Annotated in this window: 43 protein-coding genes and 1 pseudogene (1 of these 44 running past the window's edge); 27 read left to right on the forward strand and 17 right to left on the reverse strand. The window is 41.1% G+C overall.

The window, feature by feature from the left end; translation table 11 throughout:
- Window positions 1-407: 407 nt before the first annotated feature.
- The gene (locus H6G96_RS24720) at window positions 408-2,237 is read right to left on the reverse strand and encodes a ShlB/FhaC/HecB family hemolysin secretion/activation protein (RefSeq protein ID WP_190914436.1); all 1,830 of its coding nucleotides are present in this window, start codon (window positions 2,235-2,237) and stop codon (window positions 408-410) included.
- 127 nt (window positions 2,238-2,364) lie between these two features.
- Here H6G96_RS24720 and H6G96_RS24725 point away from each other — a divergent pair, with 127 nt between their 5' ends.
- Complete coding sequence (locus H6G96_RS24725; RefSeq protein ID WP_190914438.1) at window positions 2,365-2,556, forward strand: hypothetical protein; 192 nt, start codon at window positions 2,365-2,367, stop codon at window positions 2,554-2,556.
- 21 nt (window positions 2,557-2,577) lie between these two features.
- Here H6G96_RS24725 and H6G96_RS24730 read toward each other — a convergent pair whose 3' ends face one another.
- A complete protein-coding gene (locus tag H6G96_RS24730; protein WP_190914596.1) occupies window positions 2,578-4,353 on the reverse strand; it encodes an SWIM zinc finger domain-containing protein in 1,776 nt (591 codons plus the stop codon).
- Between the two features lie 433 nt (window positions 4,354-4,786).
- Between H6G96_RS24730 and lpdA the strand changes: the two genes are divergently transcribed.
- From lpdA to H6G96_RS24750, 4 genes are all read left to right on the forward strand, one after another.
- Complete coding sequence (lpdA, locus tag H6G96_RS24735; RefSeq protein WP_190914440.1) at window positions 4,787-6,211, forward strand: dihydrolipoyl dehydrogenase; 1,425 nt, start codon at window positions 4,787-4,789, stop codon at window positions 6,209-6,211.
- A gap of 99 nt (window positions 6,212-6,310) precedes the next feature.
- A complete protein-coding gene (gene trpC / locus H6G96_RS24740; RefSeq protein WP_190914442.1) occupies window positions 6,311-7,201 on the forward strand; it encodes an indole-3-glycerol phosphate synthase TrpC in 891 nt (296 codons plus the stop codon).
- A gap of 254 nt (window positions 7,202-7,455) precedes the next feature.
- Window positions 7,456-7,707: a DUF5340 domain-containing protein gene (locus H6G96_RS24745; protein ID WP_190914598.1), complete on the forward strand. Its 252-nt coding sequence runs from the start codon at window positions 7,456-7,458 to the stop codon at window positions 7,705-7,707.
- Window positions 7,708-8,189: 482 nt separating this feature from the next.
- Complete coding sequence (locus H6G96_RS24750; RefSeq protein ID WP_190914444.1) at window positions 8,190-8,858, forward strand: carbonic anhydrase; 669 nt, start codon at window positions 8,190-8,192, stop codon at window positions 8,856-8,858.
- A gap of 170 nt (window positions 8,859-9,028) precedes the next feature.
- Here H6G96_RS24750 and H6G96_RS24755 read toward each other — a convergent pair whose 3' ends face one another.
- Both H6G96_RS24755 and H6G96_RS24760 read right to left on the reverse strand, forming a co-directional pair.
- Complete coding sequence (locus tag H6G96_RS24755) at window positions 9,029-9,187, reverse strand: YqaE/Pmp3 family membrane protein (RefSeq protein WP_012410519.1); 159 nt, start codon at window positions 9,185-9,187, stop codon at window positions 9,029-9,031.
- Between the two features lie 141 nt (window positions 9,188-9,328).
- On the reverse strand, window positions 9,329-9,676 hold the full coding sequence (locus H6G96_RS24760; protein WP_190914446.1) for a translation initiation factor: 348 nt from the start codon (window positions 9,674-9,676) through the stop codon (window positions 9,329-9,331).
- Between the two features lie 212 nt (window positions 9,677-9,888).
- Between H6G96_RS24760 and trpB the strand changes: the two genes are divergently transcribed.
- From trpB to H6G96_RS24790, 6 genes are all read left to right on the forward strand, one after another.
- The gene (trpB, locus tag H6G96_RS24765; protein WP_190732460.1) at window positions 9,889-11,124 is read left to right on the forward strand and encodes a tryptophan synthase subunit beta; all 1,236 of its coding nucleotides are present in this window, start codon (window positions 9,889-9,891) and stop codon (window positions 11,122-11,124) included.
- 135 nt (window positions 11,125-11,259) lie between these two features.
- Window positions 11,260-11,475 (forward strand): hypothetical protein, encoded by a 216-nt coding sequence (locus tag H6G96_RS24770; RefSeq protein ID WP_190914449.1) that lies wholly within the window; start codon window positions 11,260-11,262, stop codon window positions 11,473-11,475.
- A 435-nt stretch (window positions 11,476-11,910) separates the two neighbouring features.
- Complete coding sequence (locus H6G96_RS24775) at window positions 11,911-12,435, forward strand: CAP domain-containing protein (protein WP_190914451.1); 525 nt, start codon at window positions 11,911-11,913, stop codon at window positions 12,433-12,435.
- Window positions 12,436-12,887: 452 nt separating this feature from the next.
- Window positions 12,888-13,415, forward strand: coding sequence for a CAP domain-containing protein (locus tag H6G96_RS24780; RefSeq protein WP_190914452.1), 528 nt, complete (start codon window positions 12,888-12,890; stop codon window positions 13,413-13,415).
- Between the two features lie 450 nt (window positions 13,416-13,865).
- Window positions 13,866-14,414: a CAP domain-containing protein gene (locus tag H6G96_RS24785; RefSeq protein ID WP_190914454.1), complete on the forward strand. Its 549-nt coding sequence runs from the start codon at window positions 13,866-13,868 to the stop codon at window positions 14,412-14,414.
- Window positions 14,415-14,497: 83 nt separating this feature from the next.
- The gene (locus tag H6G96_RS24790; protein WP_190914456.1) at window positions 14,498-15,127 is read left to right on the forward strand and encodes a ribonuclease D; all 630 of its coding nucleotides are present in this window, start codon (window positions 14,498-14,500) and stop codon (window positions 15,125-15,127) included.
- Between the two features lie 441 nt (window positions 15,128-15,568).
- Here H6G96_RS24790 and H6G96_RS24795 read toward each other — a convergent pair.
- Window positions 15,569-16,006: pseudogene (locus tag H6G96_RS24795) on the reverse strand (rhodanese-like domain-containing protein); the annotation flags it as partial.
- 1,075 nt (window positions 16,007-17,081) lie between these two features.
- On the opposite strand from H6G96_RS24795, the gene H6G96_RS24800 reads away from it, so the two are divergent.
- Window positions 17,082-17,801: a response regulator transcription factor gene (locus H6G96_RS24800; protein WP_190914600.1), complete on the forward strand. Its 720-nt coding sequence runs from the start codon at window positions 17,082-17,084 to the stop codon at window positions 17,799-17,801.
- Between the two features lie 390 nt (window positions 17,802-18,191).
- On the opposite strand, the gene H6G96_RS24805 is transcribed toward H6G96_RS24800, so the two are convergent.
- Complete coding sequence (locus H6G96_RS24805; RefSeq protein ID WP_190914458.1) at window positions 18,192-18,788, reverse strand: hypothetical protein; 597 nt, start codon at window positions 18,786-18,788, stop codon at window positions 18,192-18,194.
- Between the two features lie 202 nt (window positions 18,789-18,990).
- Window positions 18,991-20,343, reverse strand: a complete 1,353-nt coding sequence (locus H6G96_RS24810; RefSeq protein WP_190914460.1) for an OB-fold nucleic acid binding domain-containing protein — start codon at window positions 20,341-20,343, stop codon at window positions 18,991-18,993.
- A gap of 550 nt (window positions 20,344-20,893) precedes the next feature.
- On the opposite strand from H6G96_RS24810, the gene H6G96_RS24815 reads away from it, so the two are divergent.
- Window positions 20,894-21,865: a GDSL-type esterase/lipase family protein gene (locus tag H6G96_RS24815; RefSeq protein WP_190914462.1), complete on the forward strand. Its 972-nt coding sequence runs from the start codon at window positions 20,894-20,896 to the stop codon at window positions 21,863-21,865.
- A 548-nt stretch (window positions 21,866-22,413) separates the two neighbouring features.
- Here the strand turns inward: H6G96_RS24815 and H6G96_RS24820 are convergent.
- Window positions 22,414-23,556 carry a response regulator gene (locus H6G96_RS24820; protein ID WP_190914464.1) on the reverse strand — a complete coding sequence of 381 codons (1,143 nt, stop codon included), beginning with the start codon at window positions 23,554-23,556 and terminating at the stop codon, window positions 22,414-22,416.
- Window positions 23,557-25,196: 1,640 nt separating this feature from the next.
- Window positions 25,197-25,688 (reverse strand): hypothetical protein, encoded by a 492-nt coding sequence (locus tag H6G96_RS24830; protein WP_190914468.1) that lies wholly within the window; start codon window positions 25,686-25,688, stop codon window positions 25,197-25,199.
- Between the two features lie 1,906 nt (window positions 25,689-27,594).
- Here H6G96_RS24830 and H6G96_RS24835 point away from each other — a divergent pair.
- From H6G96_RS24835 to H6G96_RS24855, 5 genes are all read left to right on the forward strand, one after another.
- Window positions 27,595-28,824 (forward strand): sedoheptulose 7-phosphate cyclase, encoded by a 1,230-nt coding sequence (locus H6G96_RS24835; protein ID WP_190914470.1) that lies wholly within the window; start codon window positions 27,595-27,597, stop codon window positions 28,822-28,824.
- Window positions 28,825-28,828: 4 nt separating this feature from the next.
- Window positions 28,829-29,662: a class I SAM-dependent methyltransferase gene (locus H6G96_RS24840; RefSeq protein ID WP_190914472.1), complete on the forward strand. Its 834-nt coding sequence runs from the start codon at window positions 28,829-28,831 to the stop codon at window positions 29,660-29,662.
- A 142-nt stretch (window positions 29,663-29,804) separates the two neighbouring features.
- Window positions 29,805-30,833, forward strand: coding sequence for a D-alanine--D-alanine ligase (locus H6G96_RS24845; RefSeq protein WP_190914476.1), 1,029 nt, complete (start codon window positions 29,805-29,807; stop codon window positions 30,831-30,833).
- 340 nt (window positions 30,834-31,173) lie between these two features.
- A complete protein-coding gene (locus H6G96_RS24850) occupies window positions 31,174-32,553 on the forward strand; it encodes an ATP-grasp enzyme (RefSeq protein WP_190914478.1) in 1,380 nt (459 codons plus the stop codon).
- A gap of 124 nt (window positions 32,554-32,677) precedes the next feature.
- Window positions 32,678-34,006 carry an ATP-grasp domain-containing protein gene (locus H6G96_RS24855; protein ID WP_190914480.1) on the forward strand — a complete coding sequence of 443 codons (1,329 nt, stop codon included), beginning with the start codon at window positions 32,678-32,680 and terminating at the stop codon, window positions 34,004-34,006.
- Window positions 34,007-34,228: 222 nt separating this feature from the next.
- Here the strand turns inward: H6G96_RS24855 and H6G96_RS24860 are convergent, their stop codons facing one another.
- Entirely contained in the window at window positions 34,229-36,814 is a 2,586-nt protein-coding gene (locus H6G96_RS24860; RefSeq protein ID WP_190914482.1) for an adenylate/guanylate cyclase domain-containing protein, read from the reverse strand.
- Between the two features lie 821 nt (window positions 36,815-37,635).
- On the opposite strand from H6G96_RS24860, the gene H6G96_RS24865 reads away from it, so the two are divergent.
- Window positions 37,636-38,148 (forward strand): DUF3122 domain-containing protein, encoded by a 513-nt coding sequence (locus tag H6G96_RS24865; protein ID WP_190914484.1) that lies wholly within the window; start codon window positions 37,636-37,638, stop codon window positions 38,146-38,148.
- 118 nt (window positions 38,149-38,266) lie between these two features.
- Here H6G96_RS24865 and H6G96_RS24870 read toward each other — a convergent pair whose 3' ends face one another.
- Both H6G96_RS24870 and H6G96_RS24875 read right to left on the reverse strand, forming a co-directional pair.
- Window positions 38,267-38,554, reverse strand: a complete 288-nt coding sequence (locus tag H6G96_RS24870; protein ID WP_190914486.1) for a hypothetical protein — start codon at window positions 38,552-38,554, stop codon at window positions 38,267-38,269.
- Window positions 38,555-38,790: 236 nt separating this feature from the next.
- Window positions 38,791-39,630, reverse strand: a complete 840-nt coding sequence (locus tag H6G96_RS24875; RefSeq protein WP_190914602.1) for a prephenate/arogenate dehydrogenase — start codon at window positions 39,628-39,630, stop codon at window positions 38,791-38,793.
- Between the two features lie 69 nt (window positions 39,631-39,699).
- Between H6G96_RS24875 and H6G96_RS24880 the strand changes: the two genes are divergently transcribed.
- From H6G96_RS24880 to H6G96_RS24890, 3 genes are all read left to right on the forward strand, one after another.
- Window positions 39,700-41,274 carry a pentapeptide repeat-containing protein gene (locus H6G96_RS24880; protein ID WP_190914604.1) on the forward strand — a complete coding sequence of 525 codons (1,575 nt, stop codon included), beginning with the start codon at window positions 39,700-39,702 and terminating at the stop codon, window positions 41,272-41,274.
- A 67-nt stretch (window positions 41,275-41,341) separates the two neighbouring features.
- Complete coding sequence (locus H6G96_RS24885; RefSeq protein WP_190914488.1) at window positions 41,342-41,935, forward strand: DUF1517 domain-containing protein; 594 nt, start codon at window positions 41,342-41,344, stop codon at window positions 41,933-41,935.
- Window positions 41,936-42,005: 70 nt separating this feature from the next.
- Entirely contained in the window at window positions 42,006-42,896 is an 891-nt protein-coding gene (locus tag H6G96_RS24890; protein ID WP_190914490.1) for a hypothetical protein, read from the forward strand.
- 128 nt (window positions 42,897-43,024) lie between these two features.
- Here the strand turns inward: H6G96_RS24890 and H6G96_RS24895 are convergent, their stop codons facing one another.
- Together H6G96_RS24895 and H6G96_RS24900 are read right to left on the reverse strand one after the other, a co-directional pair.
- The gene (locus H6G96_RS24895; RefSeq protein WP_190731150.1) at window positions 43,025-43,303 is read right to left on the reverse strand and encodes a hypothetical protein; all 279 of its coding nucleotides are present in this window, start codon (window positions 43,301-43,303) and stop codon (window positions 43,025-43,027) included.
- A 199-nt stretch (window positions 43,304-43,502) separates the two neighbouring features.
- On the reverse strand, window positions 43,503-45,449 hold the full coding sequence (locus tag H6G96_RS24900; protein ID WP_190914492.1) for an amino acid transporter: 1,947 nt from the start codon (window positions 45,447-45,449) through the stop codon (window positions 43,503-43,505).
- A 611-nt stretch (window positions 45,450-46,060) separates the two neighbouring features.
- On the opposite strand from H6G96_RS24900, the gene H6G96_RS24905 reads away from it, so the two are divergent.
- Both H6G96_RS24905 and recR read left to right on the forward strand, forming a co-directional pair.
- The gene (locus H6G96_RS24905) at window positions 46,061-46,411 is read left to right on the forward strand and encodes a histidine triad nucleotide-binding protein (protein ID WP_190731152.1); all 351 of its coding nucleotides are present in this window, start codon (window positions 46,061-46,063) and stop codon (window positions 46,409-46,411) included.
- A gap of 165 nt (window positions 46,412-46,576) precedes the next feature.
- Window positions 46,577-47,134 (forward strand): recombination mediator RecR, encoded by a 558-nt coding sequence (gene recR, locus H6G96_RS24910; RefSeq protein WP_199339735.1) that lies wholly within the window; start codon window positions 46,577-46,579, stop codon window positions 47,132-47,134.
- A gap of 139 nt (window positions 47,135-47,273) precedes the next feature.
- Here the strand turns inward: recR and H6G96_RS24915 are convergent, their stop codons facing one another.
- Complete coding sequence (locus tag H6G96_RS24915; protein WP_190914494.1) at window positions 47,274-51,134, reverse strand: tetratricopeptide repeat protein; 3,861 nt, start codon at window positions 51,132-51,134, stop codon at window positions 47,274-47,276.
- 197 nt (window positions 51,135-51,331) lie between these two features.
- Window positions 51,332-52,018 (reverse strand): hypothetical protein, encoded by a 687-nt coding sequence (locus H6G96_RS24920; protein WP_190914608.1) that lies wholly within the window; start codon window positions 52,016-52,018, stop codon window positions 51,332-51,334.
- A 374-nt stretch (window positions 52,019-52,392) separates the two neighbouring features.
- Between H6G96_RS24920 and H6G96_RS24925 the strand changes: the two genes are divergently transcribed.
- Window positions 52,393-54,483 carry a DNA polymerase III subunit gamma/tau gene (locus H6G96_RS24925; RefSeq protein WP_190914496.1) on the forward strand — a complete coding sequence of 697 codons (2,091 nt, stop codon included), beginning with the start codon at window positions 52,393-52,395 and terminating at the stop codon, window positions 54,481-54,483.
- Window positions 54,484-54,556: 73 nt separating this feature from the next.
- Here the strand turns inward: H6G96_RS24925 and H6G96_RS24930 are convergent, their stop codons facing one another.
- Window positions 54,557-55,963 carry a glycosyltransferase family 2 protein gene (locus H6G96_RS24930; RefSeq protein WP_190914498.1) on the reverse strand — a complete coding sequence of 469 codons (1,407 nt, stop codon included), beginning with the start codon at window positions 55,961-55,963 and terminating at the stop codon, window positions 54,557-54,559.
- 639 nt (window positions 55,964-56,602) lie between these two features.
- Between H6G96_RS24930 and ebsA the strand changes: the two genes are divergently transcribed.
- Both ebsA and H6G96_RS24940 read left to right on the forward strand, forming a co-directional pair.
- A complete protein-coding gene (gene ebsA / locus H6G96_RS24935; protein ID WP_190731159.1) occupies window positions 56,603-56,977 on the forward strand; it encodes a type IV pilus biogenesis protein EbsA in 375 nt (124 codons plus the stop codon).
- Between the two features lie 294 nt (window positions 56,978-57,271).
- Window positions 57,272-57,671: the beginning of a GTPase family protein gene (locus H6G96_RS24940; RefSeq protein ID WP_190914500.1), read on the forward strand. It continues 1,520 nt past the right edge of the window; 400 of the gene's 1,920 nt are visible here — the first part of the coding sequence; its start codon is at window positions 57,272-57,274; the stop codon falls past the right edge of the window.

The raw sequence follows: 57,671 nt of genomic DNA on the forward strand, positions 1-57,671 counted from the left end.
AGTTTTATCTTGCTCTCTAGTCAGAAATACCCTTAAACGGCTGCCCATATCGCTGTTACCTTTGTAGACACATTGTACGTATTTACTTATCTTTACATAGTTTGGTTTTTTCACCTTGTTCTACTTATTTGCGGATTTTTATTCTGAGCGGTGAGCAAACTCCGAATGAAATAAATAATGGTCTGATTTTTATTTTTTAATCAGTCAACTAGTTCTGTTTCACGGAATGAAATGCGAAATAGATTAGAGAAACGGCAGGAATTAAATTAATTGGGCGCATCCCACTGGGGAAAAAATATCTAAGTATTTGAAATCGCACGCTAGTTGCTTTAATGCAGTAGAAACCTTAGTTGGCGCAGTTTATCGTAAAGAACGGGAGGGAAGGAAGGAGAATGAACCCCTAAATTCTAAAAAGGATTATAGAATAAACTAAAATATAGTCCGTTTTCTTGTAATGTTCGATCATTCGAGTCAACAGATACTAAAGGAATGCCCCAGTCAAGACGAACGGTGAAGCGATCGCCTTGTGACCAACGCAACCCCAGACCAACAGCAGCTAGAGTATTAGGGTCGGGATTCTCTGTAGCCGAACTATTCCAGCCAACACCAAAATCCACAAAGGGGATAACCTGTAAGGTGCTATCTATCTGGGGTAAGCGCAGAATCGGTACTTGAACTTCCGCAGAAACAAAAGTGCCATTATCTGTCAGCAAATAATCTTGACGGTAACCTCGAATGCTATCTTGCCCACCTAAGCCAATTTGCTCTATAGGTAAGAGTGTTGTGGATGCTAGTTGCGTATTTAAACGAAGTAAAAGTAAAGTTTCAGGAGCTAAAAGGCGTGCCCATTGCGCTTGTCCTTGCCAAGAAAAAAAACGGCTATCAGGAAAATCTTGATTAACTGTGGCATTCAACACATCTAGACCCAAATTGAATTGAGAGCGGAGGGCAATGACTTCACGGCTGTTACGACTCGTCCATTCTTGAAAAAATCGCAACGCAGATACCCTGGTGCGTCCCTGTTCATCAGCTCCGGGTGAAATTTGAGAGGGGGGCCCAAAGTCTGATCTCCACGAGATATCACTTTCGCGTCGGGAAGTTGTTAACCCCAGAGCGAATTCTTGTGTAGGAGTTTCGATTATTGGCTGGCGGAATGTCAGTTCGTAGTAGCGAGAAGCCGATTCGATATCTAGGAAGTCGAAAGGAGGCTCAATGACATTGCTTGACGTAGTGCCATAGTTGAAAGTAAGGGTTCCGTTGCGGGGATTGAGTGGTAATGTGTAGCTGGCGTCAAAGGAGTTACTACCATCGGTATTGGTGTATCCTAAACTCAGACCATCTCCCAATCCGAGTAAGTTGGCTTCATTCAATTGTAATCGGCGGCGGAAACTGCCAACACTGGGCGATCGCCCATTATCAAGAACTATTTGGCTATTAAAGGTTTTTGCCTCGCTGATCTTGACTTCTAAGAGACTCACACCACTCCGCGATCCTGCTGAGAGTTCAGCAGAGACGTTTTGAATCAAAGGATTAAGTTGCAAAAGTTGCAGTGCCTCTAGTAGACGCTGTCGGTTCAGAGGTGCTGATGTAGCTATTGCTAGTCGGCTGCGGACATAATTTGCATTCAACCGCCGATTCCCAGTTATCTGGATATCTTCTAATTTACCTTCGACTACCTGAATTTTTACAACACCGGATTGGATTGTTTGGGGCGGAATATAAGCACCAGAAGTAATGTAACCATTTTGGACGTATAAATCAGTAATTTTAGAACGTGCCTGATAGACTTCAGTCAGCGAGATCGGTCGTTTGGTAAATTCAGCAGTGGCACGGGCTAACTCTTCGGGACTGAAGACTGTGCTACCAACAACTTCAAACCGTTCAACAACAATATTTTGAGGAAAGTTGCCAGGGAGTGGTTCCTCAGGTGTGAGAGTTGGGGCAGAGGGTGGAAATAGTTCTCCTGGTGGGGGGAGTGGTTGTGGTACTTCAGGTGGTGGAGGTGGCGGAGGTACGGGTGGTTGGACATCCTGTGGTGGTGGGAGTGGCGGAGTTACGGGTGTTTGGACATCCTGTGGTGATGGGAGTTGTTGTGACAGGATGAAATTACTAGTTGGTAATTGGGTAGTATCAACAGCCTGAGCTTTCAGTGGACTAGAAAATATGTTGCTGAGTAATAGAAGCATACTCAGAGGTAAGCAGGACACTATAATATTCTGAGGATATTTATTAATCATCGCACTGGATTATTTTTTGTCAGAAACTATAGGATTATACGGCGACTCCTTCAGATGTGAATCTTACTTCATCTTGTGTCGCTAAAGTTGATATCTTGAGTAAATCTCAATTTAAAAGCTAAATTATTTGGTTATTGCAGACTTAAAAGCTTTGATGGTGTTTGAACTGCATAAGTTAGCAGATATGTTGGAATTATCTGTTGCTGCGAGAGAAATAGACCTAGTACAGTACGGCTTAAATCCACTTACTATCTCAATTAACAAGACTTGGGGCAAAATCCTCTTGTTAAAGGTAGGCAAACTTCGGTTTTATTTTTGAATTGTTATATGTGGTTTAGGGTTACTCCATATCCCTTTGTTGAAACATTCCCATCAATTTACGTTTACGAGCGTGGGTTTGCATCAAGTTTTCCCGATAGCTTAACCACTCAGCTTTCTTTCCAGATTGCAAGTAGGCATTACGTGCCTTTTTTAACCATTCAACTGCATAGTAGTAATATTCGGCTTTACCTGCATCCATTATCTTTTCGGCGCGGCGACGAGCATTAGCAATTACCCAACTAGGATTATGAGGGATAGCAGCATCCATGACTCGGTAAATTAACTCTGAATAATAAGAAGTGAGTTCATTAGTGATCGCAATTGCATCATCAATTAGCCCCTCATGCAAGAATATATCTACCTTGGCTGATTCTGTTCCCCAAGCACTACAAGTACGAACAATTCTCAGCAGGTCTGTTTTAATACTTTCCCAGTTTTCCCCAGCCAATTCTGCCATTCTTTCGTAGTCAACAAAGGAGGGTTTGACTTGAAAAGCCGCCTTGATTGCTAATAAAGCAGCTTCATTATTACCCAACTCAACAGCTAAATCACTTGTCCAAATACCTAATTCGTGCTGACAATTACCTGGTAAATGTAATCCACTCTGGGCTATATCTAGTGCTTGCTGTAATGCCCCCTGTCCGCTAAGTGTTTTCGCTAGGGCAAAAGCCTCTTCGGTTGAGTTCATCTGGGTTTGAGCAGCATCAATTGCTTCTTTTACCCTGCCTAAACGCCCCAACATTGTTAGATACTGTTGCGTTTGCCCTTCAGCTTCTGCTAAATACAAGTATTCTTGGTAACGTTTCTGACGTTCGAGGATTTTTAGCCGAATTAGTGCCAAATCATCTGCATAGTCTGGTACGTCTTCTTCCCAAGCTCCCCTTTCGGTAATATTACCTTTGAGAACTTGCACCAATGGTGGATAATCCCAACCTTGGCGTAAAGCTTCCATAACTATGCCAAAATCAGCATTCCACTCATCTTGCCAGGCTTCCAAATTTATTTGAATATCAACTTTTTCTTCTGGGGTGAGTTCGGCTGTAAGAATTGCTTCACACCAAGCATTATTCAATTCCTCGACCACTTCATCGTTTTCAGCACCATATTCTGCAACATCATCCCAATTTTCCACACACGTAGAGGTAATCGCTTCTAAAATAGCGATCGCATTTTCACCCTCTCCCCGTTCGCTAAAATCTACCGCAGTTCGCACCATATTCAGCAATTTATCGGCAATTGGGTCTTCTTCGCACCCCTCCTCAAAGTAACGCACGGTATCCTGAAGAATCTGCCGGACTTGCCGCCGAAAAAGAGCCTGATTGATCGTAATGCGGCGCACAGGTTTTTTGGTTGTTTGCTCGACAATAGGATTCGTCATCCAACCTATATGACGATCAATCGCCTCAATTAGTGGTGGGTTTTCATTTACCAGATCTTGCAGCAATCTTTGGGTTTGGATATGATCCAAGCGATCGAGTAGTTGTTCTAAGGTAGGGCGTTGCTCAATATATTCTGAGTTGCGCGCACAGACGAGCATCGTCGCTACAATGTGTTTGCACCACCCATCAAAGTTGTAGGCACAGGTACAGTTTGCTGAGATTAACCCACTGCTATCGAAACTGAGATTGACATGATAAGGTCTTGCTTCAGTCCCTGCAACATCAGCCTGAAGGATGTGACCGCGTTGGATAATAGTATTGACAGCACCAGCCTCATAGTATGCTTCGCCGCGTTGGAAAGATTTAGCGTTAGCATGACGGCGGATAGTAAATTCACTAATTTGGGGAATAGACATCGAGCGATCGCCTGTGTAAATCCTCTGGATCAATCCTAAATCCAGCTTAGGTGTTAGCGATGATACTGTAAAGTCATTAAAAATTGGGAATTGGGAAGAATATTGCATAGTCCCCAGTCCCCAGTCCCTTTAGAGTATAAAAAAAATAAGTATCTAGATTTGACTATAATTACTGAAAACATCCATCTTTTCGCCAGAAGTTAGTGAATCATAATTGAAGTTAGCAACACCTAAACGTTAAATCAGAAAACAGTTATCAGGCGGATGGCAGGGGATTTAAATTAGTTAGCAGTTTCCAGTGTTCACTAACTGTATGCTGGGGGCTTAAACCCAGCAACGAAACTGACAACTGATCATTGATAACTGTTCAAGGGGTTGCGTTGATTGTCGGTCAAGTTGAGAATAAATAGGCGAAGCAGACGGGGAACCTAACGTGAGTCAAGGATTTGATTACGATTTAGTCATTATCGGCGCTGGTGTAGGCGGACATGGCGCAGCCTTACACGCCGTAAGTTGTGGTTTAAAAACAGCGATTATTGAAGCTGCTGATATGGGAGGAACCTGTGTTAATCGGGGTTGTATTCCTTCTAAAGCGCTGCTGGCGGCATCTGGGCGTGTGCGGGAGTTACGCGATGCCCATCACCTCAAATCGCTGGGAATTCAAATTGGTAACGTGGAATTCGATCGCCAAGCGATCGCTAATCATGCTAATAATCTCGTCTCAAAAATTCAAGGGGATTTAACCAACAGCCTCAAACGTCTAAAAGTCGATATTATCAATGGTTGGGGAAAAATCGCTGGGGCGCAAAAAGTCTCTGTTACCGGAGACGGTAGCGAAAAAACCATCACAGCCAAAGACATCATCCTTTCCCCTGGTTCAATTCCTTTTGTGCCTCCAGGGATTGAAGTAGACGGCAAAACTGTCTTTACCAGCGATCAAGGCGTTAAGTTGGAGTCGCTACCAGACTGGGTGGCGATTATTGGCAGTGGTTACATCGGCTTAGAATTTTCTGATGTTTACTCAGCTTTGGGTTGTGAAATCACCTTGATTGAAGCTCTAGATCAGTTAATGCCAGGATTTGACCGAGACATTGCTAAACTTGCCGAACGGGTACTGATTACTCCCCGCGATATTGAAACGAAAGTAGGGATATACGCTAAAAAAGTCATCCCCGGTTCACCAGTGGTGATTGAATTAGCAGATTTCAAAACCAAAGAAGATGTAGATGTCATCGAAGTAGATGCTTGTTTGGTGGCTACAGGACGCATCCCGGCGACCAAAAATCTTGGTTTGGAGTCTGTGGGTATAGAACTGGATCGGCGGAATTTTATCCCAGTTGACGATCGCATGGCAGTACTATCGTCTGGTGAAGTAGTACCAAATGTGTGGGCAATTGGCGACGCTAATGGAAAGATGATGTTGGCACATGCGGCTTCTGCTCAAGGCATCATCGCGGTAGAAAATATAGTTGGGAGGGAAAGAATAGTAGACTATCGCAGCATCCCGGCGGCGGCGTTTACCCACCCAGAAGTCAGCTATGTGGGTTTAACAGAAACCGCAGCTAAGGAGTTGGGCCAAACCGAAGGCTTTGAAATCGGCACAAGTCGGAGTTACTTCAAAGGAAATTCCAAAGCGTTGGCAGAAAATGAAGCCGATGGTATTGCCAAGGTAATATATCGCAAAGACACCGGAGAAGTCTTAGGTGTTCACATTTTCGGACTGCACGCCTCAGACTTAATTCACGAAGCGTCAGCTGCGATCGCAAACCGTCAATCTGTCCAAAGTCTCGCACATCTAGTTCACGCGCACCCGACACTATCGGAAGTGCTAGACGAAGCTTATAAACGAGCCATCTAAAAGTTAGAAGTGAAAAGTTAGGAGTGAGGAATTAATAACTCCTAACTCCTAACTCCTAACTCCTAACTCCTAACTCCCAACTCCTAACTCAGTACTATCATGCAAATCCGCCGTCGTTCACCTAACCCAGCTATTGATGTATCGATATTGCGTTATCAAGCTATCGTGCCTGATGCAGCGCCAAACCACATCTTGGAGGAAATTGTCTGGCAAAAAGAAGTAGAATATGACCAAATGCGGGAAAAACTTCCTTTGCAAGAATTACGGAAGCGGGTACTGACTGCACCGCCAACCCGTGATTTTGTCGCCGCCTTGCGCCAAGGTAAGACTAAACCGGCATTGATTGCAGAAGTTAAAAAAGCTTCACCTAGCAAAGGTGTTTTACGAGAAGATTTTGATCCAGTAGCGATCGCCCTTTCTTATCAGCAAGGTGGTGCTAGTTGTCTATCTGTGCTGACAGATGTCAAGTTCTTTCAAGGTAGTTTTGAGAACTTGGCCAAGGTTCGGGCTGCTGTAGATTTGCCTCTACTGTGCAAAGAGTTTATCATTTATGCTTATCAGATATACTTGGCACGGGTTCAGGGTGCAGATGCTATTTTGTTGATTGCGGCTATCCTGAGCGATCAAGATTTGAAATACTTCCTTAAAATTGCTAACAACCTGAAAATGGCAACCTTGGTTGAAGTCCATAGTTTGGCAGAACTTGACCGTGTATTAGCTTTAGATGGGGTTTCCTTAGTAGGAATCAATAATCGCAATTTGGAAGATTTCTCTGTTGACCTGCAAACTACTTGCCAACTTTTAGCTGCAAGGGGTAGCCAATTGCAGGAGAAAAACATCCTTGTTGTCAGCGAGTCAGGACTACATAACCCAGATGATTTGAGTATGGTACTGACAGCAGGTGCATCGGCTGTACTGATTGGGGAATCTTTGGTAAAACAACCAGATCCCGGCGCTGCGATCGCCCATATATTACCAAAGAATTTTTGAAATAAACGCCTCCCCTATGCCCCTTAGCACAGGGCAACTAACTGCATATATGCATATAATAGTTGGGCAATTGGGCACATTATGCGTAGACACGCAGCATATTGCCATCAAATATCATCATATCTTTGCCAAATCTTTATTGCTAATCAAATCAAAGCCATAAGCAACTAGTTATTTCTTATGTAACAATTTATTGATAAGAGACAAACTTTGATTAGTACAAAATCTCAAATATGAAATCAAAAATTAACTTCATGGAGCAAATTCCTTTACCTTCTCCTATTCACTACGAACTTATACTTCAACTTTTAGAAAGACAAACCATGTTAGCCGTAAATGATAATCCAGATTTACGGCATCAGGTAAACCAACTAATTATTACTTTACGTAAAGCTGCCGTGCAGCAAAAACGGCTAGAAGAAATTTGCGAGTTTTCATCTATGACTGTTGATCACCGTTGGTCAATCAACCATCATCAGGATAATAAAGTTGTTGCCCCCGATTGAAGCTGATAAATTCATATCTCAACCTCAAATTTGGCATATTTGTTAACTTAGGTTACCACCGTCAGAAAGTGTCTCTGTGTATTGAAGAGTTTAGTATTCATAACTTCCGCCGCACTTGCTTGACTCAAATGCACAGTTTGGGTTGTGATTTAAAATGATTCTAGTTACAGTGATTTCTCTGCTTTGCAAAATATCTATAAATGCTAGATGAGGAGTTGAAATCGTTAGTCAGTCTGAATCGCTTAGATTTTAGTTGATAAAAATCTTACGTTATTTAGATATTTTTATAAAGTTATACATAGTTATTTTTTTTCTAAATCCTAACTTCCTTGTTTCCAATTTATACAATAATTTTATTAATGCTGTAGAGAAAATTGTCATCATTATAAAAATTTTAGCTCAAAAAAAAGTTCATATTGATTTATAGAGAACTGTAGATCAGCTAAAATATTGATGAGATTATCTCTCGAATTTGACGAAAGATGAAATATAACAGCATTGACGAACTCCTCAGAAATAATCAAGCTTGGGTTCTCGATAAACTAGCAATAGATCCAACTTACTTTCAAGAATTATCTACCGGACAAACACCACCTTTTCTATACATTGGGTGTTCTGATAGTCGTCTGGCATTAACAATATTTACCCGTACAGAACCAGGAGAGTTATTTGTACATCGTAATATTGCCAATCAGATTTCTCTAACGGATATAAACTTTTTAGCGGTTTTAGAATACGCAATTTTACATCTTAAAGTGGAACACATTATTGTTTGTGGTCACTACGATTGCGGAGGAATTAAGGCGGCTTTAGAAGGAAGAACCATCGGAATTCTTGATAACTGGGTAAATCCGATTCGGGAACTGTATTTACAGAAACAAGAAGAAATCGATGCCTTGCCAACAAGAGAAGAACGTCTGAATCGTTTGGCAGAAATAAACGTTGTAGCGCAAGTAAAAAATCTTTACCAAACTTCCATCATGCGTCAGGTACTCTATGAGCGAAAAGCGCCTATGGTTCATGGCTGGGTGCTAGATATTAGCACTGGGTTAATCAAAGATTTGAACGTCTCAACTGTGCAATGGCAATTGCACATTTGCCCCTTGCTTCTAGAGTTTAGACTCTATGCTATGTTAAAAAATGAGAGCTGATTCGGTATTTATTGACACACGAAAGCCCATATTTTTAGATTTCAAAGCTTTACCTAAAGTAGTCACCTTGCAGGTAATTTATTTTTCTCGTTTTCATACTCTGCATAGAATTGAGGCTCTGACTCACTTTATCACTGTATGCAGAGCCTCAAACCTTCCCTTACAAAGGATTATTTCTTAGCAATTATCCATACTGCATGAATAATCCCAGGAATGTAACCAAAAAGTGTCAAAACTATATTAATCCAAAAATCTATACCAAAACCTACTTGTAAAAAAACTCCCAGAGGTGGTACGAAAATGGCACACAAAATTCGAACTAAATCCATTTAAACCTCCTATTCATCTCACAAAAAATAGCTTGTTGGCAAAGTGATTTACCAATCCTCAAGCATATTTGTACCTCTCAAAGATAACATTCCCTCTCTTAATCTAGATCACCCTTAAGATGCGGTAAACCGCACTCAAGATTAACCACCGCTAATTTTAGCTTTGTAACCTAGTTTGGTTAAAATCTCGACAATTTTCTGCTTGTGTTCGCCCTGAATTTCAATTTCGTTATCTTTAACTGTTCCACCTGTGCCGCACTGGGTTTTTAACTGCTTCACCAAATCTGCCAAGGTTTCTGGTTTGGCTTGAAAACCACTAATCACTGTGACGGTTTTCCCTTTGCGTCCTTTGCGGGAAGCTTGTACTTTAAGATTTTGTTGTTGTGCGGGCAGTTCTGGAATTGGTCTTTCTGTGGCGGCAGAGTTGTCGTTGCCAAATTCGCGGTAGACAAAGCTTTTGTCAGAAGATTTAGAATTGGAAGAAGACATAAAATCAATGTTTAAGAAAAATCTCAAAGGCAGTGGAAACTTCTACGCAACCATTCTGCTGCGATATCAAATTCTAGGCTAACATCACAAATCCATTGCGAGAGATTGAGGATTGAGAAAACTCTTTCCTAGTCTCCAGTCCCCAGATATACCCCAGATATGCCCCATACTTTCTATAATAATTAAGTCATTCCCCTCATCAAAATCAGCTTGTGACTACTACTCCCCTATCTCCAAATTCAACTGCTCAAGTTCCCGATACGCTAGGTCGCTTTGGACGCTTCGGCGGTAAGTATGTACCTGAAACGCTGATGCCTGCTCTTACTGAGCTAGAAACAGCTTATCAGCAATACCGCAATGACCCTGGTTTTCAAGCAGAACTACAGCAGTTGTTACGGGACTATGTAGGACGTGCCACACCTTTGTATTTCGCTGAACGCCTGACTGCTCATTATGCCCGACCCGATCGCACGGGACCACAAATTTACTTAAAGCGCGAGGATTTAAATCATACTGGCGCTCATAAAATTAACAATGCCCTTGGTCAGGTATTGTTGGCAAAGCGCATGGGTAAGCAACGGATTATTGCCGAAACGGGTGCTGGACAACACGGAGTTGCCACAGCTACAGTTTGCGCTCGTTTTGGCCTGGAATGCGTAATTTACATGGGCGTTCATGACATGGAACGTCAAGCTTTGAATGTGTTCAGAATGCGGTTGATGGGGGCAGAAGTGCGTCCGGTAGAAGCGGGAACTGGAACCCTGAAAGATGCTACTTCTGAAGCAATCCGCGATTGGGTGACAAATGTGGAAACAACTCACTATATTCTCGGTTCAGTAGCAGGGCCCCATCCTTACCCGATGATGGTACGTGATTTCCATGCAGTAATCGGCCAAGAAACTCGCGCCCAAGCTATGGAAAAGTGGGGTGTATTGCCTGATATTCTCTTGGCTTGTGTCGGTGGTGGTTCCAATGCTATGGGACTCTTCTATGAGTTTATTAATGAGTCTTCTATCCGGTTCATTGGGATTGAGGCAGCAGGAGAAGGTGTTAATACTGAAAAACACGCAGCAACCTTGACAAAAGGGCGAGTTGGTGTATTGCACGGAGCCATGAGCTATCTTCTGCAAGATGAGGATGGGCAAATCATTGAGGCACACTCAATTAGTGCAGGTTTGGATTATCCCGGTGTGGGACCAGAACATAGCTATTTGAAGGATATTGGTCGCGCCGAATACTATAGTGTGACCGATGCAGAGGCTTTGGAGGCATTCCAGCGATTGTCGAAATTGGAAGGGATTATCCCAGCATTGGAAACAGCCCATGCGATCGCCTACCTCGAAACCCTATGTCCCCAACTAACCGACAGTCCCCGGATTGTAATTAACTGCTCTGGACGCGGCGATAAGGATGTACAAACAGTAGCCAAGTTCTTAAATGACGCGTAAATATACATAAATTTTTGGGGAAAAGCAATAATCAATTAGCAACTCCAGCACCCTATGCTACCGCAACCCACTCACGACGAGTTGGCACGCCAAAATTTTGTGCAAAGTTTGAGAATGCACATTAGCTAAGGGTAAATGGCCTGTTTACCTAAATTCCGAGAGAATGCTCCCGCCACACCGGAACGGTGTGGCGGTGAGATGAATCGAGGGTTAAAAGCTAAACACCCCTTAACTGAATTGAATCAAGCCGCAGGTTTAACAAGGCAAATTAAAGAGCGGGAACAGTGGCGTGCGGAATATTTTGGACGGGTGTTGCGCGTGGTGCAAGAAGAGTTAGAAACCTTTAACTAAGGCTAGTTGAAATCACGCAGATATTTAGCTGAAGAAATCCGTGCAATTTATATCCTACATTCTGCGCTCTCAACTTTTATAAACGGTTTTTACTGCTTTTATAAACACAATTAAAGCTAAAAAATATACTTAATATCAGTAATATGGCTGAATTTTAAAATTCAAAAAGCATAATTTAGAACTAAAAATATAAAATAATATAGTAATTACACTATATAAAGACCTAAGTAGGGAATCTAGGTTATATAACAAACCATACTAATGGTAAAAAACGATTTTTTACTAAACAGCACGATTTTCTTGTAAAATCGTGCATTTAAACGTTGGCTCTTAGTTTTTGAACTAAAAACGTCATAAATAGAGATATATAGACTTATAAACAGTTTGCCACACTGAGTCTAGTTGGTTACATTGTCTAAAAGTTTACTTAAACGAATGATGAAGCCAACAATATACATGATTACTTTAGGCACTATACTTATCAGTAGTGCAGCGATCGCTACTCCTGTAACAAATTCAACTTGTACGCCTAATCCTGAACCCGTATCGAATAATACTATTCAAGTAGCAGCATCTAGCAACAATGCTGCTGTAGAACAGTCGGTTTTCAACCAAATTAATAACTACAGAGTTTCCCAAGGGCTACCAGCGCTGACTCGGAATTCTGCCATCGATAATCAAGCCAGGATTCACAGTCAGAACATGGCTAATGGTAAAGTTTCCTTTGGACACACGGGATTTTCACAACGTGTTAAAGCAATCGGTATTTCTTACAGTTCAGCTGCCGAAAACGTCGCTTACAATCAGGGATATAGTGATCCTGCTACGCAAGCTGTTCAAGGTTGGCTCAAAAGTCCAGGGCATCTAGCCAATATCAAAGGTAATTTTGAAAAGACGGGGATTGGTGTCGCTAGCAACAGTAAAGGCGAAATCTACTTCACACAAATTTTCCTTCGCTGATAGATGTGGTATTTAGGTTTTTTCTCAAATTTCCCAGACTTCAGTCTGTTGGCAAAGCTTTTGCTATATGTTAAACAATGTATAGGACTCATATTTGATTTTTGAAATATACGTAGGGGAGCCAGTGCGTTACAGAGGTTCTCGACGCTCGATAGCGTTGCGTAAAGCCTGCGGCATGGCTTCGCTTAGAGCGACGTAGGAGCGTCTAAGTCGTTAACGCACCATCCAAAAACTATGAAAAGTGGGTTATATACAAAAAACCCTACTTATGGTAGATGGCAACTTACGATAAATACAAAAATTTTTCGTAAAACTGTGAGTTTAAACGTTAACTAATAGTTTTTGAAGATAAAACCCCATAAGCAGAGGTATATAGACCTATAATCAAGTTGTAAGATTGATATTAGCTTGCTTAAATTGTCTGGAGCTAGAGTTTCAGTTAGTTTCAGCAAATGATTAAAACAACAATCTACAGCCTTGCTTTAGGCACTGTTATTCTCAGTAGTGGAGCGATCGCTACTCCTGTAACAAATCCCACTTTTACACCGCAGTCTTCACATATATTAAGTGATACTGTTTATATTGCAGCATCTAACATTGACGCTGCTGCTTTAGAAAAGTCGATTTTCAACCAAATTAATAACTACAGAGCTTCTCAAAAGCTACCAAAGTTAACTCGTAATTCTGCCAGCGATAATCGGGCTAGGATTCACAGTCAGAACATGGCTAAAGCTAAAGTTTCCTTTGGGCATACGGGATTTTCACAACGTGTTAAGGCAATCGGTATTGCCTACAGAGCAGCAGGTGAAAATGTTGCTTACAATCAGGGATATAATAACCCTGCCACAATAGCTTTTCAAGGCTGGCTCAAAAGTCCAGGGCATCTAGCTAATATCAAAGGTAATTTTGAAAAGACAGGGATTGGTGTCGCTAGCAACAGTAAAGGCGAAATCTACTTCACACAAATTTTCCTTCGCTGATAGATGTGGTATTTAGGTTTTTTGTCTCAAATGTCCCAGACTCCAGTCTGTTGGCAAAACTTTTGCTATATGTTGAATAATGTATAGACTTATATTTGATTTTTGAAATAGACGTAGGGTATGTTATCGCGTAGCGTAATGCACCTACGTCTATTTAGATTTTTTCAAAAATCAAATCGGATTTATGTAGTTTCAATGACATTTATTTGCTGAATAGTACATTATTTTTTACTAATTCATGAAAATCTTAAATTATCAACAAAAATAACTGTGATTTCATGAAGCTGACCTATTGAAGTATTGACAATTGGAAATGATTTTTGTAATTCCTATCCAAGAATGTAGCCAGATTACAAAAATTCATCAATCCTTAATCGTATCGTGGTATATATCGTCGGAACAATAGGGTAGAGTATAAGTCTTATATCTCTACACATTACGCAATTCTCCATGTTCCGACAAACTGCTTTTGGCATCGCTTTAAGTGCGCTTGTCCTTGCTAGTGGATTAACGACTGTTCCGGTACCAAATCATTCTTCTGCGAATACATCCATCCGTAATAAGCTATTGTCGCTTTTTTCCAGTCAGGTCGCAATATCGACTCCTACTTTTAAAACTACGGAACTAGAAAAATCCGTTTTTGAAGAAATTAATCGATATCGGGCTTCTAAAGGACTGCCAAAGTTGACCCTAAATGCAAATATTACTAGACAGGCAAGAATTCATAGTCAAAATATGGCTAAAGGTAAAACCCCATTTAGCCATCAAGGATTTGAACGGCGAGTTAAAGCTATCCCTCTTCGCTACAACAGTGCGGCGGAAAATGTTGCTTTCAATCGGGGATATAGTAATCCTGTGGACGAAGCTGTTACTGGTTGGATCAAAAGTCCCGGACATTTAAAGAACCTTAAAGGAAATTACAACCTCACTGGAATTGGCGTTGCTACTAATAATCAAGGTGAAGTTTACCTTACACAGCTTTTCTTTCGCGCTAGGTAGATTTAATTTCTGATTGTTTTGCACAATAATGTAGTGTCTAAGACTTTTATCTGTTGGACACTACAATTATTTTTGAACAATTTATGACATTACAAGATTTTCAGGTGAGCGATCGCGACCTCAGTGACGCAGCTCTTAAACAGTATTTAGAATCTACAGCGATCGCAGTTGATACAGAAACGATGGGATTGTTGCCACAACGCGATCGCTTGTGTCTTGTCCAGCTGTGCAACGAGTTCGGGAAAGTGGCTGCAATCCGTATAGCCAAAGGACAAGCTGATGCCCCAAACTTGAAAAAGCTCTTAGAAGCGGCGAATGTCGTAAAAGTGTTTCACTTTGCTCGTTTTGACCTTGCCACTTTGCGAGCCAATCTGGGGATTCAGGTTAAACCTATTTTTTGTACTAAAATTGCTAGTAAGTTAGCCCGTACTTACACAAATCGCCACGGACTTAAAGATGTAGTGCAAGAGTTAGAACAAGTAGAACTGGATAAAAGCTCTCAAAGTTCTGATTGGGGTAACGCCGCCAGTTTATCTGAAGCTCAACTGAGTTATGCTGCTAATGATGTGCGCTACTTACTTAGTGTGCAGCAAAAGCTAACAGAAATGCTCAAACGAGAACAACGTTGGGAAATTGCTCAAGAATGTTTTGAATTTCTGCCAACGATAGTTTCCCTGGATTTGTTGCAATTTAAAGATTTGTTTGAACACTGATCAAACAATAAACCTTTTGCTCTGAAATATAAGAAGCATTACAAGAGAGAATATTCTGTCTTTTACTTCTAACTTGTGACATCTCTGCTGATGAAAAATTAAGATTAGACCTCTTGATAAATTTTTTAACACCCTACCCCTAACCTTCTCCCGCAAGCAAAGAGGCGAGACTTTAATGTAAGTCAAAGGTAGAGTGGGGTTTTTATTCTTGATTATGCAAGAGGTCTATTGCTAATTTTCTAAGTTATTTTTTGTCTAAGAACCAATATTGGAATCGTCAGTGCCTTTAGGAGCGTTAGATTCACTAATGCCTTCTTTGACATTATTGACTCCCTCTTGAATGCCTTCCTTCAGATTACTGGCTCCCTCTTGAATATTATCCTTGAGGTCACTAGCTCCTTTTTTAATGGCTTCTGTCGCGCTAGGGCCTCCCTTTGGCAGATTTTCTTGGTGATTTTTTAGCCGATCTACAACATTGTACTCATCTGCACCTGGGGGAGTTTTTGATTCAATAATGCCTTCTGTTGGACCACCGATAGCCTTCCATGCCGCAAGACCACCTTTGAGTTGGGAGACATGCTCAAATCCATTAGAGCGCAGTTGCTGTGCGGCTTGGGCAGATTCTTCTTCGTTAGCACCGTAAACGTAAATATCACGGCTTTTATCCAAAGAAGGTACTGCACGCTCTACCAATTCATTTACTGGCATGGGCATCGCTCCGAGAATGTGACCTTCGTTGAAGGTGTTGCGATCGCGTACATCTAGGATTGTAAAAGCTGGTTCGCCCCATTCTAGGCGAGATTTCAATGTATGAACATCAGACTGTGCCTCTACTGGTGGCTGTGGGGGAATAATGCCGCCTACTAAATTGTTAACCATAATTATTCCTTACTGACGATATTGATAGCAATTTAACGGACTAAATGTATTTAATTGCTCTTTCTCTGGGCTGAATTTGCTCGAAATCTCTCCTGAGATAGATAGCTAATTAAATTTTTTTCTACCGTTTAATGCATTGCAAATTCTGCCAGATTAGACTATTAAAATTCATTTTTTATTATTAAATTAAATATATTTTAAGCTGATGTTTGTAATATTTTATTACTCAAACATATTGTGAACAAAATTAAAATAATTAGCCATTAGTACAAGAATTACATACCTTTTCAATCTCTGCGATCGCTAACAATAACACTTTAATAGTTAGCTTAAACTTCAGTAACTCAGCAACCTTTTCGCCAATATAACTCTAGCTATTAGCAAATTTGCACAAAACAAGAGCGAGAAATCGGTTTACCTACAAAAAATTTGGAAAGTAGTTGATAAGCTGTTGCTAATTTATACTGAACTCCGAGTTTTATCTGTTAAAGCTGTTTTTGCTACTCTTAATACCTTCTGGCGATTCTCTCAGTGCTTGGCTTGTTATAGTCTTAGGCTGAGACTTGTAGTATAGTATATGCTTAATAGTGTAGCTACGTGTAAATGCACCCCAGGTAAATTTTCATAACCCTTTTCAGGAACAGATACCTGTTATTTAAAACTACAGTTGGGCAGGTAGGGTTGAGAATCTAAATTAGCTTATGGCTTAGTTTGTAAGCTTTTGTGGATATCTAGTTAATCAGAAACTGTCTTGTTTTTGCAAACTTGTAGCAAATGCCGTAGCGTCTGATGTTTCTCTAGACTATTTGTGGTTATAAGAATGCTCTTTAATTATACTTATTTTCAGTATAAAAGTTAGCATATTCTACCAGATAAATTCAAAATTCTACAAGACTTATAAAATTTATTAGCATTACAATGGCTGAAGTTTTGATAAACTTCATGGAAGATAAATTGTACACAAGTACTACAATAGCGATCGTACTCAGTACAGACGCGCGTGAATACACTTTCAACAGAAATAGGTAAAGTAAAACTGGCACAACGAATCGCCCAATCTACAATAGGCAGTATTATGGTTATGGTTTCCGCTACTACTCCCAAAATTCTGATCGTCGATGACGACTTCAGCGTCCGAAATCTCGTCTATCGTTTTTTAAGTCGGAAATATCAAATAGAATCCGCAGCAGATGGTAAGACTGCCTTATCGTTGTTTGAGCAATTCAACCCAGCTTTAGTGATTCTGGATTGGAATTTACCGGATCTTAATGGTTATAGCCTCTGCCAAGAAATGCAGAGCCGTACTAATGTTTTAGTGCTGATACTGACTAGTAGGACTGACGAGGCTGATAAAATAAAAATCTTAAGCGCAGGTGCTGATGATTTCATGACTAAACCGTTTAGTCTTGCAGAAGTTGAAGTTAGAGTAGAAGCTCTTTTGAGACGGATACGCTACATCAACCCCTCCCCAACACAACGGATCATTTTTAAGCAGCTAGTAATTAACCCAGAGGGTCGGGAGGTAACACTTAACGATAAACCTCTTGCTTTAACAGCGTTAGAATTTAATATCTTACATTTTTTGGCAAGTCATCCTAATCAGGCTTGGAGTCGCCCGCAGCTAATCCAAAAAATCTGGGGTTGCGACTACGTGGGAGATGGCCGGGTGGTTGATGTGCATATAGGTCAGCTTCGCAAGAAGATGGAAGTAGATGCTAGCATACCAGAGTTTATTAAAACTGTGCGGGGCTATGGTTACAAGTTTGAAGCACCTGACGAAAATACTAATTCCTGAGCTTTCTGATTTCAGGAGTACTTTATAAAAAGAATGACTCAGATGAGTTAGCAAAGGATGTTTGTCCATCACCGATAGGCGACAATTTAGGTTAAAGGAAAGGCAAAGGCATTGGCATTTTCACCACTGATTTGCCAGATATTTTTGATAATTTTTATCCTGTAGATACTGTTCGATTTCATCAAATAGGCAGCTTTGAACTCGGACTTGTGACGCTGATAGCCTACCCCTACGGGGAAGCACGCGTAGTGTCTGTATGTAACACTCTACCTACCGCGAACGTAGAGAAGAGAGCGTCATAGCCCACCGCAAGCATCACTCCACAAATTGTACAAAATTGCACAGGTTACGGGTAACAAATTACCGTAAAAAGCACACTTTGGTGTTGGCTCAACCTTTCAAATTAACCTTCCTCTCAAGCTTTGACCCATCTTGATGAGATAAAAATTTTTCACTACTGTGATAGCTTCTTCGCCATTTTTCCAAATGATCTATAGATATTGATTTAGATGTGACGTTCACACCATTTCCTCGCCAAGCCACTTCTGCATCTGTTGTGAAAACCCCGCATTCTAATTGGTCTAACCTCATATTCCAATATTCACTAAACCGACCTTTTAAAGTAATAACTTGCTCAAATACCTTGTTTCGGTGTTTATTTCTTCTTTTTCTTTCTGTAGCTCCTGTTGCTTCTGTATCAATAAACTTAGTTTCAATTAAAAACAGGCTACCTTTAAAAGTCCGGTAGACAAAATCACACTTTCCTAAATCTGTATAATCTGAAATTGGAGATTTTTCAAATAACAGTAATTCAGCGCACGAGGGAAACAAGTCTCTAATATTCAGAAATAAATAAGCTTGCAATAGAAGTTCCTTATCATAAGGAAATAAGATAACTCCTTCAAAAAACTTTTGAATGTCCTCCTGAGTTTGGGGTTGAATGATTTTACAGTATGAAACAAATTTATGTAGCTCGTTCACGATCATCAAGTTCTAACTCCTTCCCCCGGTCGCAGCCTTAAGGGTCTTAGCATAAAAAGATACCACTCCCTCAAGGAAATCATCATCCGCACAAGTAACTAAAAAAACTATTGTAGCCCTAAGTATGTAAGCCAATTTACTGTTGACAATTCAGCACAACTGATATGTAAGCTGCTTTTCAGTATTAGTAAACTTTTCATTTCTGACTTTAGCTGCTAGTCAGCGATTTGATATGAGCAGCAAAACTAGCATTTTGCAAAGCTTGAACGGTTATTCTAGAATCTTGTACGCAAAATTGCCAACCCAAGCGAACAAGTTTCCGAGAATTTTCAGTTTGTATAATTCCGATCACTGGCATTTTTGCCTTCTCTTTGTCTCCTGACTGTTCTTGCAAAATTGTTTTCAAGCGATGTAATTCTTCGATGTTACCTGCTTGCTGGGGATTTAATTCCACCATTACCATTTGTACTGTTTCCACTGGTTCTGCATCTTCAAGAATAAATTGAGTTTGCTCGTCGCGTCGATCTACTTTTCCCCAAATAATTAATCTAGTGTCAACTTGGAGTAGAGAACTAATGCGTTCATAGGTTTTGGGAAAGACTACAGCTTCCGATTGTGTAGTGAGGTCTTCTATTTGCAAAATTGCCATTTGATCGCCTTTTTTAGTAACCACTTTTTTGACGTTATTTAACATGACAACTGCACAAAGCCTTGTTTCTTCTCTTTGCTCTCCCAGTTGCGAAAGGTTAATAGGAGTCAAAAGTGGTGCTATTTGCCGTAACGATTTCAGAGGATGATCTGATACATAAAAGCCTAATAATTCCTTCTCCATCTGCAACTTTTTTTGTGGCGGCAAATCCATTACAGGTTTAGATTTGGGAGCAGTTTCAAAGGCATTATTTGCTCTTTTATTGGGATTAGAAGAAAATCCGTCGCCTAATAAATCTAAGAGATTTCCTTGACCGCTAGCTCTGTCTTTAGCGCGAGATTGTGCCCAATCATACACTAATTCTAAGTCGTTAATTAACTGTTGACGGTTGGGTTCAATTTTGTCAAATGCTCCACAGTAGATTAGCGATTCCAGAGTCCGGCGATTAACAGCACGTAAATCTACGCGATCGCAAAAATCAGCAAGGGATTTAAACTCTCCTGTCTCATTCCTGGCCTCCAAAATACAAGCGATCGCATTCTGTCCCACGTTACGCACCGCCGAAAATCCAAACAGAATCTTTCCTGCTGTTGGCGTAAAATCAATACCAGAACGGTTAATATCTGGCGGATCTATGGAAATACCCATATTTGTACAGTTAGTAATATATCTCTGTACTTTATCGGTATCGCCACTGTTAGCCGTTAACAGTGCCGCCATATATTCCAATGGGTAATTAGCTTTTAAATATGCTGTTTGATAAGTTACATAACCATAGGCAGTCGAATGGGATTTATTGAAACAATTAGAAGCTATTAAGCCATTTTTGATCGCAAAATTATGGTCATGCTCAACCCCAATATCATAGACATTTTGTTTGCCTAAATATTTGCGCGTGACTATTTTGATCATCCTACCCTACTCCCTAAAAAATTTTTGCGAATTTTTTTTGCCAAATTATTTAATTGATAAAATGATGACAATTGTAACTTTAGTAATATTATAATAAAGAATTATATCACTAGAAAAGGCTGCTATAGTCTTAGACCGAATTAGCAAAGTATATCAAAATTTTGTTAAACCATTAAATAAACAGTTAACAGCATTATAATTGCTGTTTTAAAGCTTATTAAACACGTTCCAATACATATTAATCCGCTTAGTCAGATGCCCGGGTAGTGGGGAAGAAGCAGAGGATCTGTTAGGGACTTCCAAATCAAAAAATTTTAATAGCAGGGGGCAGGAGGGAGGGTTTCCAGCTTTTATTGACAATAAAAATGGTGCAACTTGTAGGCGCAACGGTTTAGTGAAGTTTAGAAATTGAATAATTTATTTTTTGGAGTTCTCTTAGCTGGGGACGAGAAGTTTGACCTTATGTGCCCCGCCTCTGTGCCTCTTTCCAATGCCCAATGTGTCAGTTACTATCGTTGAAAAGTAACTCAGTATTAGAGGGTGTGGGTAGGTGAAAGTGACGCTAATCGTAATTTTGGCGGTGGTTGTGGGATTGTTTGTGGTAATCGAGATCGGGCTGCGATCGCTTTTTGGCTTTGGTAATCCTTTGATTTACATTGGTGATGAGCAGATTGGTTATTTATTAGCTCCTAGTCAGCGTACCCGTCGTTTTGGTAATCGCATTGAAATTAATGAGTATTCTATGCGAGGTAGTCCGATTAAAAAGACACCTACACCTTCTGGACTGCGAATTTTACTATTAGGGGATTCTATTGCTAATGGTGGCTGGTGGACAGATCAGACTAATACAATATCCAGCATGATGATGCGTTCTCTGGCATCATCCACTAATAGTAATTATCAGGAAGTAGAAGTGCTAAATGCTTCAGCTAACTCTTGGGGGCCAAGGAACGAGTTAGCTTATTTAGAGAAGTTTAGCAATTTCAACTCGCAAGCAGTAGTGTTATTAATTAATACCGATGATTTGTTTGCTACTCCTCCCACTTCTTTACCGGTAGGACGCGATCGCAACTATCCCGATAGTAAACCTCCCCTAGCATTGGTGGAAGTGTGGCAACGTTATATCGCCAAGCAACAGCCAATTCCCGAAATGAAAGCAGTGCAAAATGAAGCAGGCGATCGCATAGGGATTAATCTGGAGGCGATCGGCAAAATTCAAGCCCTGACTCGCCAAACCAACAGCCAATTTTTACTAGTCATGACTCCCTTACTGCGAGAAGTTGGCGAACCAGGTTCTCGCGATTACGAAATTAAAGCACGCCAGCGCTTGAACGATTTTACTAAAGCACAACAAATTAACTATATAGACTTTTTACCGATCTTCAATTCAACTACCAACCCACAAGCCTTGTATCACGACCACATTCACCTCAACTTACAAGGTAATAAATTTGTCAGTGAAGTTATGGAGCGATCGCTTTTAGAAATATTAGGGGAGATACCACTTTCTCAGAGCTACTAAAGTAGTCTATTCTACCCAAAAAAAGTTCGTAGGGAGCGATTTATGCTTCAAACGATTAAATAACACTCAGTAGCAACTTAGGCGTATTTGGCTTAGTTCTATAGGCATCAGCACCTTGGTTTTTTGTCCATAAGCGGTGAGTTGCCTGATTTTTGCTACCAAAAATTACAATAGGTACTTGTTGATTAGTCGAATTTGTTTTAATGAAGCGACACAATTCAAATCCACTGATTTACAGTATTCCTACATCAGTAATAATTGGATCTATCTTTACTTTTAATATTATTTATATAGCTGATCTTGCACTAGTACAGGACGGCGGAAATAAGCAGACCATTGAAAAGCCATCAACAGCTTATTCCATAATACTTTTGACTTTTGCCTTGCGGTACTAGTTGCATTAATAATATTATAATACAATGACTAATTAATTCTGATTTACCCAGACAATCTTATCTAACTAAAATGGTAGCCATTTAGGTAATACTCAACCTTAAATGTCCAAAAAATATGTTGAGTTTTGTGGAGTTATTTCTTATATTAGAAAATTAAACAATATGTTGGAAGATTACTTTTAGTAAATCTCCTTGAGTAAAAGGCTTAGTTAAATAGCCTGATGCTCTTACTATCTTAGCTTTAGCTCTATCTAAAAATCCTACTTTTCCTGACACCATAATCACAGGTGTATTTTTAAAATTTGAGTGTTTACGCAGTAAAGAGCAGAGTTCGTATCCATCTAAATTAGGCATTGAGATATCCAACAAAATGATGTCGGGTTTAGTATGAACAATCTGCATTAAAGCTTTTAAAGAATCGGTGACTCCCACAAAAGAAAATGTTTGTTCATCTAGATAACTCCTAATAGTATCCAATACCGTCGGGCTATCATCAATACAAAAGATTGTGTAAATTTTTTTTTCAACAGAAGATTGGGTGATTCGCTGACCCTTATGTTCATTAGTATTAATAGAATAAACTGGTGGTTTATAGCCGTTTCTTATAGACGACTTCGATGTAGTTTTGGCATTAGGCTTCAGCTCATTTATTTTGAACAATTGTGAGGGGTGTGATTGAGAAGCTCTTGATGTTTGACGATAAGCTGCTTCTCTACGTTCGCGTAGCGTGTCGCAAACAGAGACTTCTTTTTCAGAGACGCTAATGCCAACGCTTTGGGGTGTTTGACATCGTTCAACTAGTAAGCGGAGATTCAGATGACAAAACTTTGGCATATCATCTAGAAAGCTTTCAGGAATAAATTCATAACTCCCCTCGTCTAAGTTCAGAAATGACTCCAGAATTTCTAGCGCCAATTCCTCTATCAGTATCGCCGCTTGAAATGGACTGATATATTTCTGATTGACTAGCCAACAAATAGCCAGATAATCTGGGTTGGGTATTGCCTGATTTTCAATACCAGTTTCAAATATCGCCCGCAACTGCTCGTGGATTCCGTGAGGGATGGTGGAAATTTGCTGACTCAAGCGTTGCAAATTTCTGTAAAGCGGCTCAAACATTTTCTCTGAGTAGCAGGCATAAATTAGTTTCCCCTCATCCACATATATTGACCAAGAGCCTGATTTGCTAAACACCTGCAAACAACCCGTAACCGACTTACCAGTGATTTTTTTCAACAGAGATAAAGGCTGGAGCTTTTGGAAAAATCTGTATCTACTAATGGGAAGTGTCTTCATTGGAATGGCTCTGAAATAAAATTAACATTTGTAGGTAAAATTAGTGAATTATCTTTTCAGAATTCACCACGACTTTGTTGAAAGTACTATTCAGATAAATATAACGGTCACATTTGAGTTAGTACAGAGATTCCCACCCCCCAACTCTTAATTCACCAATCTCTGTTAAGCTATAAAGCACCAATTACAACTAAACCAATCCATGTTCTTGCCCAATAGCAAAATTGCCCGACTAGTTGCCAGGATATAGTATTTCAAAAATTAGATTGGTTTTCTGTATCTTTCGCTAATCTAGCTAATCTAACAGTAACTCAAGTGCCAGGCACAGACCATTGGCTCTCGCCCATCAGTCACAAAAGGATCATCGTTATCCGTATTTAGCAGCCTAAAATTGTAGATACTTTAGTTTTCTTGCCTAAGTTGTTTTGCGCCTGATGCTAAAGTCAAAAGCGACCAAAACTTATTGTGACGTAGACCGAAACGCCTCTCCCGTCAAGGCTTTTGAGCATTAAGTCCGCGCTGACAGACTATGTTTTTATTGCTGACTTTTTATTCTTACCTAAAAAACCTCACTTCCATTCCTTTTTCCTGCTTTTGAGAGGTACAAGGGCTGTGGGCAAGGAGTTTAGTTTCACGTTGATATTTTCATATAGCGCGAAAAGTCAGTTTTTTGTAGCCATGATGAAAGCCGTCGGGTACTTTTCCAAAAAGTTTATTCTGGATAGCAACTTCTTCAAAAAGTAAGTATAATTAAACACTAAATATTAAAAAACTTCAATGCCTTACTTAGGTTTGTGATTGCAGAGCAATTCTTAGAGTTGGGATTGGGCAAAATTTTCACTTGCACAAGAACAATGGTAACCTCCGACCAAGGATGAGTTAGCTGGTAATTGCCGCCATGATGGTGTGTGGTGAGATGCACAGGCAACGAGATCAGCAGAATGGAATCTCTTCATAATTAGTGGAAACGGGTTCTAATGCTGTGTGGAGCTGCTGTGTGGAGCTAAATAGTCATCCTGCACAATTTAGAGTGACAAATTCAAGAACTTACAGCGAAATTCTTGATTGGTAATACATACCTGCAAAATAGCTCTTTTCAGCTAGATGGTAGATAACAAGTAAGTAACCACTAAAATTCAGATTACTATAATTTTCAAAAAAAGTTAGCAAAAACATATAAACTTCATGATAAATCAGTAAAGGAAACATGAAAACTAATTAATATTATCTTTCAGTATTTATTTGCTCGGATATCCGGAAAGGCTGATAATGTACAGTAAAAGATAATTTTGTATATTTATTAAATTACACTTATAAAGAAGTGAATCATTTTATAGTATCAATCTGCCCGAAAAATCTCAAGTTTTAAAAATCACAAATATAAATATAACATTGTCCGCCTAAGCGTAGTTCGCACTTCTGTACGTTCCCTGCGGGATGCTACGCAAACGCACAGCGTGTCGCAGACAGAGGCTGCGCGTAGCTTCCCCGTAGGGGTACGGCAAAGCTCAGTAACCACTGTAGACATCGCATTTATTAACCCATAACCTGTATGTAGCAAAAAAACGCAAAGAAATTCTTTGCGTCTTTGACGTGAGATTTAAAAGTGGACATTCTCACCGTTATAGTTCTCCATCTACTTAAAACTGCTCCCGCCAGCACCAGCTTAAAAGTGTGCCACCAGCCACCAGCTTAACTATTTCCAGTACCCAATAACTGCCGTGTAGTAAATTCATTGTCGATGGAATAGCAGTAGCAGCTTCAAATAGGTTGAGTTGAACTCCTATAGCGCACATCTGCGGAGTTAAGAAATAGGTGTCAAGCATAGCTATTGTTAGCAGCAATACTGATAAAACAATACTGCCAATTCGCCAGTGATATCGGGTTTTGCTCAAAGCTAGTGCCCCAGTCAGAACGACAGCAGCAGATAATAATTCCATCCGATTGAAATTCCAAAAAATCGTATAGCCTGCTGTCGTAAAACCAGCTTGGCTCATCATGCCGGAAAGATAAAGGCTAGGCATAATTACCCAGTCTAAAACTAAACTAGCACTGAGCCAAAAGCCCAAAGTCAATATGATAGCGGTTTGCCAAATTGGTCGTTTGAATTCAAGGCTAGAAATAGCAGTCATAAAATAATTGCGTATGTTGTATTTCTTAGTTTGTAACTTCACCAGCAGTTTGACAAGAAATATCAACTAACCTTTACAAAGCGATCGCTCTTACATTATTAACTCAATCCCAAGATTTTTTAACTTGGATTGAGAAATATTAAGATATTTTAAAAGTAATTTAAATAAATTTTCCCTGTTAGAAATACTCAATTTTTTATATCGAAAGTAACTAAGCGATCGCGGCAACTATAATGATGAATTATAGGTTGAAGTTTAAATTGATACAGAGACAGATTAGCAAAATCCTTAATTTGTTACAGCCTTCTGCCTTCTGAAGCATCCACTGTAACTTTAGTAAGTCGGCAAGAAAATTTCAATATATGTAAACTAAATTGTTTAAAACCCCTAAATTTATTTATGGGGTTTACCAACTGTACCTCCAGCATAACTGCCTCCTGCCTTCTCATGTTGGTTTTCAAAAGTTTGTGGTTTACTGAACATTGTCTGTTTTATACGCAGACATGAGTAATAGGCTGTTAAGCATAGTAAGAAAACACATTAAAATCGCAGGGGGGCAGTTCTTGCTGGGAGCAAGGGAGAGGGTTTGCAGCTTTTATCACCATGAAAATGGTGCAATTTAAATGACGATTAGCTTACCAAGTTGTCTTTGCTCGTGTTATTTGCTTAAGAGTCAGTTTAGTAGAGATTTTGATTCTAAACAAGACTAATTTTGGCAGCCCCCTATAGTATCAGGTTCAAATAAGTCAATTCCATCTTCTGTATAAAATATCTATCTTTAGGCATACTTTCTTAAAAAAGTATTGTTATCCAGTACACTTCGTTTGGTGGATTGACTTAAATGTATTTACATATGTTATGATTTTTATTGTTCTAATGTTATGATTTGTGTTGTAATTTTAATTTACCAAATGGGAGATTATTTGCTTAATTAGGCTGAAATAGCTTATTTTAGAACTTTAAAGGCAATTCAAGCAAACTTAGAAACTTTTAAAACACAACTGTTCCTTAAATAAAGTTAAAGTTTTGTTACTCATAACTCAGATATTTTTTAAATTCTGAATTTTTAGGAGTTACCAAGGTAGGTATCTTCAATACTGAGCAGTAACTTGATTAAATGAAAAAAGACTTTTACTGCCACTCTGAAATAAATAGAGTGTAGTAATTCATATTTGTTTTTAACCATTTTATGGTTTGAGACTAATGCTAAAAAACAGTTAGCTGAGAATTAATCATGCCTGTAATCTCAAATGTTTACTAAGATGGGACTTTTGCAAAATCTAATGGTTGAAGGTTGATAGAGACAAACATAATGGAGTTAATAAAAGTTCAGATAAACTTCCTAAAAGTAAAGTCCACTGTTATTCTGAAGTAAATAGAATATAGCGAGTTTAGTGATATAAGGTTTGAGACTAATGCTAAAAAACAGCGAACTTACAATTAATCAGGGTTCTAATCTGAAATTTAAGCTTGGAGATCAACGATACAATCAGTTTTTTAGGCGAGAATTTTTGCGGAATCGTACAGTTGGAAAGCCACTAAAAATTAAACAAACATAGTGGAATAAATCTCAATTAAGATGAATTTTCCTCTCACTAAAGTCAATAATCCCAAAAGTAAAGAATGCAAATATTATGGAAAAGTCTTGCTAGTGGGAGTAGTTGACTACTTTAGAGGCTATCTTAAATTAGAGATTAGCCCACCTACAGAATTTACTCCAATGAATGGTGTTGTTTAATAACATTGCCAGTCATAAATATAAGTAAGCTTTTTTATTGAAAGCTCATTTAATGATCTCTTTAATCACAAACGATAAAGAGCATTATTTCCTGCTGGCATACATTAGGGTAAATCTGAATTATTACCGAAATCTCACAATTTTTTAATTGGAATAAGGTCAACACACATGAATAAAGTTCAAGCATCATTTGAAGCTACAGAATCTGCATTTCACGTGCAAGGTTACGAAAAAATCGATTTTAGTCTTGTCTATGTGAACGGTGCATTTGATATTCAAAACAGAGAAATAGCAGATAGCTATGCAAAATTTGGTCGCTGTCTGACTGTAATTGATGCCAATGTCCATGAACTTTATGGCGATCAGATCAGGTCATATTTTAGACACTATGACATTGAACTGACAGTATTTCCGATCATGATTACAGAGCCAGCTAAAACCCTGGCAACGTTTGAAAAAATTGTTGACGCTTTTTCGGATTTTGGCTTAGTTCGTAAAGAACCAGTCTTAGTTGTCGGTGGTGGTCTGGTTACTGATGTGGCTGGGTTTGCTTGTGCTTCTTACCGTCGCAAGAGCAACTATATCCGCATTCCTACCACGTTGATTGGTTTGATTGATGCAGGTGTAGCGATTAAGGTAGCAGTTAATCATCGCAAGTTGAAAAATCGTTTGGGAGCATATCATGCACCTTTGAAAGTGATCCTGGATTTCTCATTTTTGAAAACTTTGCCAACGTCTCAAGTTCGGAATGGGATGGCAGAGTTGGTGAAAATTGCTGTAGTGTCTAACTCGGAAGTCTTTGAACTGCTATACGAATATGGCGAAGAACTGCTTTCCACTCACTTTGGACATATGAATGCTACACCGGAAATTAAAGAGATTGCCCATAAAGTCAACTACGAGGCAATCAAAACCATGTTGGAGTTAGAGACTCCTAACTTGCATGAACTAGACCTCGATCGCGTCATCGCTTACGGTCACACTTGGAGTCCTACCCTAGAATTAGCACCTCAGATACCTCTATATCATGGTCATGCGGTCAATATAGATATGGCTTTGTCTGCAACCATTGCAGCACAACGGGGCTATATTTCAACAGGAGAGCGCGATCGCATCCTAGACTTGATGAGTCGTATCGGTTTATCACTTGATCATCCTCTACTAGATGGAGATTTGCTCTGGGATGCTACCCAGTCTATAAGCTTGACACGAGATGGCAAACAACGCGCAGCCATGCCTTGTCCAATTGGTGAGTGCTTCTTTGCCAATGATCTGACTCGTGAAGAACTTGATGCTGCCCTAGCTGAACACAAACGTCTTTGTGCTAAATACCCTCGTGGCGGGAAAGGTGTTGACGCATACATTGAAAGTCAAGAAGCCAAGCTAGTAGGGGTGTGAAAATATGACGAGTGTTTTAGGACGAGAAACAGCTAGGCCGATAACGCCACACAGTATTTTAGTAGCCCAGCTACAGCAAACCCTCAAATTAGCAGAAGAGAACAACATTCCTGTAGAGATATTAAATTCTTTGCGGCAGGGAGTTCAATTAGCGGCGGGTTTAGATCCCTACTTGCATGATTACACCACCCCCGAATCGAGCGCATTGACAGCATTGGCGCAAAAAACAAGCATTGAAGACTGGAGCAAGCGCTTCAGTGATGGTGAAACAGTGCGTCAACTAGAGCAAGAGATGCTCTCAGGACATCTTGAAGGACAGACATTGAAAATGTTTGTTCACATGACTAAGGCAAAGCGCATTCTAGAAGTAGGAATGTTCACAGGGTATTCAGCCTTAGCAATGGCAGAAGCATTACCAAGTGATGGGCAACTTATAGGTTGCGAAGTAGATCCCTATGTTGCTCAATTTGCTGTTCGTTGCTTTAGTGAGTCTCCCCACGGCGACAAAATCGTTGTGGAAGTAGCACCAGCCCTAGAAACACTCTACAAGCTGGCTGCGAGAAAAGAAGCATTTGATCTGATCTTCATTGATGCGGATAAAAAAGAGTATGTATTGTACTTCCAGACCATTTTGGATAGTAACTTACTGGCTCCCGACGGCTTAATCTGTGTAGATAACACTTTGTTGCAGGGACAAGTTTACCTACCACCTGAACAGCGTACCGCCAACGGTGAAGCGATCGCTCAGTTCAACCGTATTGTTGCCGCCGATCCTCGTGTAGAGCAAGTTATCTTACCCATCCGAGATGGTATAACCCTGATTAGACGCGTTGTGTAATCGAGAGATAAGCAGAAAAGTCTGAGCCTTGGCTCAGACTTGAAAAGAATAATTTTTCGCTTGCTTCCTCATCTCCCCTGAAGCTATTTTTTTGCGATCGCAGTTGTTGTATAAAATACAACGGTATTTAGGAATATGAATCATGCCAGTACTTCGCATCCTTCATTTAGTTGGATCTGCATACAATCATTTTTACTGTGAGTTGTCACGCAAATACGCCCAAATCTGTCTGGTAGAGACAGCAAATCCATCGCTTTATGACTTTCAGATTGCATACATCACACCTGATCAGCAGTGGCGATTTCCTTGCTCCCTCAGTCCAGATGATATTGCTGTCGCCAAACCCATGCCTCTGTTAGACGCTATACAGTTTATAACAGCGCAAAACATTGACCTTATATTGCCACAAATGTTTTGTATCCCTGGAGTGACTCACTACCGCGCACTATTCGACCTGCTTAAGATCCCTTACATAGGCAATACTCCGGATGTCATGGCAATAACGGCCCACAAAGCCAGAACCAAAGCAATTGTCGCAGCAGCAGGGGTCAAAGTGCCTTTTGGAGAACTGCTTCGCCAAGGAGACGTGCCGACAATTAAACCTCCCGCAGTCGTCAAACCCGCAACTGCCGACAACTCTTTAGGGGTGTCGTTAGTTAAAGAGGTTACTGACTATGACGTTGCCCTGAAGAAAGCATTTGAACATGCTTCGGAGGTCATCGTAGAAGAATTTATTGAACTAGGTCGAGAAGTCAGATGCGGCATCATTGTCAAAGATGGGGATCTAGTCGCTTTACCCCTTCAAGAGTATCTGGTAGACCCTCACGAGAAACCCATCCGCACCTATACTGAGAAATTCCCAAAACCGGATGATGGCAACTTGCGTTTAACCGCTAAAGATCATGTCAAATACTGGATTGTAGATCCTAATGACCCCATCACCCAAAAGGTTCAGCAAGAAGCGAAGAAGTGTCATTTGGCTTTGGGCTGTCGCCATTATAGTTTATTTGACTTCCGCATCGACCCAAAGGGAGAACCTTGGTTCTTAGAAGCCGGGTTGTATTGTATTTTTGCCCACAAAAGTGTGATTACCCATACGGCGAAAGCCGCGGGAATTCCTTTAAATGAGTTATTTAGGACGGCGATCAATGAAGCGTTGGGCAAGATTTGATGACCGGCAAATCACCTTTTTCGCTTTCTTCTGACTTGGAATAGCACAAGGTCTTCGCTAGCGACAAGTAATAGAACTTTAATATACACCCTTGCTACAAAATAAAAATAGAGCGATCGCCTAAAAATCTAATGACTTCAAGTGCGTATACAACACCTATTTGTACTCCAGGCAATCTCCATCTAAAAAATAAAGAATAAATATTCTATATTTAGTAAAAAAATAGAGACGATGCGGAAAGAAGTCACTAGCAGTTTATTTCCCCATCTCAGTGATTATTTACTGCTCTTGAAGAATTTTATTGAGTTAATCAAGTATATATCATGTCACAATTACAACTATGAGGGAGCAGATTTTTGCCATATTCCAAAACTTGGGCACACTTGCATTACTAGCGATCGCATTTCCCTTTAACTGTAGCGTCGTACTTGCATCGCTGCTGTGGAATTTTTTCAGCAGCTCGTATGTCAAGCAAGTGGTATCGAACGAGAATCCTAAAAATATCTTGATCGGTGGTGGTAGAATGACCAAAACCCTTCAGCTAGCACGCTCATTTCACGCTGCTGGGCATCGAGTCATTTTATTTGATCTCGACAAATACTGGTTCAGTGGTTATCGATTTTCTAACTCTGTGGCTGCCTTTTACACAGTTCCTGACTCGCAAGAAGACCTGGAAGGTTATACTCAAGCCGTGCGTGCGATCGCCAAAAAAGAAAACATAGATTTTTTTGTCCCGGTAGGTATTTTTGCTGCCAGCTACTTCGACTCCGAGCGCAAACCAGTATTATCAGGCTATTGCGAGAATTTCCACTTCGATGCTGATACGATGAAGATGCTGGATAACAAGTTTACCTTTGCAGAAATTGCCCGCTCACTGTCGTTATCTGTCCCGAAAACCTTCCTAATTACAGATCCCGAACAAGTTCTTAAATTCGACTTTGCCAACGAAAAGCGCAAGTACATTCTCAAAAGTATTGTCTATGACTCTGTTTTACGCTTGGATTTGACCAAGCTACCAATGGAATCTTACGAAAAAATGGCGCTTCATGTTAAAAGTAAGCCAATTAGTAAAGATAACCCTTGGATATTGCAAGAGTTTATTCCCGGTACAGAATATTGTACTCACGATACAGTGAGAAATGGTGCATTAACGGTACATTGCTGCTGTAAATCATCTGCTTTTCAAGTCAATTACGAAAACTTTGAACACCCAGAAATTAAAGAGTGGGTAAGTCATTTTGTCAAAGAACTACAACTGACTGGACAACTTTGTTTTGACTTCATTCAGGCGGAAGATGGAACGATTTATGCGATCGAGTGCAACGCTCGCGCTCACTCTGCAATCACAATGTATTACAACCATCCTGGTTTAGCGGATGCCTATCTTAATAAAGAGCCTCCGGCTGAACCTTTGCAACCCCTGAGTAATAGTAAGCCTACTTATTGGCTTTATCACGAACTTTGGAGACTTAATGAAATTAGATCGTTAAAGCAGTTACAAAAGTGGTTTAAAAATATTTGGCGAGGAAAGGATGCAATCTTTGAAGTTAACGATCCACTACCGTTTTTAATGGTACATCATTGGCACATTCCTTTGCTATTACTCGATAGTTTGCGCTCTTTACGAACTTGGGTGAGGATTGATTTCAATATCGGCAAACTCATACAGTTCGGAGAAGACATAAAATATGGCAATACCTCTGTAACCCCTAAGTTATAGTCAGCCTAGTTATTGGGTTGAACACGAATAGAGACTTAATCAAATTAGCTCGTTAAAGCAGTTGCAATTGTTTAAAAATATTTGACGAGGAAAAAATACAATCTTTGATGTCACAATTATAACTATGAGAAAGAATATTTTTGTAGTGTTCCAAAACTTGGGCACTATTGTATTACTAGCGATCACATTTCCCTTAAACTGTATCGTCGTCTTAACATCGCTACTGTGGAGCTTTCTTAAGCAACCATTTAATAAGTCAATTGATGTCAACCCCAATTCCAAAAATATCTTGATTGCTGGCGCTAGAATGACTAAAACTCTTCAGCTAGCGCGTTCATTTCATGCTGCTGGACATCGGGTTATTATAATTGACATTGAGAAATTCTGGCCAAGTGGTAATAAATATTCCAACTCAGTTGCAGGCTTTTATACTGTTCCCGATCCCAGCAAAGACTTAGAAGGCTACGTTGAAACCCTACACGCGATCGCTAAAACAGAAAAGATCGACTTTTTTATCCCGGTAGCGATTTTTTCCGTTATTCACTACGATCAAGGCAAGCCACCATTACCAGACTGTGTAGAGTTTTTCCACTTCGATGCTGATGTCACGAAGATTCTAGATGACAAATTTGCCTTTGCCGAAACAGCGCGATCGTTCGGTTTATCTGTCCCCAAATCCTTCAAAATTACCGATCCCGAACAAGTTCTCAATTTCGACTTTTCTCAGGAGAAGCGCAAATACATTCTTAAAAGCATCCCCTACGATCAAGTGCGTCGCTTGAATCTCACCAAGCTACCTTGCGATACAAAATCAGAAACAGCAGCATTTGTCAAGAGTCTGCCCATCAGTGAGGAGAACCCCTGGATTATGCAGGAATTCATCCCTGGAAAGGAATACTGCACTCACACTACCGCGCGAGATGGAGAGTCAAGAATGTACTGCTGCTGTGAGTCATCCGCCTTTCAAGTCAACTACGAAAACGTTGATCAGCGAGAAATTATGCAATGGGCGAGTCATTTTACCAAAGAATTAGGAAAAACCGGGCAACTTTCCTTTGACTTCATCCAGGCAGAAGACGGAACTGTTTACGCGATTGAGTGTAACCCCCGGACTCACTCAGCCATTACTATGTTTTACAATCATCCAGGAGTAGCGGATGCCTATCTTGGTAAAGAGCCTCTGGCTGAATCTTTGCAGCCTCTTAGTGATAGTAAGCCAACTTATTGGCTGTACCACGAAGTTTGGCGGCTGAATGAGATTAGATCGTTTAAGCAACTGCAAACCTGGGTAAGAAACATCAGGCGGGGCAAAGAAGCAATTTTTGAGGTGAATGATCCCTTACCTTTCTTGATGGTACATCACTGGCAGATTCCCTTACTCATTCTCGACAATTTACGAAGACTCAAAGGTTGGATAAGAATAGATTTTAATATGGGCGAGCTTATAGATTGATACCAATCCGCTTCTAAAAGTCGGTGGGGCAGTTAACCTTTTTTTAATTAAAAGTTAAAAATTAAAAATTGAGAATAATAATAATTTTTAATTAATTTGGGGTACAAGCTCCCACCCTTTGGGAATTAAAAATGTAAAATTAAAAATAATTCTTTAATTTTTAATTATCAATTTTTAATTGGAGCATTCGCGCAGCGTCTCGTAGAGAAGCAACTTGACCAGTTATTTTTCCTGAAACGTCCAGACTCCTTCATCCCAATCTGAATCTGTTGGGGGTGATTGTAACCAATGCTGACAACGCAACAGATGCAACATAGCAGCTTTGTCATGGCTATCTGCTGCCAAAACTTTGGCAAACTCGGCTCTAGCAAGGGAAAACTGGCGATTGAGGTAATACTCGCGTCCTTTGTGATAATGCTCAATCACTTGCAATTTTTCGCTTTCAATAGGATTGGAACGCAAACCTAGTAATTCATATATGGCTACTGGCTCATTTCTACCTTTGACACGAATGTAATCGAGTTCCCTAGCCCAAATATGATCTTGGCATGGTTTAAAAGTGTTATGGCTAATAATAATATCGCAACCATACTGTTTACTAACGCTTTCTAGTCTAGAACCAAGATTAACGCCATCACCAATGGCAGTAAATTCCATCCGCTTGCTAGAGCCAATATTCCCACTGATCACGGTATCAGAATTAATGCCAATGCCGATCTTGATTCCAAGCTTATTATCTGCATAACGACGTTGATTAAATTCGTGCAGGCGATGGCGCATTTCTAAGGATGTTTGCACTGCCATCCAAGCGTGTTCTTCCAAAGGTAGGGGAGAACCAAACACAGCCATAATCGCATCGCCAATGTATTTATCAAGGGTGCCTTTATGTTTAAAGACTGCCTCCACCATCGATTCAAAATATTCATTGAGCATACTCACCACTTCTTCTGCTTCCAAGTTTTCTGTCAAAGTGGTGTAGCCGCGAATATCGGAAAATAAAATCGAAACTTCTTTGCGATCGCCTCCTAGTTTGGCATCATCCAATTTCAGCAATTCTTCAGCTAATTCCTGAGTCATGTAGCGGTACATTGTACTCTTGAGCCGCTTTTCATCACTGATATCTTCCATCACTACCAGCGCCCCACGGACTTGTTCTTGGTCGCTAGCATCAGCTATTGTGTTAATCGATAAATTGATACTGTGCTGTTCTGTACCAGTGGTTAGGAGTGTACGATCGGGGTAATACTGCTGGCGGCCTTTTAAGTCGGCTGCATGTAAAGCATCCTGATACCACTTGCTAAAGTCGCCTTCTTTGATGCCGATTGCATCAGTAACTAATTTGCCTTCTAAACGTTCTTCTGGCTCCAGCCCTAGCAAACGTTTGGCACTTTCATTGGCGGCGATAATTAACCCGGCTTTATCAGTGGAAACTACTCCATTGGAAAGACTACGCAGAATGTCCCGTTGCATTTGTTCTTGTTGCTTAACTGTGGCAAACAACTGAGCATTTTGCAGGGCTACTCCCGCTTGAATATTAAAAGCTTCCATGAATTCTTCATCGTTGCGGTCAAAGCTAGCTTGGAAGCAGTCAGGAGCTTTGGGCCAATCGGCTGGATTATAAGGTGGAAAATCTCCAGTTTTCTTTTTATTTACGAGTTGGGTAACGCCAATCAGTTGTTGATCGACGTTAAACACTGGCATACAAAGCAAGCTACAGGTGCGATAGCCATTTTGCTGGTCTAGTCGTTGGGCTGTCTCTGAGTCAGGATCGTAGTACAAGTCAAAAGCAATATTCAGTTTCTTGCCAGAAACCGCTACTAGACCAGCAAAGCCTTTACCTACGGGAACTCGCAACTCTTTAGTTGAACCATCATCCTGGGTGATTTTCGTCCACAATTCATGGCGATCGCGGTCTATTAACCATAATGTACTGCGATCAGCATTCATCAGTTCCTTGGCTTCATCCATCACCCGCTTTAATGTGTCTTCTAAGTCGAGACTGCTTTGAGATAAAGACTTGATCGCCTTCATCAGCGCCGCCACTGCTCTTTGTTTTTGGGTGGCGACATAAAAAGAGCGCGAGGATTCTAAAATCAGGCGAATCGAAGGGGCAAATTCTTGAAATAATTGTTCGTCAGCACAGATAAAACCTTTAGTATCAATGCGCTCTGCAAGTGGAGTATCGGGATTATTCGCAGATTTTAATTTATTCAGTAATTGTACTACTGCAACTAATTGCCCATGTTCATTTAACAATGGCAAAGCCAGCATGGTGTAGGTGCGATAGCCAGTTCTTTTTTCTTGTTCTTGGGCAAAATGCGATCGCGGATCGTTATAAAAATCAAAGGGAATATTAATAACTTGCTTGAAGGTGGCGACTTCCCCAGCAATGCCTTTATTTGCGGGGATGCGAATTTCTAAAGAGCGATCGCCCTCCCCCTCAGCTAGAATTGACCAGAGTTCTTGTTTTTCCTCATCCAACAAAAATATTGTCGTCCGGTCTGCCCCCAGTAATTCGCCGGTTTTCAAGGTTATCGAATGCAACATTTCTTGCAGAAGAGTTTCAAAACCCTGAGAATCCAGCATTGATAGGGTTTGATGGACAATCTGTAATTTTTGCTCGACATCCTTAACAACCTGTTTAAAAGTATCTTGAGTCAGGGGAGCAAGAAACGTGGAAAAAGATCCTTGTCTGGTAGCAAGAGCACCTACAGGAGCAGAATTTGCTTGTAATTCGCGCTTTTCTTGGTTGTGAACACCAATAATCAAATCGGCGGTCTCCCCACAACTTCCTTGATACACTGACATAATCGATATTTATATAGCAGGATGAGATTTTAGATGTAACAATGAAATTAAATTTAGGTAAGTGGTGCTAAAAGCAACACTTGCTTGATATTATCCATAGTTTAATCGCTTGTTTAGCTAGCGTCATCCTGTGGAGAAAGGTAGAAGTCGATTTCCAGCAAGTTTGGTGTGACCAGAGTAGAGATGCAGTGATACTCCAAACTCGTGCTATTGTTTACAGACAAGTCTTATAGGATTGCCCCACAGGCTTTTATCCCTCCAAGCTAAACTAGTAGTTAGAGCGATCGCTTGAATTGTGCCGCCTTGCTCTGGTTCCAAACTTCTCACCCGGCAATTGAAAGTCTTTCTACCGGGAGCGAATACCTCATTGCAGAGGTAAAAATTTATGGCTCTGCTAAACTTGCGTTGATAAATTAACACCAATAAACGGCTAAAACAATTGATATAACAAGGTTTGTCTAAAATAAATCAAAGATTTAATAAAAATATGCTTTGTTCTTCTTGAACCCTTACTATATAAGCATTTAACCCGATATCAAGTATTATTTTTTTATAACTAGTCTGGGAGAGCCAAATTTATTTACCCATGAGTGCTTGATACACATCTATTCCACAGAGATATAAACATGAAGAAACTTTGGCGTTGCTGAATTGAAGTATGAAATTAAAAAATCAAAGATTTCAAACTCTTACTCTCTCAGACTTTGCGCCTCTGCATGAGATAAATTCATACTCTTAATCAGCAACGCCGAAACTTTAGCTACAGCAGCCTCTCCCTCCACTACCACGATTATCATTCTTATGCAGATTTATTTCGTCACATGAAGCGAAAATTCCAACAATATTTTTGGCGTTGTGCCCTAGTTGTATTTCTAGCGTTAACTGTATGTGGATGGAGTGTACAGCCAGTACAAGCAATGCTGCGTCAACACCATGATTCTCCTGATGTCTTACGCTACCACTCACAAGTATCTATCAAGGATGAAAAAGGATATGCTTGGCAAGTGCTACTGTTCAAACAGAATTACAGCAGTCCGGTAAAAGACTTACGGTTGCGCTTAGTTGCTTTTCCGGGTGTTGTTGAAATTGCTCACACCCAACCATTATTGATTGAGACAGCAGCAGGAAAATTACTGAATGCATCAGATGCATATGCTTTAACTGCACCCGTCCCTAATGTAGGCGAATATAACTTAACTGATATCTTGCCTAAATTACCAACAACTGATGCACTCAAAGTCTATGTGCCACTCTCTAGTGGACAGCAATTGGTTCTCAACATATCTAATACTGTAGTCACTGAGTGGCAATGGCTAGTTACAGAAATTGAGTAAAAACATTAAATATCAAAATAACCCAATGGTGATGTGGGCTATGATAACTGCCTTCAAGACAGAAATCCTAGTTTTCATACGCTTGCGACTTCCCACATCACACGCAGCACTTGTAATGTTACTCTTGAGGCTCCTCAGAGGTAGGTTCTGATTCGGTTTCAAGTTCTTCTGTTTGGACTTTGACTGGAGGTTTAACAGGTTTTGGGCCACGTGCTAGAGCAGGATTCCCCTGTTGTCTGTTTTCTTCCCCATATGATGCTTTTTTTCCTTTGTCAGACGAGCGATTACGAGGTTTTGAGCTTTTGGGGTTGGATTCAATAGGAGGTATAGAATCCGTATTTTCGGAATTGTTGTCAGCGCTTCCTTGGGACTGACGTTCCGATTTCTTGATTGGGCGTTCTACCATTGTTTATTTTTGTAAATTTATCTGTATAGTACATCAGTTTGGTGATTATAAAACTGTTGAGTAGCATTTTGTAAAGGTTTTGCTGTCAAAATTACTGAATGGCTATATTTATTGATTTAACCAGAAGCATCCACCCGACTTGATCAACAAGCTCAAAAAGCATTCATAACCAATAAGCAATGAACTTACCAAATGTTTAAATGGGTGCGTTATTAATAACGTAACGCACCCTAAAACTAATCAACAAAATCAGGTCGTGCTTTCCCTGTTAATTTCAACTTTTGCTCTAAAACTGCCCAATCTTCTTGCTCAATTAAGTTAGTCAACTCATCGAGATTGTGACGATACTGTTGCAGCGATCGCAGCAGTGCCTGACGATTATACCGTGCCATCATCACACCCAACTCTGGATTCCCACCACCTACACGACTGGTATCCCGAAAGCCTGAACTAGCTAACTTTTGAGCTAATTCCAAAACATCGGGGTCAGTTTCACTCAAACAAGCAGCAATCAACGAGGAACTGACCATTACAGGTAAATGAGAAATCCAACTAACAGCGCGGTCATGTTGCTCAGGTTGACAATAGTAGATATTAGCCCCAAGCGATCGCACAATTTCTTCCACAACCGTAATTGCACTAGTTGGTGTTGTATTTATTGGTGTCAGCACATAAGGTTTATCAACAAATAAATCTCGCTGTGCAGCTTCTATGCCACTGTCTGTCCTTCCCGCCATTGGGTGACCGCCGATAAAATTATCCCAGAGGGGAGAAATTGCCTTAACTATCTCTGCTTTCGCCGATCCCACATCAGTTATGACAGTAGCAGCAGACAAATGAGCGATCATCTGCTCAAATTGGGGCACAATAAGCGCTAGAGGTGTACAAATAAATACAACCTCTGCGGCTGCCAACAGGCTCAGATCAACGGATGCTTGATCAACACTGCCGAGAGCAACTGCTTTTTGACATGTGGCTTCACGGCGACTGACTCCTAAGATATGATGTCCTTGCGATCGCAAATCAAAACCCAAAGATCCGCCTATCAGTCCCAGTCCTAAAATCCCAATATTCATTTTTGATTTTGACATTCCGTTTTTATGACTTTACCAACTATTAAAGTTGGCATCCAAGGGGTAGCATCAATGACTGTAGAGGAATTACTGGAACAATACGCAGCAGGAGTCTTAAACTTTAATGGTGTTGACCTTGCAGAAGCTAACCTGAGTGGGGCCAAACTCAGTGGGGTGAATCTTAGCAATGCTAATTTGAGTATAGTCAACCTGAGCGGCGCGAATCTGAGTGAAGCTAACTTGAGCAATGCCAAGCTGAATGTAGCAAGACTAAGTGGCGCGAATTTATGTAGCGCCATCTTGAACAACGCTAGTCTCAACGTCGCTAATTTGATTCGAGCGGATCTAGGTCGCGCTCAACTTAGAGGAGCTTTATTGATTCGTGCCGAGTTAATTCGTGCTGACCTTAGTCGCGCCGACCTGTTGGAGGCTAATCTCACCAGCGCCGATCTGCGAGAAGCAACACTCCGCCAAGCGAATCTCCGCCACGCTAACTTGAGTGAGGCTGTCTTAAAAGGCGCTTCTTTAACGGGAGCCAACTTGGAGATGGCTAACTTAAATGCTAGTGACCTCAGTCGTTGTGACTTGAGCGGTGCAAACTTGCGAGACACCGAACTCAGACAAGCGAATCTCAGCCATACTAACTTGAGCGGAGCAGATTTGAGTGGAGCGAATCTCCGGTGGGCAGATTTGAGCGGTGCAAATCTTCGGTGGGCAGATTTGAGCGGCGCAAAGTTGAGCGGAGCTAATTTAAGTGGCGCAGATTTAAGCAATGCCAATTTAACGAATACAATTTTCATCCACGCAAATTTAACTCAGGTCAAATTAATTAGGGCGGAATGGATTGGTGCTGATTTAACAGGGGCAACTTTAACAGGAGCAAAGCTTTATGCTACCTCCAGATTTGGTTTAAAAACCGAAGGTATGATTTGTGAATGGGTTGATCTTAGCCCCGCAGGCGATCGCTCCATTATCCAAAACTTCCATGCCGAAGACTCACGAGATTTTTTTAACGAAACACCGCCAACAATCAGAATTATTGTTGATGCCGCCCTAGAACACGAAGCCAATTTTGCTCTTGCTGGTGCTTATTATCAAATTGCTCAGGAATACCGGGGGCTGAAACAACCCCCAAGCATGGAAAGTGGGCGTCGTCGAACTGTTTTCACATTTCATCTAGATAGTGATGAAGCATTATTTTCTACTGCTTACATTGTGATTCTTCCCTTTCTAGATGCGGTATCTACCCAAAAGAATATTTCCAGAATGGTGGAAATGATTAACAATGAAGTTGTTGCAAACCAAAATTTAAAATCGCTAAAATCACCCCAGAGCGTGAAAGAATTAAATATTCTTATAGAGCAAGCGATGAGTCAGGCTACAACAATTAAACAGATGAAAAAAAATATCGAAGTAGCTGCAAAATTAAATTTTTGTAAAGCGCCAACCCAAATAATTTTAACGAATTCCAGCGCCCACACTTTGATTGCCCATGACAATCCTCATTTTGGAAAAAGATTTATTAATCGCTCTGCTCTCAATGCTCCAGCTTATGATGATAACTCTAGTGAAGCAACAAAATATATATTACCATCGTTGAATATGGTTATGGATTTTGTCAAAGGATTTCACAATATTAGTTATTAGTTATGGGATATTAGATATTATTTATAAAACTAATTACTAATGAAAAAAATGAAATTTGGAGGAAAGAATGCGCGATAGCTTTAATAGAATGATTGGTCGAACTCGCTATGTAGTCTTTCGCCTATTTCTGCACTTAGGGGGAGGTGAAGTAGCACCAATTTTGGGAGTATTAAATAGTGCAGGACGAGATGCGATCGATGCCGATGGTGATTTAGAAGTTTTGGGAGAAGGATTAGTAGAAATTAGCCAAACCTTACTGCAATACGATGAATATTGGCTTTCTGCTGCTAACGAAGGTGACGTATTTTTTGATGAAGGCGAGGCAGGAGATTACGTGAATGAATTATTTACTGACTCTGCCCAAAGATATCTCAGTGAACCAGATTATAGTTCTGGCTCTGGATTGAATGAACCTTTATCTATACCTGTAACCCGCAATGTCATTGTGATGCTTACAGTAGCTTATGAAGGAGAAGTACCAGAGCTAGAAACTGATCTTTCTAACGTTCAAGCACTGAAAGAAGGATTGAAAGCATTGATAAATTTGCATTATAAACATAGATTGAAAGCAATCCAAGTACATTTCTCGCCAGCACAATTAGGCGATGAACTCACTAGCGACCAACTGTTGCAATATTATCCAGAATTGATTCCTTTGTAATCTGTTGGGTAGTCCGTACTTACTACTCATATCGAGAAATTGTTAAGCTTGGAGATAGGACAATAATCCAATGATCATGACCATAGTGCGTAAATTTACAGCCGTTTTTTTAGCTATGAGTTTGTGCCTGACAACAGTAGCCTGTGGGGGAGGAGAGCAAAATACCACTACCCCTCCAGCTAAGAACGTTAGCCAAACTTCTCCTAACACCAAGCTGAGTGACGGAGAGTATCAAATACAGCAAGCTACATACGACGATGCAACTGGTGAATACAGCTTGTTTTTGCTTAACAATAATCCCCCAACCTTTGCAACCGAAAATTTGCAAATGGCACGGTTAACTGATGATGAAATCAAGCAGGGCAAGAAAACCTATCTGAAGGTAGAAAATGGACAACCTATTTTATATCTTACGGAAGACTTTAAAATCGAGTACGTCCACAATGTTACCGAGAATAAAGTCAATCCTCAAACAGGACAACAAGAGACGGTTGTAGTCCGTCGAGAAAATAGCTTCTGGGCACCATTTGCTGGGTCTGTGGCTGGTAGCTTGGCGGGTCAGGCAATTGGTAGTATGTTGTTTAGACCTCAGTATTATGTACCCCCTGTCTATCAATCAGGTCAAGGATTGACTGGTTTTGGTGGATATGGCGGAAGCTATGGCCAAGCAGTTCAAAGCTATCAAACTCGCTACAATACACAACCTGCAGCCGTGAGAAATCGCACTGCGTTCCGCAATACAGGGACAATTAGAAGGTCATATCCTGGTAATTCAACTGTACGCAATGCACCGCGTAGCACTACTGGTAATAACCGTCCTTCTGGTTCTGGTTTTGGTGGTAGCACGTTGCGACCCTCTGGCAGAGCCACTTCACCCAGACGTAATTCTGGTAGTGGTTTTGGTAGTGGACGTAGTTCAGCACCCCGCCGCTCAACTGGTTTCGGCAGCAGACGGCGTTAGGATATTTCAAATTAATAAATAGACTGCCTAAGAAGTGAAGGTAGTGTGTTGCATAAAGAAGTCGGAGGCTAACAAGTTAACCCTCCGGCTTCTATTTTTGTATGCAATTGGTGACGGTTAATTATGAATTATTCAGTAAAATAGTATGAAATACTAAATACAAATATTGCTAATAGAACAGGAACCATTTTATTAAAGTCTATTTGCTTTTTTTGAACCATTTCTAAACAAGCCATTGGAATCATTAAAGGCCAGAAGATAGTTGTGACCAAAAACATTACAACCGATAAAAATTTGTCTTCTGGAGTGGAAGCAGGATGACGTAGGGAGAATATTAACCAATTTATTAAAAAATAACATGTCATTAACAGGTAACCAATAGTTAAAGTCAGTTGTATCTGATTCATTGTAAGTACTCCTGAAGTTATTTGAGCTTTACTATAGCCCAATACAGATAACACAGATACTCGTAGGTACACGACAATGCTTTGTCCCTAGCCAGTACTCATTCAAATGAGAATCGCTATAAATTTTCTAGCGTTGCAGAGAAAGCGCGATAATTTGGCAACTTCTAAAATTCCCCCCTGCCTCCGCTGCTCTTCTTTCTCACCCGCCGACATGAACGCCAGGACGCATCTGGGGATTCTTTTCAGCCCGACGGAGCACTTCACGGGTGACCACAGCAATATCGCCTTCCCCAAACAAGATAAAACGTAGTAAATATTGTATTGGGTTGCCCTCAGCCCAGCCGAAGTAGGCATGGGGAATCTTACCTGTTTGGTCACGAATATAAAGCAGTAAAGCCGCGATCGCATTAGGTACTGCTGCACTCTCAGCCCGGAGGATGCGATAATCACCAACTTGTACCCCTTTTACATTGATGACATCCGCAAACTCCGAAGCATCTGATACCTGAATCTCTAGAAAAAGAATTGGATCGTTGGGTGGAATATGATTATCCTCGCGTACCTCTTTCTCTTTCATAAAATATTCTAGGACATCGCCCTTATTTAACCGATTTGCAATCAGTCGTATTTCCCCTTGGCTCTCTTCGGCAAGAAATTGGCTAGCAAGTTCGTCAATTTCAATCCGCTCTGCTCGCAGTTCTGTTGAACGCCAAACACGAGAAACCAGCGAGGTAAAAATGATTGCACCGATGAATAACCCAGCGATCCTAATGCCTTCTGGTCTTTCGATGATATTAACAATAGTGGTGTATATAAATAGCAGTGTGATAATGCCAAAAACGAGTCTTGCCCGCTTCTGTCTGTGACGGTGGGCTGATAAGGTTACGGCAAAGGCGGCTGAGGTAATTAACACAAGCACACCAGTTGCATAAGCCCCACCTTGGGCTTCCACGTTTGCCCGAAAGATAATTGTGACAACAAAGGCGATCGCTGTGTAGACTAACACTAAAGGTCGCGTTGCTCGTGCCCAATTGGGTGCCATGCCATAGCGTGGTAAGTACCGAGGCACAATATTCAGCAACCCTGCCATTGCAGATGCACCTGCAAACCACAAAATGGAAATAGTACTTAAATCGTAAGTTGTGCCAAAGCCATCGCCTAGATATAGATGTGCCAGGTAGGCAAGGGCCCGTCCATTGGCTTTGCCCCCAGATGCAAATTCTGCGGTTGGAATCAGTAGAGTGGTTATAAAGCTGCTGGTAAGCAAAAAGAAGCTCATAATTAGAGCAGCACTGGTAAGCAGCTTGCGTGTATTCCGAATCCGCCCTTTGCGATGCTCTTGAGTATCGCTGCTGTTACCTTCAACAAGGGGCATAACGGTCACGCCAGTCTCAAAACCTGACAATCCTAGCGCTAGCTTGGGAAATATAAGGAGAGCTATGCCGATTAGTAGAAAAGGATTGGAATTGCGTGTAAAAATTGCAGTCTGCCAGTTAGCGATCGCTTCTGGGTGAGTTAAAATCTGATACAAACCGACGCTAGTCACAATGAAGTTTAACAGCAGATAAACTCCCACCAAAAATACTGCAATACCAATCGCTTCTCGGAAACCTCTCAAGAAAACTGCGCCTAGTAATACAACTAATATCAGGGTGATTGCGATCGTCTGATTGTGAAGCCAATGTGGGGTAAGCGGATTTTCGATAATATGGGCTGTGGCATCGGCAGCTGACAAGGTAATGGTAATAATAAAGTCAGTTGCCACAAACCCGAGCAAGCATAGCACAAGTAATTTGCCTTGCCACCAAGGGAGCAAACGCTCTAACATTGCGATCGACCCTTCACCATGAGGGCTTTCGGCAGCAATGCGCCGATAGATTGGCAATGCTCCAAAGAGCGTCAGCAAAACTAGAATTAAGGTAGCTAAAGGAGAAAGAGCGCCAGCCGCTAGTGCTGCAATCCCAGGTTGATAGCCAAGGGTTGAAAAATAATCTACACCAGTCAAGCACATCACCTGCCACCAAGGATGTTGGCGATGTGGTTCTTCCTTGCGGTAGGGGCCTTCCTTTTCTCCTCGGTCTTCTTCAAGCAACCAGTGGATTAACTGGCTACTAAGCCGTTTTGTTGAAACAATTGATTTAGCCATCAAATACGGTTGTGTTGCAAAAGTTGGCTTTGTGGTTTATGAAAATTTTCAACTACAAAGGTATAGCACTATCATTGTAGATTAAGCATACTGTCCTATTGACAAAATAATAGTAGTTCTTCGTAGACATTTGGCGTATCAATATCAATATATCTATTGCAACTTATGGTATGTAAATAATCAATATTGTTGGGTATGTTTTTTAATTAACACCTTAGGACCTTCAAGCTCCATCAGTTATAAAGAAAAGGCAATGCTAGGTAAGGCAGGTACGTAATTAAAAACTTTCTCCTAGTAGGTTGTTTTAAAAGCCACGGAAGGAATAATTTTGGTATTTTGACTTAGCCATTTTGATGTTGTAGAAATTAGCAAACAGCCGAACATTATTCATCTTTTGCATAGGCTGGATTTCGATAGCATTGAGAATTTTATACTTTAAGCGAGCCTATAAATATTAATAATGTCAGATTGTAATTATTGTCTGGATAGTGCGGTTGTACAAATATTATCTATGGAAAACTTTATCACAGAAAAGAGTATTTTGTTGTGTAGATGATCTAGTCAGCACAATAAACATTTAAAATCTCTAGCAGATGAGTAGGTAGATTGGTATGAGTGAAACTACAGAAACGATTTTCAGCAAAATCATTCGGCGGGAAATTCCCGTTGATATTGTTTATGAGGATGATTTAGCCCTGGCATTCAAAGACATCCACCCCCAAGCGCCTGTTCACATCCTCGTCATTCCCAAAAAACCCATTCCCACACTAGCTGATGCTGAATCTCAGGATCATGCTGTATTGGGGCATCTTTTGTTAACCGCCAAACGTGTTGCAAAAGAAGCTGGACTGGAAAACGGTTATCGAGTTGTCATCAACACTGGTGATGATGGTGGCCAGACAGTCTACCACTTACATCTGCATATTTTAGGAGGACGGCAGTTGAGCTGGCCGCCTGGTTGATAAAACCATAAAACCTGATGAATTGTGTCTCTAGATGCGATTCATCACTAAATCATCAACGCTCCCTTCCAAAAGTCTGTAGGAATGTCATCATAGTTAAGGTAAAAACATTCTGGAGATAAGACAACGGTTTACGCACGCCCTTTAGCACGGTTAATTGAGCAATTGCAACGCCTACCAGGAGTTGGTCCCAAATCTGCCCAACGACTGGCTTTGCATATTTTAAAGCGACCAGAAGCAGAAGTAGAAGCTTTAGCACAAGCGCTGATTGAGGCAAAAAAACAGATCGGCTTGTGTTCTGTTTGCTTTCACTTGTCTGCTGAACCTGTTTGTGAAATCTGCCGCAATGCCAACCGTGACAACAATACTATCTGTGTCGTAGCAGATCCTCGTGATGTGATTGCGCTGGAGAAAACCCGCGAGTACAAAGGCAAATATCACGTTTTGGGTGGGGTAATTTCGCCAATTGATGGAATTGGGCCAGAACAGTTGACTGTACTGGCTTTACAGCGCCGAGTGAGTCAGCAAAAACCTCAAGAAGTGATTCTGGCAATTAGTCCGAGTATAGAAGGGGAAACAACAACCCTGTATATCGGTCAGCTATTGAAACCATTTACCAAGGTAACGCGGATTGCCTTTGGTTTGCCTGTAGGTGGTGATTTGGAGTACGCCGATGAAGTGACCCTGGCAAGGGCATTGGAAGGACGCAGGGAGCTAGATTAGGCTTAATTAAGGGTTATAAACCAATACGCAACCCAACAAAGACCGGAAATGTTGGGTTACCATGCAGGGATCTTGCTACGTTCTTCAACCTAACCTACTAATTATTATTTATGAATTATTTTGACTAAGTTTCAAAAGATTAATTCGGCTTACCTGTAATCGTGAATGCTGCCCAGTAGTAAGGATGATTATAAAGATTTTTATCTGATGCCATTTTACTATTTCTATATACTTGTGTCGCTAAATAAGTTTGAATTCGTAATTCTTCAGGATGCAGATTATTCAAGATATCTTCATACCATTTTGTCAGTTCCCCAGCAGTTAGTTCTTTCAGCCATTGTGTTGCCTCAGCTAAGGCAGTAACTGCTGATTTATTAGGCTGTAATCTTCTATAGAACTCTATCATGATCAAGGCGCTAGCCGAAGATTCTACACTCCAAAGAGTACTCACTACATGAGGAACACCCTGACTCACAAAACCAGTCACTAAACTTATATATTCGCTGCTGATAGTGTGCTTGCTAGTACTTAAATTTTCACAGGCAGATAGAGTAATAAGGTTGTAACTTGCTAGATTTTGTTGGCAGATTTCATCTAGAGTAAGTCTGTCTTCGGCTGCTAATGCTAATTCTGATTTTTTAGGTTCAGCTAAATTATTAGTTACACGACCCGTAAAATGAAAGATGTTGTAATTATCAAAAAAGGCATTTTCGACAATCTCTTTTGTAGCTTCTACTCCCTGAATTCGTTGGATATTATTGAACATCTGGCTAACAACTTCAGACTCAAGTTTGGCAAATTTAGGTGTGGGAGAACCTGTACTCTCGGGATGTTCAACACTTAGCAATAATTGATTTTGCCACTGCCAAATATCTTCAGTTCTTATTGATAAACCTATTTGGGCACTAGGTAGATAGGTAACAGCGAAATTTGACTCCACATTCGGCAATTCTTCCTGTGATGGGGAAGAAAGATGGAAAAGGGTATGAATGGGCAATCTGTACAAATCACGGTGTGGAATTAAAACCAGTTGGGTGATGCCTTCGAGTTCCTGTGCAATTGTGGAAATATTCAAGATTTCATACAGTTGCAACAGCTTGTATTCCATATCAACTCGCCAAGAATGCTGACTTTTACTTTCTTTATCTTGGGCCGTGGTGCGATATTCTTGATATTGTTGCTCCCAATCTTCTAGCCAAGTTTCAAATTCAATTAGGCGTTGCACTGCTTCAGGTAAGGGTAATTCATTTAGAAGAATTGCATCTTCTCCTAAAGGTATTGCCCCAGTATCTTGCATGGGTGTAAATAGGAGGATCGGTGATGGCGCTTGGTCTTTGAGAATGAAGGTATGTAGGGCAACTGGACTAATATGCCAGTAAATAATTGCTGTTGTGGGATTGAATAGTTGTTGAATTGCCCCATAATAAGGTGAGTAAATATTATCATTCCAGCCAGAGAGCAGCCAGTTTAAACAAGCATTTTTACCTTGTTCGGCAATTTCCCAAGCTTCAACTAAATCACCGGACTCTACGGCTAAATCAACTGCCAATTGGCCAAAACCTGCAAATTTTAGAGCTAGCTGTTTTTTACTTTCGTCTGAGCGAGTTTCTTCACTCAATAATTGTCGCAACAAATCTGTACCGCGTTGCAGCAATTCTTGAACTTGTGTTGTTTGTCCCAAACCCATCAGCACTTTGCTTAGAGATTGTAAAACTTCTAGGTGGAACTGGGGAAAATACTCTAGTGTCAGGGTTAACAGCGCCTGATGGTACTCAGATGCAGCTTTGCGCCAATAATCGCGGGGATTAGTATTCTTTTTGCCTTGGTCGTAGTAAGTATTACCGATCGCAAAATGCAATCTACCCCAACCTTCTGGGTGGGTATCTGTTCGCAGATGCTTTAACCCTTCCTCGTAGCTGGCTAATTTCCCTTCGTAGCCGCCCTGTTGTAAGGCGGGATTTGTCGCTGTTATACTACTCGAAATTAGCAATGCGTCAGCATCTACTAAATTAGCGATCGCAGTTCCCCGACCAATCCAAGCTTCCCAATAATCTTGTTTAATTTGCAAAGCACTGTCATAACAGGCGATCGCTTCAGCAAACTGTTCTAAATAAAACAATGCTACTGCCTGATTATACCAAGCTAGGTGGAAGTCGGGTTTAATGGCGATCGCTTGCCGATAGGAGGCGATCGCTTCTTGGCGGCGGCCTAAGTTGTCTAACGCTATACCCCGGTTGTACCAAGCTAAGTAGAAGTCAGCTTGAACTGAAAGGGCTTTATCCCAAGAAGCGATCGCTTCTGACCATCTTCCTAAATTAAACAGCACTACACCCCGGTCTATCCAAACTTCGTGATACTCTGGGTTAATTTCTATAGCTCTGTCGTAAGATATAATCGCCTCTGTAAATTGTTCGCCGACAGCTAGGGCTATGCCTCGGTGATACCAGTTTTCCTGGTCTTCTGGTTCCAAATGTAGCGCTTGGTCATAACTAGAAATAGCTTCCGGTAGCCAACCTAACTTCAGCAGTGCCAAACCCTTGCTAGCCCAAGCTTCTTGGTAATCTGGCTTGATTTCTATGGCTTTGTCAAAAGAAGCGATCGCTTCTTCAAAATATCCTAATTCTCCCAGAGTTCCACCCCGGTTGTACCAAGCTTTGTAGAAGTCGGGCTTCAGTTGTGTGGCGGTTTCGTAAGATGCGATCGCTTCATCAAAACGTTCTAAATGGAACAGCGTCAAGCCTCGGTTAAACCAATATTCTGAAGATTTAGGTTGAAGTTCAATAGCTTGATCGTAAGATGCGATCGCACCTAACAAATCACCTGTTTTCGCTTGGCTTAGACCTTGGTAAAACCACCCTTGAGCGTTGGTAATCGGATTATCGCTATGTCGCTCAATAATACCTGGGGAACTTGGGGTACTACCTTGAACAGCCAAGTTAGAAGCAAGTTGCTGGATTAAATTGGTACTTTGATCCAACCTTACCCACAACTGATCCAGGGTATAAGCCACATTTGCCTCTAAATGCGTCAGAGTGTTATCCCAGGTTTCTTCCGAGGCAGATGTTGTTAATTCAGTTCTTTGCCTAGTGGAAAGGAGATTTGCTCTTGTTGTAATTGGAGTAACCTCCTCTTCATCGCCGAACTTTAGCTGGGCTAATGAGGTGATTGAATCTTCGGCTGCGGGGAGAGGGAAATTTTCGAGGATCGTGGTTTGGGTATCTTCCCTTTCAGACTCCAATGCCATTTCCTCTAAATTCCCGGACGATATTTCCTCAAAAGTGGCGTTTTCAGGCGCTGGCTTTATTGGTTCAATATCTGGCAGATCATATTCCCATAACTCTTCACCTAAGCTACGAATTAGCTCTTGTCCAGGCGAAGTTAAGAGAATTTCTTCATCGGTTGTGATTTCGACAACATCTGGCTCATCATAATCCCATAATTGCTCGCCCAAATTGCGAATTAGTTGTTGCCCAGGAGTGATTTCTATGACATTTGGCTCATCATGCTCCCATAACTGTTCGCCCAAATCGCGGCTTAGTTCTTGCCCAGGAGTAGTTTCTACCTCTTCTTGCGTCTGATTGTCCTCATACTCTATCTGTGTAGGTAAGTTTTGCATCAGCCGGATGCCAATGTCATAAGCAACATCGCCAATTCTGCCAACACCAAGTTCCCCCAATTGCACCATCTTTGTTGCTAAAAGAGGATCTGGTGTAGGTGAAGCTAGCAAACTTTCGCCAAACATCACCAACCAATCTATCCAGCGTTCAGGCGGAACCCGATTTTCGATTCGTTGCAGAAACCTCAATGCCCACTGTCGTCCTCGTGCTTGATGCACGCCTTCTAACAATTGGATAAATAATTGTTCCAGATCCGCATTGGTTAGTTCTGGTAGTACCTCCACCAGATTGTGTCCTCTCGCACCCTTGAGAGAATTACCCTGCTTACTTTCAAGGAGGCGCTTTAAAAACCTTTTAAGCGACTGCGATATCCGCCTGAGCATCTGCCACACTCTTGGATTTTGTTTTTCTAGATTGTAGCCATCGTTGTGTTAAAAAAATCATCAATTACGTAAAAATCCATTAGATCAGGACAGCGCTTTCGTCGCAAATTAGCAAAAAATATACCAAACTACAAGAGCATAGCATTACAACGTTACAATTCCCAGATTCAACTCTTGAGTTTTGCTTTGCGAAGCAGTTAATTTTCTGTTTGCTCTGTAGTCAATTGACCAGCAGGATATAATTGATTAATCAATGCCTGGACAAGCACTTGTGGGTCATCTGTCTCAACGCCAAGCTGTTGAGCAATCTGCTGGCGTAAGTTTTCATCCTGCTGTAACATCACAAACAACTCTTCTAGGGTGACAGTTTGGTATTCTCCTTCTGGAAGGTTTTCTGGCGCATCTGCTGACTCTGATATTAGGGCGGTTGGCTCAGATGGCAAAGTTGTGCTGAGAACATCTGGCCCTTCATATTCCCAAATTGGCTCACCTTGATTGCGTGTCAACAACTGCATCCCAATACTATAGGCAACATCTCCGATTTCTCCGATGCCCAACTCACCCAGTTGCACTAACCGCGCAGCTATTTCATTATTGGGCGTGGGTGATGCCAGCAATCTTTCACCCAAGCGCCCTAACCACTCAACCCAGCGTTCAGTTGGGATGCGATGTTCAATATTATGCAACCACTTCCGGGCCCACTCTTCCCCTCGTGCTTGATGTACTCCTTCCAACAGTTCGTTAAAGAGAAATTCCAGATCCGTATCGCTTAGGGGTGGCGCTGGTTTTCTTTCCACATTCCCCCTAGATTTTGAAACAGTCTGTTTTCCACCAAACAAGCTCTGAAAAAGCTTTTTAAACCATTGAAATAGCCGCTTGAGCATCTGCTGCACCATCGAGTTTTGCTTATCCTAAAATTGTAGCGATCGCACTAGGCTATGACGCTAGTTCATTCAACAAAATGTATAGTCATTAGTCAAGAGTTATTGTCCCCTGTTTCCTCATCTCCCTACCTCATTGATAGAACAAATGTACTAAATGCTATGCTATAATTCCGATATATTGATGTTGAAATCATAGTAAAAAATATGATCTAGTTGCTTGCTCTCCTGAGTGCCAAAATTGACGGCATTAGTTGAGTGTAAGCAGTATGGCGGCATCGATAAACAAAGCAGGTACGAGAGTTTAAAATAATTGAATCCCAAACTCGACTCGGTGCTAGTAATTAACTTTGAAAGGCATTGAAGTCTATTTTTCCATGTCTTACGAACCCCTGCACCACAAATATCGTCCCAAAAGTTTTGCTGAACTAGTGGGCCAAGAGGCGATCGCTACTACCCTCACGAATGCGATCGGCACATCCAAAATTGCCCCCGCCTATTTATTCACTGGGCCTAGAGGTACGGGGAAAACTTCTAGTGCCCGGATTCTGGCTAAATCTCTTAATTGTCTCAAAAGTGACAAGCCTACTGCTGACCCCTGTGGCGTATGTGAAGTTTGTCAGGGGATCACTAAGGGCTACGCCTTAGACATAATTGAAATCGATGCCGCGAGTAACACTGGTGTCGATAATATCCGCGAGTTGATTGAAAAAGCCCAGTTTGCTCCTGTGCAGTGTCGCTACAAAGTTTATGTAATCGATGAATGCCATATGCTAAGTACCCAGGCATTCAACGCGTTACTTAAAACGCTAGAAGAACCACCGAGGCACGTAGTTTTTGTGTTGGCGACAACAGACCCGCAACGGGTATTACCAACAATTATTTCACGCTGTCAAAGGTTTGATTTTAGACGCATTCAATTAGAGGCGATGGTTCAGCATTTAAGTGCGATCGCATCTAAAGAAAATATTCATATTTCACCCGACGCTGTAACCCTGGTAGGCCAACTTGCTCAGGGAGGGTTACGAGATGCCGAAAGTTTACTTGACCAATTGGGCTTGTTAGCGGGTGAAGTTACACCGGATAGAGTTTGGGATTTGGTGGGGACAGTAAGCGAACATGACTTGTTGGGCCTTTTAAATGCGATCGCTCAAGATAAACCCGAAGCTGTTCTAGACTGTACCAACAAAATTCTAGATCGTGGTCGAGAACCCCTAACTCTTCTGCAAAATCTTGCCGCCTTCTACCGCGATTTACTCATTGCTAAAACCGCACCTAATCGTCATGATTTAGTTGCTTGTACTCAGCAAACCTGGACAGCGCTGGTTGAGTTTGCTCAATACTTCGATATGAGCGCGATTTTGGCAGGACAAGAACACCTGCGAAAAGCGGAAGTGCAAATTAAAAATAGCACCCAGCCGCGTTTGTGGTTGGAAGTGGCATTACTAGGATTGTTACCCAGTGCGACAAATATTCAGCTACAAACCCCAAGTGTCGCGCCGCGAGTTAACATACCTGCTGTATCTCCAAGATATCCTCCAGCAGTTACCCAAAATCATGTAATCTCTCCTTTACCGGTAGCTGAACCGCAAACAAATCATAATTCTGCGCTTCTGGGCGAACAACAAGGCTCAGTGGCTACAAACCATCATCTAGCGACTGCCCAAAATCAGCCCGTCACTTCATCTCCCCCAGTTGAACGGCAAACAAATCACAATTCTGTTGCTAACTTAGTTTCACCACCAAGCCCAGAATCTGTAGCTGTTCCTGTGTTACCTGCGAATCTTGAACCAGTAACTTCAGAAGTTGTTGAGGAAGCAGAATATGACTTAACTCAGGTTTGGCAACAGGTGCTTGCTAATCTCCAGCCAAAATCAAGGCAAGAAATGCTGCGTCAAATGAGCCAACTCGTAGAGTTCGACGGTGTTGTGGCGCGAATTGCGATCAAACAGGCATGGTATGACAAGGGGAAATCTTATCTACCTATGATTACGGCAGCTTTCCAGCAGACTTTCCAGCGTGAAATCCAGATAAATTTAGAAAAAGGAAGTGCTTCAAACTCTACCTCAGCTAAAAAAAATCTTCCCCCAAAAGACTCTACTCGCCCTCAGCAGCCACCAACTCCCAGTTATAACCAGCAAATTCCGCCTCCAGCGCCAGTACCGCAGCCAGTAACTCCATCACCAGCACCACAAAAAACCGAGTTAGCAGCAAAGAACGGAAATGGTGTAAATGGAAATGATGTAAATGGAAATGGTGTAAATGGAAATGGGGCGAAAACTTTGCCTCCACCGCCACAGCCAACACCTACACCTGATTGGGAAGTTGATGAAGTAGCGATCGCAGCTCAACGTCTAGCAGAATTTTTCAACGGACAAATTATTCGTTTTGCAGAAGATTCACCAGAATTCTCCGATTCCATAACTTCAGCTGAATGGGTAGAGGAATCAGATGTGGATGATGAATAAAAAAATGCAAAATTACTAAAAATAATTTTGCATTTTAAATTTTAAATTTTAAATTTTAAATTCCCTAAAAGGGCTATTCCCCATTCCCCGTATGCAAGGTTTTCACCCATTTTAGCCGCTTTGGTCTTACCGACATCCGGGCAGTAGTACTGCTCATGACGACTAACCAGTGCAACATATATAAACTGCCACGCAGGGTTTGCACCAGCATCAGAAAATATGTAGAAGGTGAAAATTTCTGATCTTGACGTATACGCCTTAGACCTGTAAACATCCCGACCATCGACATAGTAACCGACAAGCCTGTGATGGGACTTAACATTGGTGGACGATGACGAGCGATCGCCATTAATAAATCTGGGACTGCTGCTGTCGGCAAGATATACATAATCAGCATAAAAATCAGCAAATCCCAGCTTTTGCGCCATCCCATGCGGTTTTTGAGAATTAAATCCCAATAATCGAGATAGCGCTGATAACCGCCTTCTGCCCAACGGTTGCGCTGATGCCAAAGTGCGATCGCACTTGTCACTCCTTCTTCTTGCACCGCCGGATGGAAAACACACTCAATGTCCCATTTATCCAAATGTAAACGGATTGTTAAATCCAAATCATCGGTAATGGTTTCCTCGTTCCAGCCACCGCAACTTTTCAAGGCTGAACGCCGGACAAATTGACCATTGCCCCGCAGTTCGCCAATACCACCAAGGGCAGTACGCTGTTGCTGGAACCAGGTATCAAGTGCCATTTCTGCCATTTGACCCTTAGTCCAAAAGTTTTCTTTAGCGTTGGCGATCGCTTTCCGCACCTGTACCGCCCCCACTTTTTCTCTTTGAAATAAAGGTATTACCTGTTGCAGCAAGTCTGGTGTAACTTGGGCATCAGCATCAAATACTGCTACAATGTCGCCCTTTGTCAGGGGCAATACCTGATTCAACGCCCCCGATTTGCCACCACTAGCTTCTGCTGAACGCCTTAGTACTTTCAGTTGAGCGTGTTTCTGTTCTAGTTCTGCTAATAAATTTGGTGTGCTATCACTGCTGTGATCGTCAATAATCCATACTTCGTACTGCCCACCTGGATATTCCAGATTACAAAGATTTTTGACTAATTTAGCAATTACTGCTTCTTCATTTTTCGCAGCCACTAACACAGAGACAGAAGGCAAATCTCCCTTTATTTCTTTTGGATAGCGACGGGATTTAGTAAACACTACCACCAAGGCATGAAATCCTAAAATGGTGGTCAGTCCTAGAATAAATATGGAAGCCCAAGAAACTAAATGTAGAGCGATCGTGCCACTCCAGACAACAGTCAAGACTAGAGCTGCTTTGCGTCTACGACCTTGAAACCGGGATGTTAGAGACACAGGATCTGTCTCTAGCACTGACTCCTCATCTACTGATAGGTCAGACAACAAGGAGTTGAACGGATCAAGCTCTTGATAAGAATCTTCTTCGGGCCAGGAATTCGCTGGCATAGGTTAGGTTGCTTAATTCAAAGACCACTATTTGTCTACAGTTAGTAATTTTACGGACAAATATCCCTAAGCTACTTTTCCCGATATTAATCGGAATGGGCAAACTGCAATACCCGCTATCCCTAAACCAAAAGCCGCTGGGACTAACTTTTTTGTCACCGCCACTCTGGGTAATTACCTCGAATTAACCACGTTTGCTACTCTTAGACAGAGGCTTGATTCCTTTGATAGCCACTTGGCCAGGAAGCTTGTAAAATGGCGCTTTCTCCAGTGAGAACTCCAGTTTGGGCAAAGTAATAGCAAGCTAGCAACAGCTAGTTTTTGGGAGAAACAGCAATAATAACATCCATAACTTTACATTGGGGATTTTTTATGTTATTGCGCCCAGCTTTGATAAAAGTTAATGCAGCCTTATTCTAACCGAAATTTTAATATTTCTTTGCAGTAACTTCATTTGTGAGACATGGGGCATTGGGAAGAGGAAGAGGCAGAGGGCAGGGAACAGAGGGGAAAGAGGTAATTTTTTATTCTCTCCCTTGCCCTCCATTCTCTACTGTGTGCTTTAGACACATCTTTTGGGAATACTACTAACATCCAATAAGATCCCCAGTTGCCAACTAACTTAAGGAATATTTAATAATGTCTATTGACCAACTCCAGCCTGCTACTCAACAGCAAGCCAGTGTTTACTTACCTTACGTTCAGGGCACTAAGCGCAATTTCTTACCTTATGCCATCAGTCTCTATCAAAAAGGGGTCTTGGAGGGACACCGCAAGATAGAGGGCAGTGAACATGTTCCCTTTGTCGCCTCCTGGAATGTTGCTACTTTACCCTCAGACTTAACCCGTTGCCGAATCCAGTTTGATGGCAACGCTGACTTGAGTTACGAACTGATGATGGCTAGTTTTGAGTTTATTAATTTTTTAATTGAACTTATGGATAACTATAAACGTCATCGTGCGACCGATTTTTCACAACCGTTTTATCGCAAACTACTGCGAATAGACGATTGATTAAACACGAGCCGAACTTTTGCCAGTTCGGCTCGTGTTTAGAAACATAACCTCCATTCCCTATGTTCGCCCCGCTACATGAACATGGGGAATGGGGGTTTTAATTTTTAACGTCGCGGAGCGTGATAAAGATAATCGCTCCTCAGATCCCAAAATATAATTAAAAAGCGATCGCACTCTAGTACTAATCCAACAATATCAAACATCCTGCCTAGATCGAAGACGATAGACTTTTTATAGAGTAATTTTTGCAAAAGCTCAAATTTCCCAACATTTCAAAGCAGGTATGGGGCAATGGTGCGATTAAAACCGTGGCAGTGGATAGTCTTAGCAATCCCGATCGCTTTCATCATCATTTTCTTACTGGTATCCGCCGGTTTACAGATCCATACGTGGGGCATTAATTGGATTTGGGGTGTATTCACCCTTTTATTTGTTGGTTGGCGTTGGCTGTTGGTCAAATGGACTCAACCAGCTGTTAACCAAGTGGAAGCTGTATTAACTCAAGTCCAAGAAGAACTGGAATCGACGGCAGAAGATACAGTAGGGCAACCACCAGTAGGAAGTGATGTTACAAAGCTTGCAGAAGCCGCCCTTCAAGAGATTCTGCAAGCAGCACAAAGCGATCGCCCGATTTGGGAAGACTGGGCAACGTTTTGGACGCGATGCCAAAATTTGGTGGTAGCGATCGCTC

The sequence above is a fragment of the Nostoc sp. FACHB-892 genome (genome assembly GCF_014698795.1).
GTDB lineage: Bacteria > Cyanobacteriota > Cyanobacteriia > Cyanobacteriales > Nostocaceae > Nostoc.

What these genes read in the sequence shown, in the direction of transcription:
- H6G96_RS24720 (WP_190914436.1), bottom strand. Translation starts at nt 2,237, where the DNA reads ATGATTAATAAATATCCTCAGAATATTATAGTGTCCTGCTTACCTCTG.
- H6G96_RS24730 (WP_190914596.1), bottom strand. Translation starts at nt 4,353, where the DNA reads ATGTCTATTCCCCAAATTAGTGAATTTACTATCCGCCGTCATGCTAAC.
- trpC (WP_190914442.1), top strand. Translation starts at nt 6,311, where the DNA reads ATGCAAATCCGCCGTCGTTCACCTAACCCAGCTATTGATGTATCGATA.
- H6G96_RS24745 (WP_190914598.1), top strand. Translation starts at nt 7,456, where the DNA reads ATGGAGCAAATTCCTTTACCTTCTCCTATTCACTACGAACTTATACTT.
- H6G96_RS24750 (WP_190914444.1), top strand. Translation starts at nt 8,190, where the DNA reads ATGAAATATAACAGCATTGACGAACTCCTCAGAAATAATCAAGCTTGG.
- H6G96_RS24755 (WP_012410519.1), bottom strand. Translation starts at nt 9,187, where the DNA reads ATGGATTTAGTTCGAATTTTGTGTGCCATTTTCGTACCACCTCTGGGA.
- H6G96_RS24760 (WP_190914446.1), bottom strand. Translation starts at nt 9,676, where the DNA reads ATGTCTTCTTCCAATTCTAAATCTTCTGACAAAAGCTTTGTCTACCGC.
- H6G96_RS24770 (WP_190914449.1), top strand. Translation starts at nt 11,260, where the DNA reads ATGGCCTGTTTACCTAAATTCCGAGAGAATGCTCCCGCCACACCGGAA.
- H6G96_RS24775 (WP_190914451.1), top strand. Translation starts at nt 11,911, where the DNA reads ATGATGAAGCCAACAATATACATGATTACTTTAGGCACTATACTTATC.
- H6G96_RS24780 (WP_190914452.1), top strand. Translation starts at nt 12,888, where the DNA reads ATGATTAAAACAACAATCTACAGCCTTGCTTTAGGCACTGTTATTCTC.
- H6G96_RS24785 (WP_190914454.1), top strand. Translation starts at nt 13,866, where the DNA reads ATGTTCCGACAAACTGCTTTTGGCATCGCTTTAAGTGCGCTTGTCCTT.
- H6G96_RS24790 (WP_190914456.1), top strand. Translation starts at nt 14,498, where the DNA reads ATGACATTACAAGATTTTCAGGTGAGCGATCGCGACCTCAGTGACGCA.
- H6G96_RS24800 (WP_190914600.1), top strand. Translation starts at nt 17,082, where the DNA reads ATGGTTATGGTTTCCGCTACTACTCCCAAAATTCTGATCGTCGATGAC.
- H6G96_RS24805 (WP_190914458.1), bottom strand. Translation starts at nt 18,788, where the DNA reads ATGATCGTGAACGAGCTACATAAATTTGTTTCATACTGTAAAATCATT.
- H6G96_RS24810 (WP_190914460.1), bottom strand. Translation starts at nt 20,343, where the DNA reads ATGATCAAAATAGTCACGCGCAAATATTTAGGCAAACAAAATGTCTAT.
- H6G96_RS24820 (WP_190914464.1), bottom strand. Translation starts at nt 23,556, where the DNA reads ATGAAGACACTTCCCATTAGTAGATACAGATTTTTCCAAAAGCTCCAG.
- H6G96_RS24830 (WP_190914468.1), bottom strand. Translation starts at nt 25,688, where the DNA reads ATGACTGCTATTTCTAGCCTTGAATTCAAACGACCAATTTGGCAAACC.
- H6G96_RS24835 (WP_190914470.1), top strand. Translation starts at nt 27,595, where the DNA reads ATGAATAAAGTTCAAGCATCATTTGAAGCTACAGAATCTGCATTTCAC.
- H6G96_RS24840 (WP_190914472.1), top strand. Translation starts at nt 28,829, where the DNA reads ATGACGAGTGTTTTAGGACGAGAAACAGCTAGGCCGATAACGCCACAC.
- H6G96_RS24845 (WP_190914476.1), top strand. Translation starts at nt 29,805, where the DNA reads ATGCCAGTACTTCGCATCCTTCATTTAGTTGGATCTGCATACAATCAT.
- H6G96_RS24850 (WP_190914478.1), top strand. Translation starts at nt 31,174, where the DNA reads ATGAGGGAGCAGATTTTTGCCATATTCCAAAACTTGGGCACACTTGCA.
- H6G96_RS24855 (WP_190914480.1), top strand. Translation starts at nt 32,678, where the DNA reads ATGAGAAAGAATATTTTTGTAGTGTTCCAAAACTTGGGCACTATTGTA.
- H6G96_RS24860 (WP_190914482.1), bottom strand. Translation starts at nt 36,814, where the DNA reads ATGTCAGTGTATCAAGGAAGTTGTGGGGAGACCGCCGATTTGATTATT.
- H6G96_RS24865 (WP_190914484.1), top strand. Translation starts at nt 37,636, where the DNA reads ATGAAGCGAAAATTCCAACAATATTTTTGGCGTTGTGCCCTAGTTGTA.
- H6G96_RS24870 (WP_190914486.1), bottom strand. Translation starts at nt 38,554, where the DNA reads ATGGTAGAACGCCCAATCAAGAAATCGGAACGTCAGTCCCAAGGAAGC.
- H6G96_RS24875 (WP_190914602.1), bottom strand. Translation starts at nt 39,630, where the DNA reads ATGAATATTGGGATTTTAGGACTGGGACTGATAGGCGGATCTTTGGGT.
- H6G96_RS24880 (WP_190914604.1), top strand. Translation starts at nt 39,700, where the DNA reads ATGACTGTAGAGGAATTACTGGAACAATACGCAGCAGGAGTCTTAAAC.
- H6G96_RS24885 (WP_190914488.1), top strand. Translation starts at nt 41,342, where the DNA reads ATGCGCGATAGCTTTAATAGAATGATTGGTCGAACTCGCTATGTAGTC.
- H6G96_RS24890 (WP_190914490.1), top strand. Translation starts at nt 42,006, where the DNA reads ATGATCATGACCATAGTGCGTAAATTTACAGCCGTTTTTTTAGCTATG.
- H6G96_RS24895 (WP_190731150.1), bottom strand. Translation starts at nt 43,303, where the DNA reads ATGAATCAGATACAACTGACTTTAACTATTGGTTACCTGTTAATGACA.
- H6G96_RS24900 (WP_190914492.1), bottom strand. Translation starts at nt 45,449, where the DNA reads ATGGCTAAATCAATTGTTTCAACAAAACGGCTTAGTAGCCAGTTAATC.
- H6G96_RS24905 (WP_190731152.1), top strand. Translation starts at nt 46,061, where the DNA reads ATGAGTGAAACTACAGAAACGATTTTCAGCAAAATCATTCGGCGGGAA.
- H6G96_RS24915 (WP_190914494.1), bottom strand. Translation starts at nt 51,134, where the DNA reads ATGCTCAGGCGGATATCGCAGTCGCTTAAAAGGTTTTTAAAGCGCCTC.
- H6G96_RS24920 (WP_190914608.1), bottom strand. Translation starts at nt 52,018, where the DNA reads ATGCTCAAGCGGCTATTTCAATGGTTTAAAAAGCTTTTTCAGAGCTTG.
- H6G96_RS24925 (WP_190914496.1), top strand. Translation starts at nt 52,393, where the DNA reads ATGTCTTACGAACCCCTGCACCACAAATATCGTCCCAAAAGTTTTGCT.
- H6G96_RS24930 (WP_190914498.1), bottom strand. Translation starts at nt 55,963, where the DNA reads ATGCCAGCGAATTCCTGGCCCGAAGAAGATTCTTATCAAGAGCTTGAT.
- ebsA (WP_190731159.1), top strand. Translation starts at nt 56,603, where the DNA reads ATGTCTATTGACCAACTCCAGCCTGCTACTCAACAGCAAGCCAGTGTT.